The following is a 57,671-nucleotide window of genomic DNA, read 5'->3' on the forward strand; positions in this document are numbered from 1 at the left end:
CGCGCCTGAGAGTTCATATCGGCGGCGCGGTTTGGCACCTCGATGTCGGCCCATCGCATCCTGGGGCTGGAGCAGGTCCCAAGGGTTCGGCTGTTCGCCGATTAAAGCGGTACGCGAGCTGGGTTTAAAACGTCGTGAGACAGTTTGGTCCCTATCTGCCGTGGGCGTAGGACACTTGAGAGGAGCTGCCCATAGTACGAGAGGACCTGGGTGGACGTACCTCTGGTGCGCCGGTTGTCCTGCCAAGGGCATAGCCGGGTAGCCATGTACGGAACGGATAACCGCTGAAAGCATCTAAGCGGGAAGCCGGCCTCAAGACTAGGTGTCCCGGGCCGCAAGGCCCCTAAAGACCCCTTGTAGACCACGAGGTTGATAGGCCGGATGTGGAAGCCGAGCGATCGGCGGAGCTAACCGGTACTAATAGGTCGTGCGGCTTGACCATACTTCTAAGGCAAACATCGAAGCCTCGCGCCCGGAGTTCGGGTGACGAGCAGCGCAACACAGCTGACGCTGACCTTGCGTGGAGGACCGTGAACGCGGGCTCCGCAGGGTTTCCAGTTGGACGCACCCACAAGTTTCCGGTGGTGATATCGAGGAGGTCACACCCGATCCCATACCGAACTCGGAAGTTAAGCTCCTTGGAGCCGATGGTACTGCTAGGGCAACCTAGTGGGAGAGTAGGACGCCGCCGGGATTTTCTCTTGACCTGCGCACAGCAGCACCTGCTGTGCGCAGGTTTTTTTTTGTCCTTTGTCTTCGGGCCTCCGGGCTTGGGTCTGGTTCGGCTGGCTCCGGCCGCCTCGATGGCGCTGGTCCAGATCGCCCGGTCGCTGGGAGGGCGTCGCGAGCTGCCCGGCCTCCGGCGAGGGTGCTCGTCGCGCGGCGCAGGGGACAGGCTGAACTCGCCTTGGACGTCGTGTCCCCTCCGTGCTGCGCACTCCGGAGACACGACGTATCCGGGCTCAAACAACAGCCCGTCCCCCGCGCCGCGCGACGAGCACCCTCGCCGGAGGCCTACCGTCAATCGAACGGGTCCGGCGCTCCACTCAACCGCCCTTCAGCCCGATGACTTGGCGCTAAAGGACGGTCCGTCGCCACGCCGCACCTCTTGCCGGGGCCCTACCGTCAATCGAACGGATCCAGCGCTTCTCCCCAACCTTCTTTCCATAGTCCAATGGTAAGCGCCGGCGGGTGGGGGCGCGCGGCGGGGGCGGGCGGGCGCGCCGAGCACCGACCGAGGTGCCATAAGGCTTCAGGGGGCTCGAGGCTGCAGGCGCGCCTTGTGTGGCGCGCAACGAAACCTCCCAGCTGGCGAGGCCCGAAGGGAGACATGCCGGGCGGTGTTCCCAGCGCAAGCTCCCTCGTCCCAGTCTTGCCGATTGGCCAGCGCCCGCCCGCCCCCGCCGCGCGACCCCACCCGCCGGCGCGCCCCGCTTGGAACTACCTCGCCCCCATGCCCGCGGGAAGCGACGCACACGTTTGCCGTTCGTACCGTGGCATCGAGCGACGAGCTCCGGCGTGAGGTGAGCTGTACCCAGGTGCAATTTTCCACCGAAGTCTCGGCCGGCGCATGCAGCCCGAGCCTCTCAAGATGGCCGTCCGAAGGACGCTCCGAGTTTCGCTCGGCCCCCAGGCGTTGCTACCCTAGGTGAACCTTGGGATCCAAGCGCTGGAGAGTCGCCTCGGTGGTCGGTGGTGCCCTCGGCTGTGGGCTCATCGCAGGGTTTGCGCCCTTCGTGCGCTTCCAGGCCGAGCGCGCCGCTGACAGGTACGGCGCTTCCGTCGCGATCGAACAGGTCCGACCTACATGGGACGGCGTGGTGTTGCGACAGGTGAACGTCCGACTGCATGGCGCGCCAAGCGTGTCGATCCGGCTGGATGAGGTCGACGTCGCGCTCGGCTGGTCCGGACGCCGCATCACGATGCGAGGGGGGGTAGTCTCCGCGGTCGGTACGCAAGATGCGATCCTCCAGGAACTGGAGGCATGGCGGGCCGGGCAGCCCGCAGGTCGCCCGGGCGCCAGCACGGCGGAGGGCGGTGGGAGCACGGAGCTCGAGGGGCTGAAACTCGCCTGGAACGACCGGGCCGATGCACCCACCGAGAGCATGTCCGCTACCGGGGTGCGCCTCTCACGCGCCGACGGACGTCTGACCATCGCCGCCCAAGAAGCGATGTTGTCGCTCGGGCGTGCATCCTTCTCGGTTCGAGAGGGCCAGCTGGCGCTCGTCCGCGAGCGCGCGAGCTACCAGGTTAGCGGGCTCTCGGCCGTGGCCATCGACGCCGAGATCGCGCTTCCAGCGGTCGAACCTGAGCCTCCGGTCGCCCCCGAGCCCGCGGGGAACACGCGGCCGGCACAGGTCACGAGAACAGCGGAAGGCAGCGAGCGACAGGAGCCAACGCAGAACCGCGGGGCCGCGATTCGTGATGCCCTGGTGCGCACGGCCAGGGGCATCGACCTGGCGCTGGGCGAGGGAGCCAAGGTCGACGTCGCAGGGGTGACCGCGCGGCTCAAGCGCGGGGCCGACATGCTGAACCTGGGGCCAGGCAGCTTCGCTGTCCGGCGGGAAGCCGGTGCTCTGGTCGTGGAACTCTCGCCTGGCGAGGCGGCGATCGCGGCGGTCGGCGTCGACGCCCAGCAGGCGCTCACGTTCCGCCTCCGGGTACCGATCACCGACGCGAAGGACACCCCGCAGGAGATCGTTGCCGATGTACACGGCGGACCCATCTGGCTCTCGACCCTCGGCGTCCACGAGGGGGACATGGGGCTGTTCGACGTGGCGCGTACCTCGATCGTCAGCCGGGCGCGCATCGTCCTCTCGGCGGACGGCCAGACGCTGGGCGTCGATGGAGAGGGGCGGCTGAAGAACCTCTCGTTGCAGAGCGCGGCCCTGGCGGACGAGCCCATCGCAGGCCTCGACCTGGCGTGGCGAGCCAAGGCGACCGGAAAGCTCGACGGGTCCAAGATCGTCGCAGAGGACGCGGAGATCGATCTCGGCGCCCTGCGGCTGATCGCGCGCGGCGAGTACGAGCACGCCGGGGCATCCCACCGGGTTCGCGGCAGCTTCGAGGTGCCCCTCACGGCCTGCCACTCGATGCTGGACTCGGTGCCCAAGGGGGTGGTGGCGAAGCTCCACGGCATGCGGCTCGCCGGCTCCTTCGGGATCGAAGGGAAGCTTCGATTCGACACCGCAAACCTCGACCGGACCTTCTCGCTCGACTGGGGCATCTCCAACACCTGCCGCGTCGCCGAGATGCCGCCCGAGCTGAGCGTCGACCGCTTCAGGCGCGCCTTCCAGCGCCTCGTCTACGGGCCAGGTGGCCAGCGCGTCGAGGTCGAGTCCGGGCCAGGGACCCCCGAGTGGGTTCCCTACGAAGACATCTCTCGCTTCATGGAGGTCGCCGTGCTGACCACCGAGGACGGCGGCTTCCACCGGCACCACGGCTTCGACGAGGAGGCCATCAAGAACTCGATCCGCGAGAACCTCCGAAAGAGGCGGTTCGTGCGGGGAGCGAGCACCGTCAGCATGCAGCTGGCGAAGAACCTCTACCTCGAGCGGACCAAGAGCGTGGCGCGCAAGCTCCAGGAAACCCTGCTCACGATGTACCTCGAGCAGGAGCTCACCAAGGAGCAGATCATGGAACTCTACCTGAACGTGGTGGAGTTCGGACCGCTCGTCTACGGGATCGGCGCCGCGGCGCGGCACTACTTCAACACGACGGCGGCCCAGCTCTCGCTCGGACAGGCGCTCTACCTCGCGTCGATCCTGCCAAACCCGAACGTGCAGCACTTCAGCTCGAGCGGCGAGGTGACGCCCGCATGGAGCGGTTACCTGCGAAAGCTCATGGAGATCGCGCACAAACGCCGTCGGCTCTCCGACGAAGAGCTCGAGAAGGGGCTGCAGGAGACCGTCGTGCGAGGTTCCCCGGCTCCTCACCTGGCGCCCCGGCCGCTCGCCGAGGACGTGGAAGAGAGCATGGCCGAAGAGCAGGGCGGCACGTGGGCGGCGCCCTGACCGAAGCGCCCGTGGCAGGCGCAGGCGTCCCGACCGGCGGGCACGCACGGAGCCGGGCGCTCGCGGTCAGCGTTTGACGGCAGCGCTCCGGAGCTTCGCGAAGAACGCGCGGAGCAAGGCGGCGCTCTCGTCCGCAAGCACGCCCGACGTCACGGCAAAACGGTGGTTGAGCCGGCTGTCCCGCCCGATCGCGAACAGCGTATCGACCGCGCCCGCCTTCGGGTCGGGGCAGCCGTAAACGAGCCGCGCGATCCTGGCATTGACGAGCGCGCCCGCGCACATGGGGCACGGCTCCAGCGTCGCGTAGACCGTCGCTCCCTCCAGCCGCCAGCGGCCAAGCCGCCTGGCCGCCGCCCTCAGAGCGTCTACCTCGGCGTGCCCGGTCGGATCCTGGTCGATCTCTCGCCGGTTTCGGCCGCGTGCCAGCACGGCACCATCGGCACCCACGATGACAGCTCCCACGGGGACGTCCTCGGCAGCTGCCGCAGCCTGGGCCTCCGCGAGGGCCTCGCGCATGTACCGCACGTCGGCGACAACCGCATCATCCGCCTGCTCCGCGCCGGAGAGGAGCGCATTTGCTCCAGGATCCATGATGGATGATGATTTCAGGATCGCTCACACAACCGATCAGGCGCGCCCAGGAAGATTCGAACTTCCGACCCCCGGCTTCGTAGGCCGATGCTCTATCCAGCTGAGCTATGGGCGCTCTCATCAAGGCAAGCTGGAAGGCATGGCTACGCCACGCCCTCCTCGCGTCCGCGTTCGATTGCGCGAAGCGAGTGCCGGCGTTTAGACGGCTCTGGGCTGGCTGTCAAAGAAAAAGTGAATCGGGTCCGAAAACACACGCCCGGAGGCGCTATTTCCGCGTTCGCACGTCAGCGAGCCCCGCGACTCCCTGGACGTCGCGCCAACAGGGGGACGTCGCGCCAACAGGGAGGCGAGCGGTGCCATTCGATGACGCGAAACAGCAAGCTCGAGGCCGTCCGGCGAACGCGTGCGACAAGCTCGAGGCCGCTCGGCGCTCTTCGCCGTGCGACGACGGGGCGACGTGCTCGAGAGCACGCGGCGCGTGTCGCATGCGACGCCGCGGACGAAGCACTCGCGGCCTTCGCTTGGACAGCCGTGGCACAAAAACACAGCGCGCGGCGATTCCGGAGGGGAATGCCGCGCGCCTTCCTAGGCTCTCAAAGCAAAAGGCGAAGCGTTGAAGGCGCTGCAAGAGGCGAACAAGTGAACCTGGAGCAACCAGAGAAGGCGTAAGCCAAGCAGTAGCTGAGCTTCAGACGAGGCGAAACAAGCGCCAGCCGAATGACCAAGCCAAGTCGAATAAGGCCTGTCGGGAGGGAGGAGGACCGCGACACGCTGCAGCCCACAGCGAGGAACGCGGTCAATTCCGCCTGGAGCAGCGTTCGTGCCATTCTTGCGGGGCCGTCCGCGGCCCAGCTCCCGGCGTCCGGCCTCCGGCGGAATAAACGTGTTTCACCGCGGTTTCCCGCGTGCTGACCTGTACAGGGGTGGCACAGGCCGGGGCATCGCTGTCGCGTCAGGGGCAGCGCTTCGCAATCTTTGCGGACTGTTGCCACGGAGAGGTGGGGGACTTCACCGAGGACCGCCGAAGAGGTGGTCGTGCGGCGCGTCAGCGTGGCAGCGCTTGCAGAGAGCCAGGGGGCCGCGGTGAGTGGCTCGGCCCTGAGGCGTGAGGAGGAGGTACTCCCAGTCGCCGCCATCCGGGTCGTAGCCGGCCGGCCGCTTGACCATCGCGAGGAGCGTCACCGGCTCGGATGAGCCCGCTGTGTAGTGAAACTCGACGAGGGCCGCGCCCGGCGGGAGAACGCGACCCGGGCCGAGCACCGGGTAAGGCTCGGCAGCGGCGTTGATCCGCACCTCCGCCTCCAGCTCGCCCGTGAAGTGCTGGGACCGGGCGCGGCCCGTGGCAGGCTTGAAGCTCGGGAACTGCGCGGCGAGCTCCCAAGTGGAGGCCTCCGGAGGCAGAGGCGCACCAGACGCGGCGGGCGCAGGCGCGGTCGCGCGAGGCTCCGCGGCGAGGCTGCGCCCGATCCACGCCGCCGAGGCGTCGTCGGGCGCACGGGGGCGGGGCGGCGAGGCGCAGCCGAGCGGCAGGGGCGGCCCCACGGGAGGCGAAGGCGCCTCCGTCGACACCACCGCGATCGTCGCGCAGGCCAGGGATGCCGCGGCGAGCGCGCGCCGCGCAGAGAGGCGGAATCGGGACCGCACCGGTCGAGATGCTACACTGCCCGGGATGCACCTGGCCGCTTCCAGGCAGGGCCGCGCGTGGCGCGCCCTCTTGACCGCAACCCTGGTCGCGCTGTCGGGCGCGGCGCTGATGGGAGGCGCTCCGCACGCAGCAGCCCAGGAGGCGTCTCGTCGCGCCTGGCTCGGCGTCGAGCTGGAACCTGGTCCGTCGGGGGGGGTGATCGCGAAGCACGTCGTCACCAGCTCGCCAGCGGCCAAGGCGGGGATCGTGGACGGCGACCAGGTCGTCTCGGCGGATGGCGTGCCGCTGGAGGACCCGAAGCAGCTGGTGGCGCGGGTCGCGCTCGCAGGACCGGGAAACACCGTGAACCTGCGGATCCGGCGCGGCGGTCAGGAGCGCGACGTCACGCCGACGCTGGCGCCGTTCCCCGGGCGCGATCAGATCCTCCGCCTCGACAAGATCGGGACCTTCGCGCCAGCCTGGAAGTCGCTCTCCACCGTCGCCGGGACGGTCCCGGCGAACGTCGGAGCCCTGCGCGGCAATGTCGTGCTGCTGGATTTCTGGGCGACCTGGTGCGCGCCGTGCCGCCTGATGGCCCCGCAGCTCTCGAAGTGGCACGCGACGTACGCCGCGCAGGGGCTGCGGGTCGTCGGCATCACCAGCGACAACGTCGGCGTCGCGACGAAGACGGCGCAGGCGCTCTCGATGCGCTACGCGGTCGCGTCCGACAGCGCGGAGTCGACCTCCGCAACCTACGGCGTGAGCGCGCTGCCCACGATGTTCGTGATCGACAAGAAGGGCGTCATCCGCGAGGTGCTGGTCGGCTACGACCCGTCCCGTCACGCCGAGATCGAGAAGCTCCTCAAGACCCTGCTCACAGAGCCGGCGCCGGCGCCCTGACGGCCGCGAGCCCGCGCCGGGCGGGTAGCCCCCATGTTGCTCTCCATCGACGAGTTCCTGTGGGCGCTGCGGCGCGACGGCTTCGCCGTCTCGACGTCGCAGGCGATCGACGTCGCGCGCGCGTGCGCGCTGGTCGGGTTCGGCGATCGCGCGGCGCTGCGGGACGCCATCGGCGCGGTGGTCGTCGAGCGCGCGGCGGAGCTGCGCCGGTACCACGAGAGCTTCGCGCGCTTCTTCTCCCCCGAAGGCGCGCACGTCGGCGATCTCTGGGGGCGCCTGCGAGAGCGAGGCTTCTCGGACGGCGAGCTCTCGGCCCTGCGCGATCTGCTGAGCGCCGCGGCGGAGCGGAGCGGCGCCTCGGGCGACGCCATCGGGTTCCACGCGCTCGCCGGGAGCGCCGGGGAGCTCGACAGCGTGCTCCGGTCGGCGGGGATCGCGCGCGTGCTCGCGCCGATGACGAGCTCGCTCCAGGTCGGGTTCTTCACGCAGCGGGTGATGGACCAGCTCGGCGTGCGGGGCGTCGCGAGCGCGCTCCGGCGGATCCGGAGCGCCCTGCAAGAGGCGCTCGGCGACGACCGCGGAGGGGCCCTCGCTGACGCGCTGACCGCCGAGCTGGACCGGATGCGGCACCGCGTGCGCGAGCACGTGGCGCTGACGCTGCGGCGCTCCGAAGGCGAGGAGCCCGCCTCGGCCGGTCGCATGGACGTGCCGTTCGCCTCGCTCGACGAGGGCGAGATGGAGGAGGTGCGCCGCGCCGTGCGGGAGCTCTCGGAGCGGCTCCGCGGCGCCGAGCGGGTCCGCCGGCGCCGGGCGCGGCGCGGCAGGATCGACCCCCACCGGACCCTGCGGCGCAGCCTCCAGACGGGCGGCGTGCCCTTCCGGCCGGCGCGGCGGGCGCGCCGACGCGACAAGCCGCGGCTGATGGTCCTGTGCGACGTGTCGGATTCGGTCCGCGTCGCCGCGAGGTTCATGCTCGAGTTCGTCTGCGCGGCGCAGGAGCTCTTCGATCGGACGCGCTCGTTCGTCTTCGTGAGCGAGCTCGCCGAGACGACCGAGCTCTTCGAAGGCATGCCGACGAACGCCGCGCTGGAGCGCATCCAGCGCGGCGAGGTGGTGAGCCGCGCGCACAACTCGAACTACGGGCGCGTGCTCAGGGCCTTCGAGGAGCGCCACGGGCGCGAGATCGATCGGCGGGTGACCGTCGTGATCCTGGGCGACGGCCGGACGAATTACTTCGCGGACGAGGCGGAGGTCGTGCGGCGCATCCGCGACCGAGCGCGGGCGGTCCTGTGGCTTTGCCCGGAGGGGCCGGGGGCCTGGGGGACCGGCGACAGCGCCATGCTGCGCTACGCGGCGGCGTCGACCAAGGTGCTGGTAGCCCGGACGGCGCGGGAGCTCGAAACGGCGGCGCGAGAGGTGGTCGCCCGGCGCGCTTAGGGCTATGGGTCGCGCCATGTCGCTCGATCAGAAGCTGAGGGAGCTCACGGCGCGCATCGAGAAGGGGGGCGCGCAGAAGTACCACGACAAGAACGCGGAGCAGGGAAAGCTGTTCGCGCGGCAGCGCGTCGCGCTGCTCCTCGACGAAGGGAGCTTCATCGAGGACGCGGCGCTCGCCAACGCGCAGGATCCCGAGCTGCCGGCGGACGGCGTCATCACCGGCACCGGGACGATGGACGGGCGGCCCGTGTGCGTGATGGCGAACGACTCGACCGTGAAGGCCGGCTCGTGGGGGCGCCGCACCGTCGAGAAGATCCTGCGCGTGCAGGAGACCGCGCGGCGCCTCCGGTGCCCGCTGTTCTACCTGGTCGACTCGGCCGGCGCGCGGATCACCGACCAGATCGAGATGTTCCCCGGGCGGCGCGGCGCGGGCCGGATCTTCTACAACCAGGTCGAGCTGAGCGGCCTCGTGCCGCAGATCTGCCTGCTGTTCGGCCCGTCGGCCGCGGGGGGCGCCTACATCCCGGCGTTCTGCGACGTCGTGTGCATGGTCGAGAACAACGCGAGCATGTACCTGGGCTCGCCGCGGATGGCGGAGATGGTCATCGGCGAGAAGGTGACGCTCGAAGAGCTCGGCGGAGCGCGCATGCACTGCTCGGTCTCGGGGTGCGGGGACGTGCTCGTGAAGACCGAGGAGGAGGCGATCGCGTTCGCGAAGCGGTACCTCGCGCTGATGCCGCAGAGCTCCGCCGAGGCCCCGCGCCGCGCCGAGCCGAGGGCGGAGAAGCCTGGGCAGCGGCCGCTCGAGGACGTGATCCCCGCGGACGAGAACAAGCCGTTCGACATCCTGGCCGTGATCGACGCGATCGTCGACGAGGGCAGCTTCGTGGAGATCAAGAGGCTCTTCGCGCGCGAGATCGTCACGGGGCTCGCGCGGATCGAGGGGCGCGCGGTGGGGATCGTCGCGAACCAGCCGAAGTACAAGGGCGGCGTGCTGTTCGTGGACTCCGCCGACAAGGCCGCGCGGTTCATCTGGCTCTGCGACGCCTTCAACATCCCGCTCCTCTACCTCGCGGACGTGCCGGGGTTCATGATCGGGACCGTCGTGGAGCGGCAGGGGATCATCCGGGCCGGCGCGAAGATGATCGCCGCCGTGAGCGAGGCGAGCGTGCCGAAGCTGTCCGTCATCGTGCGCAAGGCGTACGGCGCCGGGCTCTACGCGATGTGCGGGCCGGCGTTCTCGCCGGACGAGTGCATCGCGCTGCCCTCGGCGTCCATCGCGGTGATGGGGCCGAGCGCCGCGGTGAACGCCGTCTACTACAACAAGATCCAGGCGATCCCGGCCGGGCCCGAGCGCGACGCGCTGGTGCAGAAGCTGCGCGACGAGTACCGGGCCGACGTCGATCTGGAGAAGCTCGCGAGCGAGCTCGTGATCGACGCCGTCGTCCCGACCTCGAACCTCCGCCGCGAGGTGGCGCGCCGCTTCGAGCGGTACGCCGGCAAGGTGGAAGAGCGGCCGCGCAAGAAGCACCTCGTGCCGCCCGTGTGAGCGGCGAGGGTGATGTGCTCCGCGGGGCCGGTCGCGCGGGAAGGTGGTGTAGACTCGCCGCGTGTTGGCCCGCAGGTCGTTGCTTTCCCTCGCGCTGCTCGGCTCCCTTCTCGTTCCAGGCGAATCGCGCGCCGACGCGCCAGCCCCGGCCGTCGCGCGCCTGCTCCGCTCGCGCCTCGGGCGACATCCGCTCGCCGACGCGCGCGGGCGCATCCCGGTGATGGTGCCGCTGCCGGCCGGCGCCGATGCACGGGCGCTCGGGCTGCTGCCGGTCGCGCCGGGGTTCGGCGCGATCCGGCTCGCGCCCGGGGAGGTCGAGGCCTTCTCCGCCGCGAACCCCGGGCTCTCGCTGCTCACGGGGCCGCCGCGGATGCCGCTCCTCGACCGATCCAAGGGGTGGCTCCGGCTCAAGCAGTACCGGGAGGCCACCAAAGGGGGAGACGGTACGGGCGTCGTCGTCGGCGTCGTCGACACCGGCCTCGACGTGACCCACCCGGACTTCCGGGACGCGAGCGGCAAGACGCGCATCCAGTGGATGCTCCAGGCAGGTGAGCCGCGAGGGCTGCACGCGCCGCTCGAGCAGAGGTACGGGTGCGGCGACCCGGACCAGTCCCCCTGCGCGATCTTCGCCGCCGCCGACATCGACGCGATGCTCGCGGAGGACCGGCCGGGGATCCTGCGCGACATCTCCGGCCACGGCACACACGTGGCCTCCATCGCGGCGGGCAACGGCGGGCCGATGGTCGTGCCGCGGCCGCGGTACGTTGGGGTCGCGCCCGGGGCCACGCTGATCGTCGCCGCGCCATCGCGGCCCGGAGAGGGGTTCGAGGACCCGGACATCCTCAAGGCGGTGACGTTCATCTTCGAGCGCGCCGAGGAGCTCGGCATGCCCGCCGTCGTCAACCTGAGCGTCGGGAGCGACTTCGGGCCCCACGACGGGACGAGCCCGCTCGAGAAAGGGCTCGCCGCCATGGTCGGCAAGGATCGCCCGGGCCGCGCGATCGTCGTGGCCGCCGGCAACAGCGGGGCGCTGTACGAGGTCGACGGGGAGGGGCCGATGGGGAGCCACACCGAGGCGCACGTCTCGCCGCACGCCGAGACGCGCGTGGCCATCCGCACGCCGAAATCGTCGGACGGGCAAGGGTACGTCTGGATCACCTTCCGCCCAGGCGACGAGGTGTCGGTCGGCCTCGATGGACCGGGCGGGGAAGGGTGGATCGGCATGATCGATCCCGGCGAGGACGCCGGCTACTCGGAGGACGACGGCGAGACGACGGGCGCCGTGATCAACCGGCTCGCGAACGGGAAGTCGCCCATCACCGCGGACACGAACAGCGCCGTCGTGGCCTTCAGCGGGGCATGGGACGCAGGGGAGTTCGTCATCCGCCTGCAAGGGCGCGGGGAGGCGCAGCTCTGGGTCACGGGGCTCGGCGACGTCTCGCCCTCGCACGACCTCGGGCTCCTGTTCACGCGCGCCGTCAAGCAGGGGACGATCAACGTGCCCGCGAGCCACCCGGACCTGCTCGCCGTGGGGTGCACCATCAACCGCGTCAGCTGGACCCCGCGGGACAGCCCCGTGGGCGTGCGCCTCTTCGAGCTCGACGGCACGGCGATCCAGGAGGACAGCGCCTGCTACTTCAGCGCGGCCGGTCCCACGCCGTTCGGGGTGGCCAAGCCCGAGATCAGCGCGCCCGGAGGCTTCGTCGCGGCCGCCATGGCGAGCGGGGTCGATCCGCGCGACCACCGCGGAGGGCTGTTCGACTCGCCCGGGTGCCCCGACGACGAGCCTTGTTATGTGGTCGACGACTACCACGGGGTCGCGTCGGGCTCGTCGATGTCGGCGCCCCAGGTCACGGGCGCGATCGCGCTCCTGTTCCAGCACAACCCGAACCTGACCCAGGCCGACGTCACGGAGGTGCTCCAGGCGGGCGCGCGCTACCCGAGGGGCGCCGTCCCGCTCGAGGCGCAGCTCGGCCCCGGCGTGCTCGACGTCGAGGGAGCGCGGCTCGCGCTCGAGGCCGTCGAGACCGGGAGCAACGCGCCGGCGATCGAGAAGAGCTGGTACGTGCTGTCGAGCGCCTACGCCCGGCCCGACCCGTCATGGCCCGTCTGGGGCACGGTCGAGCTCCGGCGGGAGGACGGCTCCCCGGTGGGAGGCCAGCGCGACAAGCTCGCGCTGTCGCTCCGCGGCGGGGTGGTGCACACGCCGCTCGCCGAGGTGCGCCGCGGCCTGTGGCGGTTCGCGATCGCCGCGCCGCGCGGCTCGGGCGGATCGACGGTGGACGTCGACGTGCTCTACGACGGCGTCTCGCTCGGCGCGCGCGCGCTGGCGGTCGGGAGCGACGTGTGGATGGCGGGCGGGGAGCTCGAGGCGGCGAGCGGAGCGTGCGCCTGCGCCGCGACCGGCGCGGAGCGGGGGCCCTCGCCGCGTCGAGGCGCGCTCGGGCTCGCGGGCGGCCTCGCGGCGGTGCTGGCGGCGCGCCGGCGGCGCCGGAGGTGAGCTCCGCGCCTTGGGGGGACCTCGGGTCACTTCACGGGGGCGGGGGGAACGGGCAGCACGGCGGGGTGTCCCCGGCGCAGACGTCGCTGCCGGACGGCGTCGCGCAGGTGCAGAGCGCGGCGCCGTTGACGACGCAGAGGCACATGCCCGCGAGGCAATGGCTCACGAACGTGTTGCCGGCCGCATCACAGAGCTCGGAGCTGCACTCGACGAGGCCCGTGCCCACCGAGGCGACCTGCGCGCAGTCTTCGACGCGCCCCACGGGATCCGGCGCAGCGCAGCCCACGCTCGCCCCGCCGCTGCCGTCCGTCGACGTGGACCCCGCGGCGCCCGGTTCATCGCCGTGCCCGCCGCTGCGGCCCGACGTGGTGGACCCCGGACCGGTCGCGTCGCTGCCGCCGCTCCCGTCGGTGTCCACGTCCACGCGGCTGCCGCAGGAGAGCCCGAGCGTCGCCATGGCTGCTGCGGCAAGAGAGCCAAGAATCCTCATCGGGGAACCTCCAGGACCTCGGAAGAGGCGAGCGCGGTGAGCTCGTCGAGCCCGCCGCGGCGAGCTCCTGAGCGGGCACGGTACCATCGCCCCGGAGCCCACGCGCGGCGAGGCTGGCGTGGACGAGGGCGGCGAGCTGCTCTCCGCGAGGCGCGCCAGGCTGCGGTCCGGCGCCGCCCGTGTCACCGTGGCCGAGCACCAGACGGCGACCGACGGCGGCGACCGACGGATCAGGGGCGTTGATGGAGAGACGGGCGAGCTCAGATCGATCATCCATGGCGGAGGCGGAAGCGGGGGAAGCGCCCGGGCCGAGGCCGCTCCGCTTCGCGGGGCGCACCGGCTGGGATCTCTCGGAGAACCGGCTCGCCTCCGTCCTCGCCGAGGCGCGCCGCGCGGGGCGCGCGCTCGTCGATTTCACCGAGGCGAACCCGACGCGCTGCGGGATCGTCGACACGGCGCCCCTCGTCGCGCGGCTGGGCGAGCCGCGCGGCTGCCGGTACGCGCCGCTGCCGCTCGGCGACCCCGGCGCGCGGGCCGCGGTGTCGCGCTACTACCAGGAGCGCGGGCTCGACGTGCCGCCGGAGAACGTCGTGCTCACCGCCAGCACCAGCGAGGCCTACGGCTGGCTGCTCAAGCTGCTCGCCGAGCGCGGCGACGACGTGCTCGTCCCCGTGCCGTCGTACCCGCTGCTCGAGTTCCTCGCCTGCCTGGAGGACGTCGCGCTGACGCCCTACCCGCTCGTCAGGGAAGAGGGGTGGCGGATCGACCTCGGCGCGCTCGAGCGCGCCGCCGGGGAGCGGACGCGGGCGGTGGTGCTCGTCCACCCGAACAACCCCACCGGCTCCTTCGTGCGCCGCGACGAGGCCGCGGCGCTCGAGGCGCTCGCGCTGGAGCGCGGCCTCGCCCTGATCGTCGATGAGGTGTTCGGCGACTACACGCACGGGGTCCTCGCCCCGGACCGCCTGCCGAGCTTCGCCGGCCCGCGGCAGGCGCTGACGTTCGTGCTGAGCGGGCTGTCGAAGGTGATGGCGCTGCCGCAGCTCAAGCTCGGCTGGATCGCCGTGTCGGGGCCGCCGGCGCTCGCCGCCGCGGCGGTCGAGCGGCTCGAGATCATCGCCGATACCTACCTCTCGGTCGGCACGCCGGTGCAGCTCGCGCTGCCGGAGATCCTCGCCGCGCGCGCGCCCGTCCAGCGCGCGATCCAGGCGCGCGTGCAGGCGAACCTGGCGGCGCTCGACGCGGCGATCGCGGCGCGGGGCGGCGGCGCGGTCCGGCGGCTCCCGGTCGATGGCGGCTGGTACGCGACGCTGGAGGTGCCGCGCGTGTTCGACGAGGACGGCTGGGTCGAGCTCCTCGTGCGCGACGAGGGGGTCATCGTCCACCCCGGCTATTTCTTCGACATGCCGCGCGACGGCTTCCTCGTCGTCGGCCTCCTGCTCGAGCCGGCCGTGTTCGCGGAAGCCGCCGCGCGGCTCGCGGACCGGCTCTCGCGCGCGATCAGCGGTGGATGAGGACCACCGTGGATCGGCCGGCGTCACGGGAGGCCCGCAGGCCGTGCCACCCCTCCGGGACCTGTGGATCGGTCCAGGCGAACATCTGCTTCGCGTCGATCGGGGAGAGGTTGACGCAGCCGCCGCTCTTCAGCTCGCCCCACGCGTCGTGCCAGTACGCGCCGTGCAACGCGTGGGGGCCGCTGAAGTTCTGCACGAACTGCACGTCGGAGTGGACGATGTTGTCGTTCGTGCTGGACACCATCGTCGCCGTCACGAACTTGCCGTCGATGCGGAAGCGCCCCGTCGGCGTCGCGGCGGTCTCGATCGCCGGGATGCCCTTCCTCGGGACGCCGCCGCGCCCGGGCGAGATGAGCGTCGCGAAGACCGGGGTGAGCTCCTCGTACGCGACGAACCAGCCGCCGAGCACGCTCACCTCGATCCACTTTCGCGGCGGCGAGGAGGGCTCGTTCTCGCCGTCGAGCGGGGCGCGCTTCGCCGCCTCGATCACCACCGCGTCGTCCGCGAGCACGTAGATCCCAGGCTCCTGCGTCTCGAGGTACCGCGCGTCTCCCTGGACCTCGGCGCGACCCGTGAGCCCGACCCACGCGAGCCGCGCGAAGGACGCGCCGGTCGGCTCGATCTGACCGCCCGCGCCGCGCTGGTACTTGGGCCGCTCCGTCTTGCGGAAGAACGCGAGCGGGAGCGAGCGCCCGTCCTTCAGCCAGACGCCCTGGAACCTCGATCGCGGGTACGGCTTGAGCCGATCCTTCGGCATGTACGCCTGGTCCGACGTCACGACCCAGGTCCGATCCAGCGCGTCGAACGCTCGGGTGAACCCCACGGTCGAGCCGTTCACGATCCGGTCCCGGCCCTCGCGCACGAGGTCGCCGAAGGGGAACAGCGCCGGGGCAGCGACGCCCGCCGGCCTCAGGTCGACGCCGACGAGGGCCTCGTCGATCTCCCGGACGGCCTCGTCGGTCAGGCTGCCGGCGGCGCGCGCCTTCGCGACGTTCGCGAGGTGCTCCTCGAGATCCCACTCGGCGCGCCGCTGCTCCTTCGCGCTCGGGAGCCGCGGGTAGCGCGGCGCGCCGGTCGACTCGGCGTACTCGTAGGGCCACGGGGAGTCGACCTTGGGCGCGTGGGGGCGCAGCGCGACGACGATGGGGTCGTTCGGGTCGACCGTGGCGCTGGCGCCGGCGCAGATGTACCCCCGCGGCTCGACGGCGTACCAGGCGTCGCAGCCCTCGCCGCGCGTCCGCGCAGCCTCGACGCTGCCGCCGCGCAGCGCGACCGAGCCGCCGAGCCCCAGGTAGCCGCTCCACCCCCGCGTCGGGTACGGGCCGGGGCTGATCCAGGCGAACCGCGCCTTCGAGTAGATGCGCGCGACCTCCCCGGCCGCACCCGCGGCGGCCGTCCCTTCGGCCTCCGCCGGAGCCGGCGCCTTCGCGCGCTGCGCGCCGTCGTCCGGCGCGGCCCGCTCGGCGTCCGCGCGCTGCGCGCCGTCGTCCGGCGCGGCCCGCTCGGCGTCCGCGCTGGCCTGCGCGGCGCCCGGCGCAGCGGCGCCCGGCGGAGCCGGCGCGGGCGCGTCTTCCTGAACTTCCGCCTCGGGAGCGGCAGGCGCGGCCGCGGCGGCGGGGCTCTCTTCGGAGCATCCGGCGGCGCCCCCCGACGCGACCACCCACGTCAGGACCGCGAGGAGCAGGGAGGACGGTGACCTATCCACAAGGGCAGGAGACTACTTGCCGGACGCCGCGGCGGACAAGCGGACGGCGACCCGCCCCTGCGTCACCCGCCCCGCGATCGTCGGGCAGGGCCTACAACCTGCCGAGCACGGCCACCACGAGCAGGATGACCCCGACGACCGCCGCGGTGATCATCATGAGCCTCATCAGCCGCGGCTTCAGCCACCGCCACAGGACGAGACGAGCCACCTTCCACAAGAGCACCAGGATCTGCCGGAGGACCTTGCCCACGGCGAGAGCGTAGCGCAGTCGAGCGGCGCGCGCCCCAGCGAGAGCAGGAGATTTCACGCTCGCTGGCCGGGACCCGCGGCCGCACCTCGCGCCGACCGGCCCTGGACGGCAGGGCGCGGGCGGCGGGCCCGTCCGGTCGGCCTCCACCGTCGATCGCCGCCCGCGCAGCGGCGCAGCGACGCGGCGGCGCGGCGGTAGGCGAGCGGCGGCGCCCGGCGTCAGTCGATGTCGACGCTGACCTTCGAGGCGTAGCTGCCAGGGGAAGGGAACGTGATGTCGCGGAGCGCGCCGGCGACACACTCGGCCGCGTCCTCGCCCCGTTCGTCGGCGCTGGAGACGCCCACCGCGAGCGGCTTGCCGTCGGTGTCGATGTAGAGCGTCGCCTTGAGCTGGCTCGCGCCGGCCTGGCTCCGGCAGGACTCGAGCGCCGGCCGCGCCTTCTTGTACGGCGTGCCAAGCTGGTCGGGCGTCCACGGCACCGGCGGACGCTCGTCGCTGCTCGGCTCGAACGTGAAGCTGTTCTCGGCGAGGCCCTCGCCGCCGACCGGCTTCGGCCACCGCGTCGCCTTGAGGACGCTCAGCATGCACGCCTCGGTCTCGCGATCGCCGAGCGTCGACTCCTTCACGAACGCCCAGCGGGCCGCGCCCTCCTCCGTCACCCGGACCTTGAACCGGATCTCGCCGCCGAGGTAGGGGATGCGCCGGACGCCCTTCTCGTAACAGCTCGAGAGGCGACGCGAGGCGCGCTCGAACGCCGCTTGCACCTTCTCCTCGCTCATCGCGCCGATCTCGGCGCTCGCGCTCATCGACGGGCGCGACGCATCTTGCGGGCCTTCATCGCGCATCACCGGCGCCTGAGGCGCGGGCTCGGCGCCGCCGCAGCCCACGAGGGCAACGGGCGCGGAGAGACAAACGAGGGGGATCGATCCTTTGAAGAAGCGAATGAATTTCATGCGTCGACAGGAAATCTATACGAGCCCTGTCTTCCGGCGAAAGGAGGGCGTTGAAGGTGAGATGCACCTCCAGTGCCCCTGATAGTTTCTACGCCATCGCGAAATTCGACGCGCCGCTCCGTACACGCGTCGTCTCCGAGAGGAGGCGTCCGTGGCGCACACGGTAGAAGCGCAGCGGCGCATGTCCGTCCACGAGCGCCTGCGCGCAGAAGATCCGAGGCGGCGCGCCGGCGCGCACAGGGGCATCGTTCTCGCGGTGTGTGTGGCCGTGAATGACGTGGAGATGGTCGTGCTCGTGGAGCAGCGCCATCAGCTCGGCGCAGTTGATGAGACCGTCGAGCCACTGCCATGCGCCGATGGGGTGGCGGAGCGGCGGGTGATGCTGCGCGAGCACCAGCGCGTTGCCCGACCGCCGCGTCTCGGCGGCGAGCGCGGCGACGTGCGCGAGCTCGCGGGCCGCGATCGCGCCCGCCGAGCGGGTCACCGGCTGCATGATCGCGGTGGAGACGGCGGTCACGATCGCCCCGGGGAGGGCGACCGTCGTCCCCGGCCCGCTCGTCGCCGCGAAGGGGCACAGCGGGCCGCCGAGGGCGCGCTCCCACGCGTCGCCTCCGGCGTAGGCGTCGTGGTTGCCCGGCACGAGGGTGACGTGCTCCGGCGCCCAGCCGCTCTCCGCCAGCACCGCGGCGAGCACCTCGAACTGGGCGGGGGCGCCGTCCTCGGTGAGGTCGCCGGTGAGCACCAGGTGATCCGCGCCGCTCCGCCGCGCCTCGACGAGCGCGGCCAGCGCGCGGCCGCGGCGCTCGGCCGCGTCGATGGGGCGGCCGAAGCTCAGGTAGCGGAGCCGCCAGCGCTCGGCGCCGCGGCGCCGGTCGTGATCCGCCTCGAGGAGATGGAGATCGGTGAGGTGTGCGATCGTCGTCATCGGCGCCCATCGTGCTTCCTGCCCCACGTCGTTTTCGCGACATCAACGCAAGCTCTCGACGACGCAGCTCGAGGCCGCGCAGCGCGCGCCACCATCCGGACGCGCGCGCCGACGCACGAGAGCGAGCTCGACCGGGCGCACGTCCTCGACGGGGCGAGCCGGGGACGTGCGCGGCGCGCCGCGCCGCCTAGGGGGCGGTCGCGGTGATCTCGGGGACGGGCAGATCGCCCTCGGTGACCTCGTCCCGCTCGCGGTTGCCCTGGAAGGTGTTGTCCTTCTCGACCGCCGGCGCGCGCGCGCCCTGCAGGACCAGGCCGAACCGGTTGCCGGTGGCGCGAGAGCGCGCGAGCGCGCCGTCGCTGTCGCTGAAGAGCAGGCCGGCGCGCGCGCAGCCCTCGACCTGCGCCGCGCTCACCTCTGCCGTCGAGCCGAGGGCGAGCAGGCCGTCCCCCATGTCCGGGACGAGCTCCGCTTGCGGGGCGTCGCCCACGGCCGAGAACGTCCCGATCTCGACGCCGCGGACGAGCGTCTCCTCGATCGCGCTCGGCGAGGACAGCAGCAGCACGCCCGCGGCGCGGCTCGCCAGCACCGCCGTCCTCTGGACCACGAGGCGCTTCGCCCCGCTGCTCAGCAGGCCGACGCCGCCCGCACCGCCGCGCTCCTCCGGGCCCGTGCCCTCGATGAGGCTGCCCGAGAGCTCGAGGCGCGCTCCCCTGATCGCGGCGACCCCGGCGACGTGGCCCGCCGCGACGTAGGTCGACGTCAGCGTGGCGCCGGCGGCCTGCACCAGCACGCCGGCCGAGAGCTCCGGATCGATCGGGCTCGCGCGCGTGCCCTCGACGATCACGCCGCCGGCGGCCAGCGTGCCCCCCGACACGAGCAGGCCGGCGTCGCCGGCCTGGAACACGACGTCCGACGAGAGCGACAGCGAGCCGCCCCGCTGCTCCACGGCGTAACCGGGGCGGTCGGTGCCGGCGGCGCCCGCGCCGTGGAAGAGGTTCCCGGAGGCGTCGACCTCGGTCCCGGCGTCCGCGACCGTGAGCTGCGCGTCGCACGCGCCGGAGAGCACGTTGGACTTCAGCGTCGCGCGGGCGCCCTGGTCCGCCTTGACGTCGCTCGAGCCCGGCGCGCCCTCGGGCGGGGCGGCGATGAGGTTCCGCGTCGCCGCGAGCGCCGCGCCGGCGCCCGTCACCAGCGCGCCCACGTGGTGGTGGACGAGGGCGTTCGCGCTGAGCCGCAGCGCGCCCGCGTCGACGAGCGCGCCGACGGCCTCGCCCGCGTCCGCCTGCGAGGCGGTGACCTCCAGCAGGTTGCCCTCGGCCGTCACCTCCTGCGCCTCGGAGCTGACCCTCAGGTTGATGGTGCCGTCGAGCAGCGCGTTCTCGGTGAGCCGCGCGCTCGCCCCGGAGAGGACGAGCACGCTGGTCAGGACCTCGCCCGCGCCGCCGCTCGGGCGCGTCGCCTGGACGACGCTGCGGGACAGGTCGAGGTGCGCGCCCGGGTGCGAGACGACCACGACGCCGCTGCCGCTCGCGCCCGCGACGTGGACGTCGCGCACGGAGGCCTGCGCCGCATCGACAAACAGCCCGATGGACGCGCTGGCCACGCTCACGCCGCGCACGCCGGCGCCCTCGACGTCGTGGATCCAGATCGTGCTGAGGTTGCCCGTCTCGTCGCTCTGCGTGCCCCGGAGCGTGACCTTGGAGGCGCACCGGCCGACGAGCTCGATGGGCCTGTCGATCTCGACCGCCTCGTCGTAATCGCCCTCGGCCAGGACGATGCGCCCGCCGTCCTGCACCTGCGCCAGCGCCGCCGCGACGGTCGCGAACGGCTTCACCCGAGACCCGTCGCCGCCCCCGCCGCCGTGGCCCGGATTGACGTGCACGTCGCCGGGCATCTCGACGAGTTGACCCCATGTGTCCTCGCCGCAGCCGTCGGGCCCGTCCATCGAGACACACCCCGCCTGCGGGACGGCGAATGTCCCCGGCGGGCACACGGCCATGGTGGGACGGCAGCCGTCAGCTCCCATGAACTCCGCCGCACAGCCGGAGATCCCGACGTCCACGCACCCCTCGTCGTGCTTCGGGGCCGTCCCGGGCGAGCACTTCTCGAGCGCGGGGCGGCAGAGGCCGTCGTCCTCGATGAAGTCCTCGGCGCAGCCCTGAATGCCCACCGAGACACAGCCGCTCGAGCTGCTGAGTTGATCCGGGGCGCACGCGGGCGCGCTGTCGTCGATCGCCGGTACCTCCAGGGGCGCAGGGAAATGGGTGCCCTCGCAGCCGAGGAGCGTGGCCGCGCCGAGACTGACAACAAGAGCGGAGAGACGCCGGGGCGTCGCGGGTCCGAGCTTCGCGCGCAACACCCCATCAACGTAGCAGATGAAGGCGCCGCGCATACCGGTGGTGCGCTCTTTTTCACCGCGTTTCGCGCGCGTTGAGCGCTTTGAGCGCGTTGCGCCGCGCTGCGCCGCGCTGCGCCGCGCGCCGTTCGTCGCGATCATCGCCGCTCGAGACCGGACATTCACGGTCGTGACCCGGACAGCGGCGATGCGTCGTCCGGCCCCGCGGCCCCGCCGGAGCGTCCGTGTGCGGCGTACACCTCCTCTCCCGGGCGCTGTGCGCGCGGGCCCGGCGATCCCGGAAGGCGGCTCACTGGACGCCTGCCGTGCGCGCGGGTCGGAGCGGCCGTCGCGGCGTTCGTCGATGGACGGAAGACGAAACTTGGGCCAACCTCGAGGCATGACGACGTGCAGGGAAGAAGCTCTCCGCTGGGTCCACCGCTACGCCATCGGCGGCGCCGCGTTCGCGGCCCTCCCGCTTCCGGTCTCGACGTCCGCAGGGCTCGTCGCGATCGAGACCCACATGATGTCGATGGTCGGCGAGATCTACGGCGAGAGCGTCGGATCCGTGGCGACGACCGCCGCCGGCGGGAGCTTCGCGATCCTCGGGCAAGGGCTGAAATTTCTCGCCACCCGGGCCGTCGGCTTCGTCCCCCTGATCGGGCCGGCCATCAAGATGACCATCGCGGGCCTCACCATCGAGGCGATCGGCCGCGGCGTCGTCGGGCACTTCGAGCGCAAGTACCCGGGCAAAATTTTCCACCGAGCTTGAGCGCGCCGCGCGCCGCGCGCAGGGCGCCGCGCGCAGGGCGCCGCGCGCAGGGCCAGGCGCGGCGCGCGCCCGGGAGGAGCACGCGCCGCGCAGCATGGGTGTAGGTCAGTCCTCTTCGCAGCCGGAGCAGGCGAGGGGGCACGTCCCGTTCACGGGCGTCTGGCAATGCAGGTCGGGCGCGTCGGCGCTGGTGCCGTAGTCGCAGCAGAGCTCGATCGTGGCATCACAGCACTTGAGGCCGCAGCAGATGCCCTCTTCGCAGCCGAAGCCGGGATCGCAGGCGTCCCTGCACTCGCCTTGAATGCAGGCCTGATCCGCCGCGCAATGGTTGCCGCACTCACCGCAGTTGAACGGATCGTTGAGCAGGTTGACGCAGGTCTCCGGGCCGCCGCAGCACGTGAGGCCCTCCGCGCACGTGCACACCACGCCGCCCCCGCCGCCGTCGCCGCCCGTGCTCGCCGTGGACGCCGGCGAGCCGCCCTCGCCGCCGCCCGAGGTCGAGCCGGTGACGTACACCGCGGGAGGATTCACGGTGCCGGGGTCGGCTTCACATCCAGCGACAGCGAACAATGCGGCCAACGACACCAACGCGATGACCCGATGACAGTGCATGAGCACCTCCAAGCCGAGATTCAACCTACCACGGCGGGTCGAGGTCACACGAGGTTCCTGGTGCACGACGCGGCGCGTGCTGCGCCGCCGCGCGCGTCAAGCCGGCGGCGCAGCGTCTGCGACATCAGGGGTTGATGAGCTTGCAGTCCGACAGGAGCCCCGAATACCAGTCATCCGCCCTGTCGAGCCAGGCACCCTCGCTCGACCAGCGGATGCCAGGCCGCTTCATCCTGCCCTCGACGGTGTAGGTGCACTTCACCGCAAACCGTGCGGACGGCAGCGTGCCCGTGAGGGCGGGCTCGCTCCAGAGGCCGGCCGCGAGGAACTGCACCCTGTCCGTGGTGGTGTAAGGGCGGAGCAGCTTCTTTTCGTCGGCGTCGCCCTTCGACCAGCCCTTCGTGGGCGACTCGAACGCACAATGCCGCCCGTTGATCTCCTCGGCCGACCAGCAGGCGAGATCCTTGATGTCCGAGGAGACGAGGGTGACCTCGACCTGGGACTTGTCCCCGGTCTTCCACTTGGGCCCGGCGGTGCCGCCCGCGGGCTCGCGCCCGAAAAAGGCGAACGCGCCGGCGAGGCCGCCGATGATGATGAGGAAGAGGATCATGCTCTTGCCGAGCGAGCCGCCCTGCGGATGGGCGGTCGCGCGCGGCCGCGCCCCGGGCTTCTTGCCCGCCGCGCGCCGCGCAGCGCCCGCCTGCTTCGTGGGCCTCGAGGGCGCGGAGGGCGCGGTGGCCGCCGCGCGGCGCTCGCCTTCCCCCTCGGTCGTGGCGTCGTCAGCGTTGCGCGCATCGGCCTCGTCGGCGGAGGTGTCGTCCGTTCCGGGGTCGTGGCGGTCTTTGTCGTCGGAGCTCGTAGCCATCGGGGCGCTTTATGTACCGGAGCGCGCCCGCGACTCAAGCGTTCCGTGGGCCGCGTCGCAGGTCGCGATCGTGCGTCCCATCCCGCAGGGCATGATGTAGGCTGCGACGCCGATGACCACCGATGCCAGAAATCCTCGCGCGCGCATCCTCGGCACAGGCCGCTCGCGGCCGCTGGTCGCGCCGGAGGACGCGGCGCCCGCGGAGGCGCCGCTCCCGGACGGCGGCGCCGGCGAGGCGAGCGCGGCGCCGCGCGGGGCCGCGGCCGGGGAAGTGACGAGCGACCTCGCGGCGAGGGCGGCGAAGGCGGCCCTCGCCGCGGCCGGCCTCGGGCCGGGCGACGTGGAGATGCTCATCGTCGCCACCTCGAGCGGCGACGCGCCGATGCCCGCGACGGCGGTGTACGTGCAGCAGAAGCTCGGGGTCGAGTCCGTCCCGTCGTTCGACCTCTCCGCCTCGCTGGCGGGCTTCGTCTATGGACTGTCGGTGGCGAACCAGTTCGTCTCGGCCGGAACGCTGCGGCACGTGCTGGTCGTCGGCGCGGACATGCTCTCGCGCCGCGTGGATCCGCGCGACCGGACCTCGGCCCAGCTCTTCGGCGACGGCGCGGGCGCGGTCGTGGTCGGGCCGGCGGCCGGGGACGGGCGCGGGATCCTCGGCGTGAGCCTCCGCGCCGACGGGAAGAAGGCCGACGTGCTGCAGGTGCCCGGCGGCGGCTCGGCGGAGCCGCTCACGCAGGAGCGGCTCTCGGCCAGGCGGCAGTACCTGCGCGCGAAGGTGCCCGAGCTGCGGCAGGCCGTCGAGGAGCATCTCGGCGCCCAGGCCGCGGAGGCGCTCGCGGCGGCGGGGCTCACGCCCGCGGACCTCGACTGGGTGATCCCCCACCACGCGGACGACCACGTCGTGGCTTGCCTCTCCGAGCGCCTCGGCTGCCCGCGGGAGCGCATCCTCGGCGCGGGCTCGACGTGCGCGGGCGCGGGCGCGGTCGCCATCACGCTGGACGAGGCGCTGCGCGACGGCCGCGTCCGGGCCGGGCATACGGTCCTGCTGTGCGCGCTGGGCGGCGGCCTCGCCTGGGGCAGCGCGGTGCTCCGCATGTGAAGGCCGCCGGCGCGGCGCGCCGGTCCCATGGGAAGGACGCCGGCGCGGCGCGCCGGCGGGTCACACGCCGGCGGCGACGTCGGCGATCACGCCGCGTAGCCACGTGTGCCCCGGGTCGGCCTCCAGCCGCTCGTGCCAGACCATCCCGACCTTCGCGGCGGGCAGGGCGATCGGCGGCGGGTAGATGCGCAGGCCGAACGAGGCGGCGAACGGCTCGGCGACGCGGCGGCTGAGCGCCGCGACGAGGTCGGTCTGCGCGACGAGCGCGGGGACGAGCAGGAAATGCGAGACCCGGACGCCGACGGTCCGGCGGAGGCCGTGGGCGGCGAGGGCGCGATCGACGCCGGTCGGGCCGTCGTCCCGCTCCGAGACCACGACGTGAGGGGTCTCCACCCACGCCTTCGTCGTGAGCCGGGCGCGGATCCTCGGGTGGCCGCGGCGCGCGATGCACACGAACCGCTCCTCGAAGAGGCGGGTCCGGCCGTGGCGCGGCGGCACGCGGTCGAAGTAGCCGAGGACGAGGTCGACCTCGCCGCGCGCGAGGGTGTCCGGGACCTCGTGCAGCCCCCACGGCCGGACCTCGAGGCGGATGCCAGGGGCGTCGCGCGCGAGGCGGGCGAGCAGCGGCGGGAGCAGGACGAGCTCGACGTAATCGCTCGCCGCGAGGACGACCGTGCGCTCCGCGGACGCGGGGTCGAACCGCGGCTCCGCGAACGCCTCGGCGAGCGTGGCGAGGCCGCGGCGCACCGGCTCGGCGAGGGCGAGCGCGCGCGGGGTCGGGGTCACCCCGCGCCGGCCGCGCACGAAGAGGGGATCGCCGAAGAGCGCGCGGAGCTGGCGGAGGGCGTTGCTCATCGCGCTCTGGGTGACCCCGACCCGCGCGGCGGCGCGCGTGACGTGCCGCTCGGCGAGCAGGGCGTCGAGCGCGACGAGCAGGTTCAGGTTCACGGTCGAGAGATTCACGTTCGTGATGATACCTCATCACGATCATTCGTTGGATAACGGAGGCGCGAGCGCGCAGATTCCCCTCGTCGACGGCGCGGAGAGAGGTCCGGCCGTCCGCGCGAGGAGCGGTTTATGTCGAACGAGAGGGTGTCGAACGAGATCGGGATCGAGGAGCTGTCGGAGCGGATCGGCCGGGGCGACGGCCTCGTGGTGGCGGAGGTGCTGCCCGCGCCCTACTACGCGGCGGGGCACTTGCCCGGGGCGGTGAACCTGCCGCTCGACGGGCTCGAGAGGACCATCGCGGAGGTCGCGCCCGGGCGGGACACGCCCATCGTCGTCTATTGCTCGGGGCCGACCTGCCGGAACTCGCACACGGCCGCGGCGCGGCTCGCCGCGCTCGGCTACGGGGCGGTCCGGGTCTTCACTGGCGGCAAGGCGGCCTGGCGCGACGCGGGGCTCGTGATGGAGCGCGCCGCGGCGGCGGCGGAGGTGCAGCGATGAGCGCCGCGGCGACGACCGCGGGGGCGGTGAGCGCGGCGCCGGCGCTGCTCGCGCGGCTCGTGAAGACGGAGGACGACCGCGTGGCGTTCGCGCTCCGGATCGTGCTCGCGGCGGTGATGTTCCCGCACGGCGCGCAGCACCTCGCGGGCTGGTTCGGCGGGTTCGGGTACGCCGGGACGCACGGCTGGATGGTGTCGATCGGGATCCCCGGGCCGCTGGCGACGCTGGCGATCGCGACGGAGTTCTTCGCGCCGCTCGCGCTGCTCGCCGGCGTCGGCGGGCGGATCGCGGCGGCCGGGCTCGGCGCGATCCTCCTCGTCGCGGCGACGACCCACGCGCAGCACGGGTTCTTCATGAACTGGCTCGGGAGCCAGGCGGGGGAAGGGTGGGAGTACCACGCGCTCGGGCTCGCGATCGCCGCGGCGGTCGTCGCGCGCGGGAGCGGGGCGTGGTCGGTCGATCGGCGGCTCGGCTGATCGGCGGGCGGAAGGCAGGCAGGGTCACCTCCACGGCGCGCGCCGCCCGGCCGCTCCGCGGGGGTGATCCTGCCGAGTCCGCGACGGATCACTTCCCCCCTGCGGCCCGCAGAAGTAGACGGCCTCTCCCGCGGGACTCACCCCGAGATCAGGAGGCCTCATGAACGATGCGCCGCTCTACAAAGACCAGAAGCAACCCGTGGACAAGCGGGTGGAAGACCTCCTGAGCCGGATGACGCTGGACGAGAAGGTCGGTCAGCTGATGCAGCTCGACGCCCAGGGGGACCTCGAGGACGCCATCGGGCGGATGAAGGTGGGCAGCCTCCTTCACTGCAACGGCAAGGACGCGGACGTGGCGATCCGGCGGGCGCTGGGCACCCGCCTCGGCATTCCGGTCCTCATGGCCGACGACGGCATCCACGGCCACTCGTTCTGGGCCGGGGCCACGATCTTCCCGACGCAGATCGCGATGGCGTGCAGCTGGGACACGGGGCTCCTGGAGCAGGTGGGCCGGGTGACCGCCGCCGAGATGCGCGCCACCGGCCTCAAGTGGACCTTCTCCCCCGTCCTGTGCCTGCCGCGCGATCTCCGCTGGGGCAGGGTGGGAGAGACCTTCGGCGAGGATCCGTTCCTGATCGGCGAGCTCGCCTGCGCGATGATCAGGGGTTATCAGGGCAAGGGCCTCGACGATCCGGACGCGGTGCTGGCCACGGCCAAGCACTATGCGGGGTACTCCGAGACGGTGGGCGGCCGCGACGCCTCGGAGGCGAACATCTCGCAGCGTTACCTGCGCTCTTATTTCCTGCCGCCCTTCGAGAGGGCGGCCCGGAGCGGCTGTATGGCCTTCATGACGGGATACCAGTCGATGGACGGGATCCCGGCCACGGCGAACCGCTGGTTGATGACGGAGGTCCTCAAGGAGGAGTGGGGATTCCAGGGGATCGTCGTGACCGACTGGAACAACGTGGGCAACCTCGTGCTCGATCAGAAGGTCTGCAAGGACATGGCCGAGGCGGCCGCGGTGGCGGTCAAGAGCGGCAACGACCTGATGATGGCGACCCCGCAGTTCTACGAGGGGGCCCAGGAGGCGGTGCGGCGCGGGCTGCTCTCGGAGGCCGAGATCGACGCGGTGGTGCGGCGCGTGCTCGCCCTCAAGTTCTCGATGGGGCTCTTCGAGGACCCGGGGTACAGCAGCGAGGAGCGGATCAAGGAGGTGATCGGGTGCGCGGCGCACCGGGACCTCAACCTGGAGGTGGCCCGAGCGTCGCTGGTCCTCCTGCAGAACAACGGGATCCTGCCGCTCGCGGACGGGGGCGCCGCCGCGGGGGAGGGCGCGGCAAAGAAGCCGCTCCGGCGGATCGCGGTGATCGGCCCGAACGCCGACGACACCATCGCCCAGCTCGGCGACTGGTCGCTCGGATCGGGGCAGATGAACGGGGCCAACGGGCCCCAGCACCCGCGCTCGAGCGTCGTCACGATCCTGGACGGGATACGGGAGCTCGCGCCCGCGGGGTGCGAGGTGGTGGTTGCCGCGGGCTGCTCGGTGGTCACCGACGACGAGTCGGGCATCGCCGAGGCGCTGGAGCTCGCGCGGAGCGCCGACGTGGTGGTCCTCGCCCTCGGGGATCGGATCGAGTACATCGGCGAGACGAAGAGCACCGCCACGCTCGAGCTGATGGGCGGACAGAGGGCCCTCGCGGACGCGATCGCGAGGAGCGGCACGCCCGCGGTGGTGGTCCTCGTCAACAGCAAGCCGCTGGTCCTGCCGCGCTCGGCGCTCGGCATGGCGGCGATCGTCGAGGCGTTCAACCCGGGGATGATGGGCGGCCGGGCCGTGGCCGAGCTGATCTTCGGGCGGATCAACCCCTCTGGCAAGCTGACGATCTCGTTCCCCGTCCACGTGGGCCAGCAGCCGGTTTATTACAACCAGACCCGCGGCCAGCACGGCAATCGCTACGCCGACCTCACCCAGGAGCCGGCGTTCGCGTTCGGCTTCGGCCTGAGCTACACGCGCTTCACCTACGCGGACCTGAAGGTCCTCACGCCGCGCCTCGGGCGCGACGGCGCCGCGTCGTTCGAGGTGACGGTCACCAACACGGGGGCGCGCGATGGGGTGGAGATCGTCCAGCTGTACATCGAGGACCTGGTGACGTCGTCGACGTGGGCGGTCAAGGAGCTCAAGGCGTTCCGCCGCGTGAGCCTCGCCGCCGGGGAGGCGCGCGCCGTGCGCTTCGACGTCCCTGCCGCGGAGCTGTCGATCGTGGACGCCGGAGGGCGGCGCACGGTGGAGCCGGGGGAGTTCCGCGCCCATATCGGCGCCTCGTCCCGGCCGCAGGATCTGCTGAGCGCCGTGTTCGCCGTGGAGTAGCCGTGGAGTAGCCGTGGAGTAGCCGTGGAGTAACAAGAGGGGGCGACCTCCGCGCGCCGAACCTCACATCCAGAGTCGCGCCACCACGCCGTACGTCCCTGGTCCAGGAGAGCCGCCTTCGTCGCCGCCGCCGATCACGACCTTGTGACCCGGGTAGACCGCGACGCAGCGAATGCTGCCGTACTCGCCGACATACAGGGAGGACACCCCGCCGGTGCCGAAATGGGGATCCGGCGCGCCGTCCCGCGTGGTGCGCGCGAGCACCGGCCCGGCCGTGGCGCCGCCCCTCGTGTTGCCCACGACGAGGAGCCGGCCGTCCGGGAGCAGGACCATGTCCTCGGCGACATCGTCGCCGCCGGTGACCGGGATCGTGGCGACGCCTTCCGTGCCAAAGCTCGAATCCAACGATCCATCCGCGAGCAGGCGGACGAGCTGAAAGTCGATGTTGCCGCCGGCGTTCGAGTCGCCTGCCACGACGATGCGGCCGTCGGGCAGGAGCGCGACCGCCGCCGCGCGCTCGTCGGAGCCCGGCGATTCGATGAGCCGGTGACCGCCTGTGCCGAACGACGTGTCGAGCTGGCCGTCGGAGAGGAAACGGGCGACGACGAGGTCGCCCTCGCCCTCGGCGCCCGCCTGGCCTGCCACGATGATCCGGTCCCGGCTGTCCACCGCGATGGCCCGCGCGCTGGACGGCTCGTCGAGCGCCCACGTCGCGTACCCGTCCGGCGCGGCGAACGTGAGGTCGAGATCGCCGCTCGACGTGGCGCGCGCCACCATGAGCCGGTCGTCTCGCTGGCCAGCGACGAGGATCCTGTCGTTCGCCAGGACCAGCCCGTCCGACACCTGCTCGAGGCCTCCCAGGTCGATCAGGCTCTTGCCGCTCGCGCCGAAGAGAGGGTCGCCGAGCCCGCCTGCAGCCCCGGGACGGACGAGCGCGATGTCTGCCGCGCCGGACTCCTCGTGCGAGCCCACGGCGATGATCCGGCCATTCAGCTGATGTCCCACGGCCACGGCACGGGAGCTCGCTCCGCTGGAGCTGCCGAGGCGGGCCTTCATGACCGCACCCTCGGCAAACCCGGGATCGAGCTCTCCGCTGCTGGTCAGGCGCGCGATCGCGAAGGAGTACCCGCCGAGGCCGCCGGCGCCCGAGCCGGCCGCGACGATCCGCTCGCCCACGACGTCGAGATCGAAGAACCCGCCGCCGTCGTCGCTGCCGAAGCTGGCCCGGGCGACGCCGGTCGTCGCGGCGCCGAACGTCTCGTCGAGGGCGCCGGGACGGCCGGTGACGATCGCGTCCGTCACCGAGCCCGTCCTCGGCTCCAGATCGCCGGACGTGGCCTCGAGAGCAAACGAGAGCTCCGCGCCGAGCACGAGAGGGGCCTCTGCCCCGACCACCACCTCGCCGCGCGTCTGCCCGCCAGGGATCGTCACCGACTCGACGAGCAGGCCTGCAGGAGCGCTCCTCGGCTCCACCGTCACCTCTCCGTCGAAGCCGCCCTCGCGCCGGATCTCGACCTCGATCACGTTGTTGCCCCCGAGGGGGACCGCGACGTTCGACGAGAGAATGGTGAACGAGAATCCCTCGGCGACAGGACCCGAGCCGGTGCTGCTGGCGCCGCCGGCGCCGCTGCTGGAGGCCTCCGCGGGCGCCCCGCCCTGTCCTGGGTGTCCGCCGGCGCCGCCCGGATCTTCGTCGATGGTAACGTCCCGGATCCCCAAGATATTTTGACACCCGCTCGACGCGAGCGAGAGGGACGCGAGCGACAGATGAAAGCCGATCACGAGGCGCCAGCGCGATCTCATCGCATTCATCCTGCCAGCTCCGTTCGTGAAGTCAATCGGCCCGCGCGGCCGAGCACGAGTCGATGGACGACGAGCTTGCCTGTCGTGGTGCTCGCGTGGATGATGGGCGTCGCGTCGCGTCGCGGCGGGGGCGCGCGACACTCACCTTCTTCGTTCTGGGACCTTCCATGCTGAACCTGCTTCTCCGTCTCTCCCCGCACCGCCCCGCTGTCCGCCTCGAGGTCCTCCGGCGGCGCGACTTCACCGAGGGCCGCCTGCGCGAGCTCCACGCCCTCTCGAACGCGCTCATGGCCGAGGAGTTCGACCATTTCCGCGTCCACGCGGAGACCAACGACGTCGTCCACGTCTTCCGCCGCGCCGACACGGGCGCGATCGTGGGCTTCCAGTTCTGGAAGACCGCGCCCATCGCCCTGCCGCGCAGCCGGGCCATCGTGGGCGGGAAGCTGCGGATCTCGCCCGACTTCCGATCTCGCGGTCTGCACCTCGTCTCGGGTCTTCTGTTCATGCTCGACGCGAAGCGCCGCGCCCCGCGGACCCGCTTTTACCGGCTCTCCATCGCCAGCCTCTTCGGCTTCGTCTCCATCACCGAGGCGCTCGCCCGATATCAGCTCTTCGACCCGAAGCGCCGGGGAGGGGAGGAGGACGAGGCCGTGCGCGCCGCGCTGATCGCGCTCGCCCGCGAGAGCCATTTTCACGTCGACGAAGAAACTGGCCTGTTCTTCGTCGACATCTTCATGACCGAGGAGACACTGGCCCGTTATCCGCCGCGTTACTTCGAGCGCCCCGCGGCCAAGGTCTACGCCGCGGCCAACCCCGATTTCCGCACCAACGGCTGTTACGTCGGCTTCTGGTTCCGCTTCACGAGCGACAACCTCCTCGCCCTGACCCGCGCGATCGCCCGGAAGCTCCTGTGACCGGCCGGGGGTTCGGAGCGCCTTGAAGAATGCTCTGTCGATCCGGCGGATCCAACCTCGATCCCCGGGCTCTCAGAGGCGCGCCTCCAGCGAGAGGGAGACGGCGAGGAGGGGGCGGCCGTAGCGGGTGGCGTCGGCGGCGGGGCCCGAGCCGGCGGCGGTGAGCTCAGGATACGGGATGTCGACGGCGGGGAGCGCGGCGCCGGCGAGGCCGCCAAGGCGGAAGCCCGCGTGATCGTGGACGAACCAGCGCAGGCCCGCCTCGAGGTGCGGGACGGCCGCCCACGCGGTGCCGGAGGCGCCGTCGAACACCGGTGACGCGAGGAGCGTCTGGTAGCGGAGGCGCAGCACGGACGCGCCCGCACCGAGCGTCACGAGGCCGTGGCCGCCCGCGAAGGAGAGCGCGCCGCCCGCCGCGGCGCCGACGAGCGCGACGCCGTGCTCGAGCCGCCCGCCGGGGACCTCCCAGGAGGTGCCGCCGAGCGTCGTGGTACCGCCCGCCGCGATGTACCAGCCGCGGAAGGTCGCGGACACGCCGATCGAGAGCGCCGGCGTCGGGGGGATCTCGCCGCCGGCCAAGAGCAGCGTGGGGCCGACCGAGGCGACGAAGCGCGTGGGGGGCCGCCCGTCGTCGCCGGCGCCTCGCGAAGGCTCGCGGGAGGGTGGGGGGGCGCCCGGCGCGGGCGCGCGGGCGGCGGGGGGCGCGGGGGATGCCGCCGTCGCGGAGGCGGCCGGGCTCGCGGAGGAGCCGCCGGCAGGGCTGGCCGTCGAGGGCGGGGCCTGGCCGCCGGCGTCGGTGCCAGCGGCCGGGGGAGGGAGCGCGTCGCGGTGCAGGAGGCGGGCGCGGAGCAGCTCGACGGCGGCCAGGGCGAGGACCTCGGGGCCCTCGCCGCGGCGCACAGCGACCTCGAGCTCGCCGCCTCCGTGCCGCGCGGCGAGGGCGATCGTCACGCGCTTTTGGGCCAGGACGACGCGCGCGTCGGCGTCCTCGGCGCCGCCCGTGGCGATGCGCACGTCGAGCGCGCGGAGCTCGTCGCGGATCCGCTGAAACGTCGCGTCCGCCGGGTCGCCGGAGAGGGCCACGATGGCTCGCGCGGACGCGCTGGCCCTGGCCGGCGCGGGCGGAGGCGCGGGCGGCGCGGGCGCGCTGGCCCTGGCCGATGCGGGCGCAGCCGCGGACGGCGCGGGCGCAGCCGCGGGCGGCGCCGCCGCGCCGAGGAGGCCCGGCAGGGCGCCGAGCACCGCAAGGAAGCGGACGCCGGCGCGGGCGGCGGCGCGGCGCGCCGGGGCGACCTCAGCGCCCATCGGCGAGGGAGCGCGCGAGGGGGGCGTAGGCGCCCTGGGGGTACTCGGCGAGGTAACGGAGCGCGTCGCGGCGCGCGACCTCCGGATCCCGCCGCTGCTGGAGCTCGAGGCTCCGCCCGAGCGCCTGCTCGCGCAGGGCGCCGCCCGGCACCTCGCGCAGGTAGGTGTCGAACCAGGCGAGCGCGTCGCCGGGATCGCCGAGCTGATCGGCGGCGAGCTTGCCGAGGAGGAACGCCGAGTCGCCGCGCGCGCCGTGCCGCTTGCGCAGGGCAAGGAGCGCGGCGCGCGCGACGCGCGGGCGCCCGGCGTACCGCGCGGCGTCGGCGAGCAGGCGGAGCTCCTGGGGCGTGGCGCGCGCGAGCACGGCGTCGACGCCCTGCCGCTCGACGGCCGCGAGCGCCTCCTCGTGGCGCCCCGCGCTCGCTAGGGGCTGCCAGCGCGGCCCGGTGTCCGTCGCGTCGAGCCCCGGCGCGCGCGGGTCGTTGACCCCGGGCGGCGCCGCGACCGCCGCGGACGCGTCCGCCGCGGGGGGAGCGGCGGCGCCGCTCGGCGCGGGGGCGCTCGGCGCGGTGATCGCGCTCGGCGCGGCGATCGCGCCCGGCGCGGTGATGTCGAGCCGATCGCCCGCGGACAGCCGCGCCGTCCCGAGCTCCGGGCCCGTCACCTCGACGCTCCCCTCGGCGAGCGTCAGCGTGAAGCGCCGCGCCTCGGGGGCCCAGCGCGCCTCGAAGCGCGTCCCGGTCACGCGCACCGCGTAGGGCCCGGCGTGGACGACCCAGCGCGTGTCGCTCCGGTGGACGACGTGGAAGTCCACGCCGCCCCGCTCCACACGCAGCTCCGCGCCGCGCGCGTCGGTCGCGAGGACCTGGAGCGCGGACCGCGCGTCGAGCCGCACCGAGGTCCCCTCGGCGAAGGTGAAGGCGAGGGGCGCGTCGCGCGCCTCGACCCGCGCGCCCGCGCCCGGCGCGGGCTCGCCCGCGGAGGCCGCGGCGCTGCTCGCGGCGAGCTCGCTCCCGGCCCCGGGCGCCCAGGCCGCGCGGAAGAGCGCGGCGCCGCCGGCCGCGACGAGCAGCGCGGCGGCCGCGGCCCAGGCGGCGAAGCGCGGCCGGCGCGGCGGGGCCTCGGCCTCGGCGGCGAAGAGCCGCGCGCGGGCCGCGGCGAGCGTCTCGGCCGGCCTCGCGTTCCGATCGGAGGTGCGGGCCACCTCGGCCCCGAGGGGCTCGATGCGTCGTGTCACGGGTTCCATCGCGTCCCCTCCTCGATCCAGGTCGCGAGCACAGGGTCTCGCTGGGCGGCGCTCACGAAGCGCGCCTCGGCCCGGGCGATCCGCCGCTTGATCGTCGCCAGCGACACGCTGCAGGCGGCCGCCGCCTCGGTGAGCTCCATCCCCTCGATGTAGCGCAAAGCGAAGGCTACGCGCTCGTCGAGCGGGAAGGACTCGAGCAGCCGGTAGGTCCGGTCATGGGCCTCCCGGAGCTCCGCGTCGGCGCCGCGCGCCGGGGGCTCGGGGATGTCCTCGGGCGAGAAGAAGCGCAGCCAGCTCCGGGCCTTGTGGTGGCGGATGCTCTTGCACGCCGCGTGGACGGCGACGGACCTCATCCACGACGTCAGCGCCGCCGCGTCGCTCACCTGGTGGACGCTCGCGTAGGCGGACACGAAGGCGTCGTGCACGACGTCCGCGAACGTGGTGTGCCGCTCGGTCCCGAGGATGCGGCGCGCGACGCGCTCGACGAGGGCGCCGTAACGCTCGAAGAGGACCGCCTTCGCCCAAGGGTCTCCGCGCTGGAGCCGCCGGAGGAGCTCGGCGTCGTCGCGCTCCACCGGCAGCGCGACGAGCTGCCCGCCGCTCGGCGCGGCGCTGGCGCGGCCCGCGGCGTGCGGCAGCGATGAGCGCGATCCGTTAGCCAAGGTGGTCTCCTCGACGGGATTCTACGGCGTCGCCGGGCCGAGGGGCGGCGCTCCGGAGCAGGGATGGGGGAATGCGCGTGGGCATGGCTCTCCACCAAAGGACCCGCTGGAGCCCGGGACGGCTCACGAATCGTTCCACGCATCGTTCCGCGGTCTCCGCGCATTTCGGTGAGCCGTCCCGGGGCGGGGGCGGTCCTTTGGGGTCGACCGGGACGCGCTGTCCCGCTTCCTTGCCATGCACCTCCATTCCTTCGTTCCGTGCTTCCTCGTCACGGCCGCCCTCGCGCGGGCCGCCGGCGCCGAGCCGCGCCCGCTCCCCGGAGACTGGCGCCACGTCGCCGAGGCGCAGGAGCGGCTCGCCATCGCCGATTACGCGGCGGCGGAGGCCGCCCTCGCGCAGGTCCCCGAAGAGAGCGAGGCGGCGCGCGACGCCGGGATCCTTCGCGGGCAGCTCGACGCGGCGCTCGCCCCGCGCCTCGAGGTGGAGACCCGCGCCTTCTTCGACACGCAGCCGCTCGATCGCGGGTCGCAGAGCGCCGGGCTGTCGTTCTGGCCGAGCGCGAGCCTCTCGCTGCGGCTCCACGCGCTCGGCCTCTGGTACCCGCGCGCGCTCGACGAGGGCAGCGCGGCGGCGGATACCCGCGGCAGCGCGACGGCGGATACCCGCGGCAGCGCGACGGCGGATCCCCGCGGCAGCGCGACGCCGGCCTACGCCGCGGGCGCGCTCGCGGGGCTGCTCTTCCGCCCGGCCAGGGCGGACCTCGACGTCAGCGCGACGGGGATCGCGCGGCTCTGGGCCGACGGCAGCGTGCAGGTGTCGGGGAGCGGCGAGATCGAAGGGCGGTGGCTCACGCCGCTCAGGCTCCGCGCCTCGGCGCGCCGCGAGGAGCTCCTCGATGGCCACGCGGCGATCCGCGAGCACGTGTTCGTTAGCGCGGCGGGCGGCGCGCTCGCCGTCGTCGACTGGAAGGGCTGGAGCGGAGAGCTCCGCGGCGAGGGGCGCTGGTACTCCGACGGGAACGACGGGCTCACGGCCTACGGCTGGGCCGTGGCGCCGATCCTGCGCGGCAGGCTGAGCCTCCAGGCCGGGTGGGGTGCGGCCTGGGCCGACACCTCGAGCTCGCGCTGGTCCCTCACCGAGAAGACCTACTCGCCGTACTTCACACCCCTCGGCGTGCGCCGCCACGGACCCATCGTCGTCGCGGCGCTCTCGCTCGGCAAGCTCCGCTTCGACGCGAGCGGCGACGTCGCCGTGCAGGGGAGCGAGCTCGATCCGACCGCGCTCGCCTGGGGCGCCGCGTCGCGCGTCGACACCACCTACGTCGACATCCGCGCGGGGGCCTCGCTCGACCTCGGCGGCGCCCGCCTGGGCGTCACCTACCACCACAACCACCAGCTCTATTACAGGTTCCATGACGCGGCGTTTCGTCTCGAGCTCCCGCTTTGATCCGGGGCTGTTCCGGTGGTCGTCGGCCGCGCCCGTGCGGCTCGTCGATCGCATGATCGTCTGGGCGCTCGTGGCCTTCGGGCTCGCGGGCGTCGCCGGCTTCGCGAGCTTCTGGTTCCAGGAGCGCCACGTCGCCCACCTCGCGGCCTTCGTCGCGCTGTCGATCGCGGTCTGGTACGGCATCGGCCGCATCGTCCTCGCCTGGATCGGGTACCTCGCGCTGGGCCCCGTCGCGCATCGCCCCGCGCCCGAAGGGCTCTCCGTCGCGATCTTCACCACGGCCGCGCCGGGCGAGCCGATCGCGATGTTCGAGGCGACCCTCGCGGCGCTCGCCCGCGTCCGCTACCCGCACCGCACCTACCTGCTCGACGGCACGGGCGACCCGCGCTTCCGCGCGCTCGCCGAGCGGCACGGCGCGGTGTGGCTCGACTCGTGCGGCGTCCCGGGCGCCAAGGCCGGCAAGATCAACGCGGCCCTCTTGCGGACCACGGAGGACTTCGTCCTGGTCCTCGATCCGGACCACCTGCCGTTCCCGGAGTTCTTCGACCGCGTGCTCGGGCACTTCGACGACCCGCGCGTGGGCTTCGTGCAGGTCTCGCAGGGCTACTACAACCAGGCCGACTCGCCGATCGCCCGCGGCGCGGCCGAGCAGACCTACGGGTTCTACGGGCCGATGCAGCTCGGGCTGCACGGGCTCGGCTGCGCGGTCGCCATCGGCGCCAACTGCACCTTCCGCCGCGCCGCGCTCGCGTCCATCGCCGGGCACGCCGTGGGGCTCGCGGAGGACCTGATGACCTCCATCCGGCTGCACGCGGCCGGATGGAAGTCGGTCTACGTCCCGGAGATCGTCAGCCGCGGGCTCGTCCCCGACGACCTCGGCGGGTACTTCACCCAGCAGCTCAAGTGGGCGACCGGCGCCGTCGACGCGCTCTTCGCCGAGGTCGTGCCGCGCTTCTTCCGGCTGAGCGCGCGCCAGCGGCTCTCCTACATCGCCATCGGCACGTACTACCTCACCGGCCCCGCCACGCTGACGTACCTCGTGCTGCCGCTGCTCGCCCTCTGGGGCGACCTCTGGCCCATGCACGTGGATCCGGCGGGGTTCGTCGTCGCGGGCGCCCCCATCGTCGCCGCGGCAGTCGCGCTCCACTTCTACGGGCAGCGGTGGTTCTGCGACCGCGCCACGGAGGGCGGCCTCCACTGGCGCGCCCTGCTCCTCAAGCTCGCCGCCTTCCCCGTCTACACGCTCGGGGTGGTCCTGGCGGTCGCGAAGCGCCTCGTCCGCTACGTGCCCACGCCGAAGCGCGGGCTCGGCGGCCGGCTCCTGCCGCTCGCGTGGCCGCACCTGCTCGTCGTCCTTTCGTTCCTCGTCACGACGGGCGCGAGCCTCTGGCTCCGGACCTCCGCGCATCAGCTCGCCGAGCGCTGGAGCGACGCGGAGTCGTACTGGGCGATGCTCCTCTTCTGCGCGCTCGGGGCCGCGTCGATGCTCGGCGCGATCGCCTGGGCCGCGCGCCCGCCGCGCCGCGAGCCGGGCGTCGACCCGTGGGAGCGCCTCCCCGCGCCCGACGCCGCGACCACGACGATCACCACGACGGCCACGACCGTCGCCGGAGGATGACCATGAAGCGCTCGCATCGCCTCGCATTGACGGCTGCCGCCACGACCGGAGCCGCCCTCGCCGTGCTCTTCTCGACATACGGGCGCGAGCCCGCCGAGTCCTACCTCGCGTCCGTCTTCGGCACGGCGAGCGCGGCCGTGGCGACGGCGGATCTCGCCTGGACCGCCGGCCCCGAGCGCGACGCGCGGCTCGCGCGCCTGTCCGCGGAGCTCGCGTCGCGGAAGCTCGCGGACCTCCGCGCCCCGACGCGCCTGCTCTACGGCGCGCACGACGGCGGGCTGCCGCGCGAGATCGGCGGGTTCCTCGCGCTCGAGGAGGCGGTGGGCCAGACGCTCCTCCTCGCGCAGATCTACGCGGCCTGGGGTGACGGCGCGGACCAGGCCTTCCCGAGCCGGGCCGCGCGGGCCATCTGGGCCGTGGGCTCGGTGCCGGTCATCACGTGGGAGCCCTGGCTCAGCGCGTTCCAGCGCCCGAGTTGGTCGCTCCGTCCGGCCGCGACGCGGGACCACGGCGGCCTCACCGACATCGCCGACGGCAAGTACGACGCCTACGTCGACGGCTGGGCCAAGGCCGCGGCGGAGCACGGGCACCCGATCCTCCTCCGCTTCGCGCACGAGATGAACGACGGCTACCGCTACCCGTGGGGGCCGGTGAACAACCCGAACCCAGAGGAGTTCATCCGCGCGTGGCGGCACGTCGTCGGGCGCTTCCGCGCCGCCGGGGCGACGAACGTCCTCTGGGTATGGGCGCCGAGCGTCTCGTACGAGAACTACTGGGAGTACTACCCGGGGAACGAGTGGGTCGACTGGGTCGCGACGGGCGTCCTCAATTACGGGACCGCCGTCCGCTGGTCCAAGTGGTACTCGTTCCAGGAGCTCTTCGCGCGCCATTACGAGCGCCTCGCGCCGCTCGGCAAGCCGATGATGATCGCCGAGTTCGGCACGCTCGCCGCCGGCGGGGACCGCGCGCGCTGGTACGAGGAGGCCCTGACGGGCTTCGCGGAGCGCCACCCCGCGGTGAAGGCGCTCTTGTTCTTCCACGTCGCGAGCGACGCGACCGTGACCCACGAGCCGCTCTCGTGGGCCTTCGCCGGGGACCTCGCGGTCGCCGGCGCGGTGCGCCGCGCGCTCGCCCCACAGGAAAGCCACGCACAGGAGGTTCAGCGATGAAGACCGTATTGCTCGCCGGCGGGCTCGGGACCCGCCTCAGTGAAGAGACCGTCGAGCGGCCGAAGCCGATGGTCGAGATCGGGGGCCAGCCCATCCTCTGGCACATCATGCAGATGTACGCCGCGCACGGCTTCGACGACTTCGTCGTGGCCTGCGGCTACAAGGGCGACTTCATCAAGGACTGGTTCGCGGGGCTCCGGACGCGCCGCGCGGACTTCACGGTGAACCTCCGGAGCGGCGAGGTCGACGCGCTCGGGGTCCATTGCCCGAGCTGGCGCGTGACGCTCATCGACACGGGGCTCCACACCCAGACCGGCGGGCGCATCCGGCGCCTCGGCCGCGTGCTCGGCCGGGAGCCATTCATGGTCACCTACGGCGACGGGGTAGGGGACATCGACGTCTCGAAGCTCGTCGCCTTCCACCGGTCCCACGGCAAGCTCGCGACGATCACCGCGGTCCGCCCGCCGGCCCGGTTCGGCGTCCTCGATCTGCGGGACAGCAAGGTCGCGGCGTTCGCCGAGAAGCCGCAGGCCGAGGCGGGGTGGATCAACGGGGGCTTCTTCGTCTTCGAGCCCGGCGCGCTCGAGTACCTCGACTGCGACGACGCGACGCCGCTCGAGCGCGAGCCCCTCGAGCGGCTCGCCCATGACGGGCAGCTCATGGCCTACCGGCACGAGGGCTTCTGGCAGCCGATGGATACCCTGCGCGACAAGCGCCTCCTCGAGCGGCTCTGGGACGAGGGGCGCGCGCCCTGGAGGACGTGGTCATGAGCGAGCACCTCGGCTTCTACACGGGCCGCCGCGTGTTCGTCACCGGGCACACGGGGTTCAAGGGCTCCTGGCTGACCGCCTGGCTGCGCCTGCTCGGCGCGCAGGTCACCGGCTACTCGCTGCCGCCGGAGGGCGCGCCGAGCCTCTTCGCCGACGCGCGCATCGACGACGGGGTCACCTCGATCTTCGGCGACATCTGCGACGAGGCGCACCTCGCGCGGGCGATGACCGAGGCGCAGCCGGAGATCGTGCTGCACCTCGCGGCGCAGGCGCTCGTCCGCAAGTCGTACGCGAGGCCGGTGGAGACGTTCGCGACGAACGTGCTCGGGACGGCGCACGTGCTCGAGGCGGCGCGGCGCCTCCCGTCGGTCCGGGTCGTCCTCGTGGTGACGACGGACAAATGTTACGAGAACAACGAGTGGGTCTGGGGCTACCGCGAGACCGACGCCCTCGGCGGCCACGACACGTACAGCGCGAGCAAGGCCTGCGCCGAGCTCGTCGCCGCGGCCTACCGGCAGTCGTTCTACGGGCGCGACGTGGCGCTCGCGACCGCGCGCGCCGGGAACGTCATCGGCGGGGGGGACTGGGCGGAGGACCGCATCGTGCCGGACATCGTGCGGAGCGTCGTCGAGGGCAAGGCCGTGCGCATCCGGCACCCGCGCGCCGTGCGCCCCTGGCAGCACGTCCTCGATCCGCTCTCGGGCTACCTCCTCCTCGCGCGCAAGCTCTGGGACGATCCGGCGCGGTACAGCGGCGCCTGGAACTTCGGCCCGGACGACGCCGAGCCGCGGACGGTGCAGCGCCTCGCTGAGGCCATCGTCCGCGAGCTCGGGCGGGGCTCGCTCGAGCTCGCCGAGCCCTCGAACGGCGAGTTGCTCCACGAGGCGAACACGCTGCGGCTCGACTGCAGCAAGGCGCGATCCCGGCTCGGCTGGCGCCCGCTCCTCGACACCGATCGCGCCATCGAGCTCACGAGCGCGTGGTACGCGCGTTACCTCGAGGATCGCGGGCACGCGCGGCCGCTCGTCGAGCAGCAGCTCAAGCTCGCCACGAGGCTCGCGTGAGGCTCGGCTCGGCGCTCGTCACGGGCGCGACCGGGTTCATCGGCGCGGCGCTCGTCCGGCGGCTCCTCGAAGGCGGGTGCGCCGTCGTCGCGGCGGGGCCCGCGCGCTCGGCGGGCTGGGCGCGCCTCTCGCCCCTCTCGCCGAGCCAGCGCCTCCGGCGGCTCCCGCTCGAGCGCCTGACGCGGGACGTGCTCCTCCACGCGCTCGGCGACGCGCCGCCGGATGTGGTCTTCCACCTGGCGTCGGCCGGGGTGAACCCGAGCGAGCGCGCGCCGAGCGCGCTCCTCGAAGGCAACGTCCTAGCCCTCGCCGCGACGCTGGAGGCCGCCGCCGGCTGGGGCGGGGCGCGGGTCGTCTTCACGGGCTCCTGCTCGGAGTACGGCGCGGTCCCCGAAGGTCAGCTCGTCGACGAGGGCGCGCCGCGCGCCCCCTCGGACCTCTACGGCGCCGCCAAGGCCGCCGCCCACGACTACGGCCGCGCCGTGGCGCGGGCCCTGTCGGTGCCGCTCGTGGTGCTCCGCCTCTTCGGCGTCTATGGCCCTGGCGAGGCCCCGCACCGCCTCATCCCGTACCTCGCGGCCCGGCTCCGCGCGCGGGAGCGCGTCGACCTGACCCCCGGCACGCAGCGCCGCGATCTCACCTTCGTGGACGACGTCGTGGAGGCGCTGCTCCTCGGCGCGACGACCGAGGGGCTCGACGTCGGCGCGGCCTACAACGTCTGCTCGGGCCGCCCGACGAGCGTGCGCGAGGTCTGCCTCGAGGTCGCGCGGCAGCTCGGCGCGCCGGAGTCGCTCCTCGGTTTCGGCGCCCGTCCGCCGCGCCCCGAGGAGCCCCCGTGGCTCGTCGGCGATCCCCGCCGCTTTTGCGCCGCCACCGGCTGGCGCCCGCGCGCGCACCTCTCGTTCGGCGTCGCCGCCTCGCTCGCCTCCTCGTGAAGCGCCTCCGCCCGCGCTGCTTCGCCCGCAGCACCTCGCCAGCAGCCTGCTGATCGCGAGGCAGCGCGCGGACGTGCTCCCCGCCCCGCCGCGCGGCCATTCTCATGGACCCTCCAGCATGGAACGACGCTTGCCAACCGCTCGCCCCGCCGGGCAGGCGCCCTGTCCGGCGTCATCGCTCGACGTGGTCTCCGCGCCCCGCGCGAGAGCACCCCATCTCGCTGCGTCAGTTCCTGTCGCGGAAGGGAGCCGTCCTTGGATCTCGAACTCACCGGCAAACGTGCCATCGTCACCGGCGGCAGCCGCGGTATCGGCAAGTCCATCGCGCGCGAGCTGGCGCGCGAGGGCGCCAGCGTCGTCATCGCGGCGCGCAGCAAGGACAAGCTCGAGGCGACCGCCGCCGAGCTGTCGGCGGAGACCGGCCGCCGCGTCGTCCCGCTGGTCGTCGACACCGGCAACGAGACGTCGGTCAACACCCTCGTCGAGCGCGCCGTCGCCGAGCTGGGCGGCGTGGACATCCTGGTCAACAACGCCGCCGTGCCGGGCGGCATCTCGCCCGCCACCAGCCTCGCGGAGATCGTCGACGCTCAGGTGATCGAGGACATCAACATCAAGGTCGTGGGGTATCTGCGGACCGCGCGCGCCGTCGCCCCGCACCTGATCAAGAACGGATGGGGCCGCATCATCAACATCGGAGGGCTCGCCGTGCGCAAGACCGGCCGGCCGGTCGCCACCCTGCGCAACGTCGGCGTCGCGGCGATCACGAAGAACCTGGCGGATGAGCTCGGCCCGAGGGGCATCAACGTCACGGTCGTGCACCCCGGCGCGACGCGCACCGAGCGCACCCGGGCCGAGTCCGAGAAGGAGCTCGCCGCCTCGGTGAGCATCGGCCGCATCGTGGACGCCCGCGAGGTCGCCTGGGTCGTCGCGTTCCTCGCCTCGCCGCGGAGCGTCGCCATCAACGGCGACTCCATCGTCGCGGGCGGCGGCAGCGTCGGGCCCATCTACTACTGATCCGCTGCCGGACCGCGATCGCGCGCCCCGCCGGGCCGATCCCGTGACACCCTGAGGAACCCTGTCCGAAAACCGCATGGGCGCGTCCCATAGAAACCAGCGAAGACCATGACGATCCCGACGACCCGACTCGGCCGCACCGGCCTCACCGTTTCCCGCCTGTGCCTCGGCACGATGACGTTCGGCTTCCAGACGGACGAGGAGACCTCCCGCGTCATCCTCGACAAGGCGGCCGCCGCCGGCGTCAACTTCCTCGACACAGCCGACGTCTACCCGCTCGGCGGGGGGCTGCCGACCGCCGGCCGCACGGAGGAGATCGTCGGCCGGTGGCTCAAGGGCAAGCGCGACCGCTTTATCCTCGCCACGAAGTGCGTCGGCCGCGTCGGCCCGAACGACTGGGACCAGGGCGCGTCGCGCAAGCACATCCTGGACGCCATCGACGCCTCGCTGCGCCGGCTCGGCACCGACTACGTGGATCTCTACCAGCTCCACTCCGACGATCGCGACACGCCGATCGACGAGACGCTGGAGGCGCTCGACACCGTGGTGCGCTCCGGCAAGGCCCGGTACATCGGTGTGTCGAACTACCTGGCTTACCGCCTGGCGCGCGCGCTCGGGCGCGCCGACGTGCGCGGACTCACGCGCTTCGTCTCGGTGCAGCCGCGGTATGCCCTGCTGTTCCGCGAGATCGAGCGCGAGCTGCTCCCGCTCGCGCAGGAGGAGGGCCTCGGGGTCATCCCGTACAACCCGCTCGCCGGCGGGTTCCTCACCGGCAAACACCGCCCCGAGACGGGGCCCACCCCCGGCACGCGCTTCACGCTGGGTACAGCGGCAACGAATTATCAGCAGCGCTACTGGAACGAGCGCGCGTTCGCGACGGTGGAGAAGCTCAAGGGCATCGTGGCCGAAGCTGGGCAGTCGCTGACGGCGGTCTCGGTGGCGTGGGTGCTCGCCAACCCGGTGATCACGTCGGCGATCATCGGCGCGAGCCGGCCGGAGCAGCTCGACGAGACGCTCGCCGCGGGCGAGCTCGCGCTCGATCCGCAGCTCAAGGCGCGGCTCGACGAGGCCACCGCGGAGTACCGCCGCGGCGACGCGCAGCGCTGAGGCTGCGCGTCGCCCGCGGGCCGCGGGCGATCGGGGAGCGCGGGACGCCTTTCAGGGGCCGAGCGGGCTCTCGAGCGGCCGCCGCCGCGAGAGCGTCCGGAGCTTGCTGAGCGCGTTCTCCTCGATCTGACGGACGCGCTCCCGGCTCACGGAGAACATCCCGCCGATCTCGGCCAGCGTGTGCGCCTGCCCGCCGTCGAGGCCGAACCGCAGCCGGAGCACCTCGCGCTCGCGCGGGGTGAGCACCTCGAGCAGCGCGTGCACCTGCGTGTGCATGCGGCTCTGCACCAGCACCTCGTCGGGCAACGCCTCGTCGCTGACGACGAAGTCGCCCTGGCGCGCGCCGCCGGCGTCGTCGCCGATCGGCGCGTCCAGGTAGACGGGCTCGAGCGCCATCTCCCGCAGCATCCGCACCTTCTCCACCGGGAGGCCGCTCCGCTCCGCGACCTCCTCCAGGCCCGCCTCGCGCGCGTGCTCCTGCTCGATCTCCTTGCGCGCGCGCAGCACCCGCCGCCGGCTCTCGGCGAGGTGCACGGGCACCTTGATGACCTTGCCCTGGTACAGCACCGCCCGCGTCAGCGCCTGCTTGATCCACCACGTGGCGTACGTGCTGAACCGGTAGCCGCGCCGGTAGTCGAACTTGTCCGCCGCGCGCATCAGCCCGATGTTGCCCTCCTGGATGAGGTCGAGCAGCGGCACGCCGCGGTGCCGGAGCGGCCGGGCCGCGGCCGCCACGAGGCGCAGGTGCGCCTTGATGAGCTCGGCCCTCGCCTCGGCCGCCGCGCGGTGGCCGCAGCGCATCGCCGCGAGCGTCGCCTCGATCGCGCGCCGCTCCTCGCCGGCCGCTCGGGACGCCGCCTCGCGGAGCGCGCGCTCGATCCGCTCCTGGATCACCGGCGACGGGCGCACCTCGGCCAGGCCGGCCGAAAGCGCGGCGCGCGCGCGGCCGCCCTCCGCCTGCCGCGCCGATGGCATCGACCGCGCGAGCCCCAGCAGCCGCGTGAGCCGCACCGACGCCGCGTCGCCGTCGAGATCGTCCGTGTCCGCGTTCAGCAGCAGATCCGAGAGCTCGACCCGGCCCGCCTCGAGATCCTCGGCGATCGCCGCGAGCTCCCGCAGCGCCACGGGCGACGCGACCCACGCCTCGGCCGCCGCGCGCTCGCCCGCCTCGATGCGGCGGCCGAGCTCCACCTCGAGCTCGCGGCTGAGCGGCGCGCTGGCCGCGATCTCCTGGAGGTAGAGCTCGGTCACGTCCTCGTTCGCCCGCGGAGGCGACGCCGCCGCCCCGCCCGCCTGCGCCCCGAGCCGCAGCACCGCAGCGCGGCCGAAGCCGGCGTCCACACGCACCTCGGCGCCGTCGTCCGCGGCGCCCATCCTGTCTTCAGCCTCGCCCGTTAGGAGCGAGCTCATGAGCTTCTCCTGCATCGTTCACTCCACCATGGTGCCGGGTCGCGCGATGCCCGCTTCGGGGGCTCACCTCGGCGCAAACGCCGCAGGGGAGCGTCATCGAGGGACCACCACCGGGCCCCGGCCACGCCACGGCAGAGCAAAGGGGCTCCGCCGGTCCCCTGCACGGTAATCACTCCCCGCGCTCAGGAAAGGCCCGCCCGCGCGACGGTCCGCTCCCCGCGCTCAGGAAGGGCCCGCCCGGGCGAGGAAGGGCCCGCCCGGGCGAGGAAGGGCCCGCCCGGGCGGCCGGCGCCGCGTCAGGGGAACGCGGGCGGCGAGGAGGCCGTCACAGCAGCACGGCCAGCGGCAGCACCGCGGGGCGCCGCCCCGGCTCGCGGCGGAACACGCGCCGCACGCCGCGGCTGAGCGCGTCCTCCAGCGCCGGCGCCAGCGTGCGCGCCTCCGGCGACAGCGCCGCGATCGCGTCGCGCGCGCTCTCGACCGCGGCCCCGAACAGCGGGCCGCCCTCCTCGAAATGCGCCACGCCGCGCCCGAGGATCTCGGGGCCGCGCAGGACCTCGCCCGTCTTCCGGTCGGCCACGACGAGCACCATCACGAGGCCCTGGTCGGAGATCTGCTCGCGCTCGCGCAGCACCATCTCCGAGACGTCGAGCCCGCCGCGCGCGTCGAGCCACACCCGGCCGCTCGGCACCGGACCGCCGCGGCGCATGCGGCCGCCCTCGACGACCAGCGTCTCGCCGTCCTCGACCACGAACACGCCCGCGGCGGGCACGCCCATCCGGATCGCCGTGCGCGCGTGGGCGAGCAGCATGCGGTACTCGCCGTGCACGGGCACGAAGTGATCCGGCCGCACCGCGTCGAGCAGGACCTGCTGCTCGCCCGCCTGCGCGTGGCCGCTCGCGTGGATCGGATCGAGGCCGCGGTCGACGATGATCGCGCCGCGCCGCGCCAGGCGGTTCGCCAGCTGGCTCACGGCGATCTCGTTGCCCGGGATCGCGCGCGACGAGAAGATCACCATGTCGCCCGGGTCGACCCGCAGCCGGTGGTGGTCTCCCACGGCCATGCGCGCGAGGGCGCTGTTCGGCTCGCCCTGCGCGCCCGAGGCGAGCACGATCAGGCGCTCGGGCGGGAGCGTCGCCGCCGTGGCGTCGTCGACGAGCACCCCGGGCGGCACGGTCAAGAGGCCGATCTCCTGGGCGAGCCGCGTGTTCGTGTTGAGGCTGCGCCCGGCGAGCACGACCTTGCGGCCGAGCTCGGCGGCGATGTTGAGCACGCTCTGGACGCGGTGCACGTTGGAGGCGAAGAGGGCGACGAGGATGCGCCCCTTCGCCTCGCGGAAGGGCCGGAGGAACCCCTCGGCCACCGCGGTCTCGCTGACCGACCAGCCGTCGCGCTCGGAGTTGGTGGAGTCCGAGAGGAGGGCGGCCACGCCGGCGCGGCCGTACTCGGCGAAGCGGCCGAGGTCGAGGCGCTCGCCGCCGACGGGGGTCAGGTCGATCTTGTAATCGCCGGTGTGGATGACGATCCCTTCGCCGGTCTCGAGGGCGAAGCCGACCGCGTCGGGGATGGAGTGGGTGACGCGGAGGGGCTCGGCCCGGAACGGGCCCGCGACGAAGTGCCGCTGCGGCTCGACCTCGCGGAGCGGCACGTGGATGCCGTGCTCGAGCAGGCGCTCGCGCACGAGCCGGAGGGTGAAGCGCGTCCCGTACACCGGCACGGGGAACTCGCGGAGGAGCGACGGGAGCCCGCCGATGTGATCCTCGTGGCCGTGCGTCAAGATCACGGCGTCGAGCCCGCCGGCCTCGCGCACGTAGCTGAAATCGGGGATCGCGACCTCGACGCCGAGCACCTGGTCGTTCGGGAACATGACGCCGCAGTCGACGAGCACGCGGCGGCCGTCCTCCTCGATCAGCATCGCGTTCATCCCGACCTCGCCGAGGCCGCCGAGAGGAATGATCCGGAGACTCATGCGCGCGCAGCCTAGCATCTGTGGTGGCGCAGACAGGCCGCCGCGACGACATGCGGCGCGCGGGCCCCCGCGCGCCGCCCGCGCCGCCCGCGCCGGCGCGCGCGTCACGCGGGGCGGCCGCCGCCGAGGCGCGCCCGACACCGCTGGCGACGTCGCATGACCACGGCAGCCCGCTTCAAAGAGAGCACGTGTGTGCGTCCCTCCACCACGTCAGCGAGCAGCGCGAGAGCACGTCAGCACGCCAACGCTCCAGCACGTCAGCGCGTCAGCGCGTCAGCACATCAGCGCGGCGACGCGGCCCGCAGGACATCGGTTGATGCGGCGCAGGAGAATGCCGCATCAGGTCTTGCCCCACGCATTCGCCCCATGCAACCATCGACAGACCATGCGCAGGACCAGGCTCGGAGATCTCCCCTATACGCTGGTTGAGCTGCTGTACGAGAACGCGGATACCGTGCTCTACCGTGCGCGCGGCGACGCCGATGGTGCGCCGGTGACGATCAAGGTGCTGAAGGGTGAGCACGTCGGCCGCCGGCATGTCGCGCAGCTCCGACACGAGCTCGAGGCGACTCGCGATCTCCAGATAGAGAGCGTGATTCGAGCCTACCAGCTCGAGAAGATCCCGGGCGGGGCGGCGCTCGTGATGGAGGACTTCGGCGGGGTGCCGCTCGATCAGCTCCTCGGCTCGAGGAGGCTCGACCTCCCGGCGAAGCTGCGCATCGCGTCGTCGCTGGCCGGGACGCTGGCCGAGGTGCACGGCAGGCACGTCATTCACAAGGACGTGAAGCCTCACAACATCCTCGTTCACCCGGAGACGATGCAGATCAAGCTGACGGACTTCGGGAGCTCGACGCGGCTCTCCGAGGAGGAGGCGCCTGCGGCGGAGAGCCCGGAGCTCCTGGAGGGGACGCTCGCGTACATGTCGCCGGAGCAGACCGGCAGGATGAACCGCGTCATCGATTACCGGACCGACCTCTACTCGCTCGGCGTGACGCTCTACGAGCTCTTCTCCGGGGTGCTCCCGTTCCAGGCGTCGGACCCGGTGGATCTCATGCACAGCCACATCGCGCGGACGGCGACGCCGCTCTGCGAGCGCTCGCCGGAGATCCCGAGGCCGGTGTCCGACATCGTGCAGAAGCTGATGTCCAAGGTCGCCGAGGATCGGTATCAGAGCGGGACCGGGCTCAAGGCCGATCTGGACAGGTGCCTGTCGGCGATCGAGGCGACGGGCCGGATCGAGCCGTTCGAGCTGGGGACGCGCGACGTCCCGAGCGAGCTCCGGATCCCCCAGAAGCTGTACGGGCGCGACCGGCAGATGGCAGAGCTGCTCGCGGCCTTCGAGCGGGTGCGCGGGGGCAAGTGCGAGCTCCTCATGATCGCGGGGGGCGCGGGCATCGGGAAATCGGCGCTCGTGAGCGAGCTCCAGAAGGAGGTCGCGCAGCGGCGCGGGCACTTCATCGAGGGGAAGTTCGACCAGCTGAGCCGGAGCATGCCGCGCGCCCCCGTGGCCGCGGCGCTGCGCCAGCGCGTCCGCAGCCTCCTCACCGAGCCGGCGGAGGCGCTCGAGCGGTGGAGGGACAAGCTGCTCCGGACGGCGGGGAGCAACGGCAAGATCCTGGTGGACCTGCTCCCGGAGCTCGGGCTGGTCCTCGGGCCGCAGCCCGACGTGCCCGAGCTCGGGCCGAGCGAGTCGCAGAACCGGTTCAACCTCGTGTTCCAGGACTTCCTGCGCGTCATCACGACGGCGGAGCAGCCGGTGGTGCTCTTCCTCGACGACCTGCAGTGGGCCGACGCGGCCTCGCTGAAGCTGCTCGAGCTCGTCCTGACCGATCCGAGCGGGGCCTACCTGCTCATCGTGGGCGCCTACCGGGACCAGGAGGCGATCGCGGGGCAGCCGCTCATGACGTGGCTCGGGGAGCTCCGGGAGGCGGGGGTCGAGCGGCGCGAGATCCAGCTCGCGCCGCTCTCGCCCGCGGACGTGCAAAAGCTCGTCGCGGACGCGCTGAGCGCGCCCGGAGAGCGGGTCGAGGCGCTCTCGGGCGTGCTCTACGCGACGAGCCAGGGGAACCCGTTCTTCCTGAGCCAGCTGCTGAAGGAGCTCTACGCGGCGAGGCTCGTGTCCTTCGACCCGGCGGCCGGCCGGTGGGCGTGGGACGTGGAGCAGATCCGGCAGCGGTGGGGCGCCGCGAGCGTGCACGACCTGCTCGTGGACAAGATGCAGCGGCTCTCGCCCGCGGCGCAGCGCGCGCTCGCGCTCGCGGCGTGCGTCGGCCACCAGTTCGACCTGAAGACGCTGTCGATCGTCAGCGAGCGGCCGCCGGCCGACGTCGCCGCCGACCTCTGGGATGCGCTGCGCGAGGGGCTCGTCGTGCCGCTCGACCCGAGCTACCGGCTGCTGCACGCGTCCGAGGGCCCGCTGCCGGAGCAGGCGCTGGAGGTGAGGTACCGGTTCCTGCACGACCGCGGGCAGCAGGCGGCCTACGGGCTCATCGAGGGCGCGCGGCGGCAGGAGGTGCACCTCCGGATCGGGCGGCTCATCCGCGCGCAGCTCGGCGAGGCGCCGAGCGACGACGACCTCTTCAAGGTGGTCCACCACAGCAACATCGGCGCGGCGCTGATCGAGGACCGGCCGGAGCAGCTCGCGCTCGCGGGGCTCAACCTCGCCGTGGGGAGGCGGGCCAAGGCGGCCGCGGCGCACGCGGCGGCGGCCGAGCACTTCAGGGCGGGGATGTCGCTGCTCGGGGCGGGGGGCTGGGAGGAGGACTACGCGCTCACCTTCGCGCTGCACCGGGAGCGGGCGGAGTGCGAGTGGCTGAGCGGCAACGAGGCGCAGGCGGAGGCCCTGATCCGCGAGCTCCTCTCGCACGCGCGCTCGCGCCTCGAGCGCGCCGAGGTCTATAACCTGCGCATCCTGGTGCACACGATGCGCGGGGAGTTCGCCGAGGTGCTGCGCGTCGGCCGGGAGGGCGTGGCGCTCTTCGGGATCGCGCTGCCGGAGGACCTTCCGGGGATCCAGGCGGCGTTCGGGGCCGCGCTCGCCGAGATGCCGGCCAACCTGGGCGGGCGCCGGATCGAAGAGCTCGTCGACGCGCCGTGGGCGGGGGACGCGGAGCAGCTCGCCGCCCTGCGGCTGCTCGCGGCGATGATCCCGGGGGCGTACACGCTCGATCCGATGCTGCTCGCGCTGATCGCCGCGACGCAGGTCAACCTCTCGCTCCGGTACGGCAACTCGCCCGCGGCGGCGTGCGCCTACGGCATCTACTGCCTGCTGCTCGCCGGGGCGATGGGGAGGTACGAGGAGGCGCGGCAGTTCCAGCGGGTCTCGCTGGAGCTCTGCGAGCGGCCCGAGTCCTTCGAGCTCCAGTGCAAGGCGTACCTCGTGTGCGGCGCGCCGTCCCACTTCTTCGAGCCGACCCGCGCGTCGCTCGCGTGCCTCTCCAGGGCGTACCGCGCCGGTCTGAGCTCGGGGGACTTCAGCTTCGGGGCGTACACCTGCCTGAACATCGTGACGATCATGCTCTCGTCGGGCCACGAGCTCGTCGGGCTGAACGAGGAGATCGCCGGCTTCCTCCGGTTCCTGCACCGGACGAGGGACCCGCTCGCGACGCCGGTGCTCGCCGTCGCGCAGCAGATGATCGCCTGCCTCTCGGGGAAGACGAGCGGGCGAGAGAGCCTGAGCGACGCGGCGTTCGACGAGGGCGCGTACCTCGCGGGGCTCTCGCCGGCGCAGGAGCTGCCGCGGTGCTGGTACTTCGTGAACAGGCTCGTGCTCGCGGTGCTGTACGGGGACCACGCCGGCGCGCTCCTGATGGCCGCGCGCGCCGAGAAGCACAGCGCGAGCGCGATGAGCCTGTTCCTGCTGAACGACATCCCCTTCTACACGGGCCTCGCGCTGCTCGGGCTGTGCGCCTCGGTGACCGACGAGGAGCGGGAGCGGCACCTCGCGGCCGCGGCGGAGCACCGGGCGAAGCTCGCGGGCTGGGCGAAGCACGCGCCGGAGAACTACGCGCACAAGGAGCGGCTGATCGGGGCCGAGATGGCGCGGGTCCGCGGCGACGACGCGGAGGCGGCGGCGCTCTACGACGAGGCGATCGAGGGCGCGCGCGAGGGCCAGTTCGTTCACCAGGAGGCGCTCGCCAACGAGCTGTGCGCGCGGTTCTACGTGAAGCGGGGGCGGGAGCGGATCGCGCGGTGGTACATGACCGACGCGCACCGGGCGTACCTCCGGTGGGGCGCGACGGCCAAGGCCGAGCGCCTCGCGGCGGAGCACCCGGGGCTCATCGACGAGGCCTCCGCCGGCGGGGCGCCGGCGACCCGGGTCGTCGGCACCACGGTGACGCGCAGGGGGAGCACCGAGGCGTTCGACGTCGCGACGGTCGTCCGGGCCATGCAGGCGGTCGCGAGCGAGAACGTGCTCGACCGGCTCCTCGACCGCCTGATGCGCAGCCTCGTCGCGAACGCGGGGGCGCAGCGCGGCGCGCTGATCCTGGAGCGCGACGGCAAGCTCGTGATCGTCGCGTCCATGCGCGTCGATCCCGACGTGGTGAAGACGGGCCTCTCGACCCCGGCGCTCGAGGGCGGCGACGTCGCGCCGAGCATCGTGCAGCTCGTCGCGAGGACGCGCGAGCCGGTCGTGGTGAACGACGCGCGGCAGGACAGCCGCTTCGCCGGCGATCCGTACATCGCCGCCCGGCAGCCGCGCTCGATCCTGTGCCTCGCCATGACGCACCAGGGGCGCTCGGCGGGGATCCTGTACCTCGAGAACAACGCGGCGCCGCGGGCGTTCACGCCGGGGCGGGTCGAGGTCTCGGGCCTGCTCGCGTCGCAGGCGGCGATCGCGCTGGAGAACGCGCTGCTCATCGCGAGCATCCGCGGGGGCACCGAGGCGCTCCAGCGCTCGAACGAGCAGCTCCAGCGGGAGCTCGAGCTGCGCGCGGCGTCCGAGGCGGAGCGGGAGCTCCTCCAGCAGGAGATCCTGCGGCGGCAGACGCCGCTCATGCCGATCACCGACGACGTGCTGGTCATGCCGATCGTCGGCGCGATGGACGGGGCGCGGGCGCAGCAGGTGCTCGAGACGGCGCTGACGGGGTTCCAGGCGAGGCAGGCGAAGGTGGTGATCCTCGACATCACCGGCGTGGCGCGGGTCGACGCGACGGTGGCGGAGGCGCTGATCAAGACGACCAAGGCGCTCCAGCTGCTCGGGGCCAAGGCCGTGCTCTCGGGGGTGCGGCCGGAGGTGGCCCGCGCCCTCGTCGAGCAGAACGTCGATCTCGGGTCGATCGTGACGATGGGGACCCTGCAGAGCAGCATCGCGTACGCGCTCGGCGCGAACGGCCTGCCGGGGGCGTTCGGGCGGCGGGCGGGGCCGGCGCGCTACGCGTGAGCCGCGGCCCGGGCGCGAGGAGCGACGAACTCGCCCCTCGCGCCGGCGGCCCCGGCGCGCCGCGGCTGCGCGCGGCGCGCCGTCCGGGTCAGGGCGTGCTGTTCGGGTCGGCGGGGTTGCTGCCGGCGTCGCGCTCGTCGCCGTCGAAGAAACCGTCGCTGTCGCGATCGACGGCGACGCGCGCCCCCGAGCCGGGCGGCGTGCACGTGTAGGTCAGCTCGCGCTGCGTCTGGACGGCCAGGAAGCGGAGGACCGTGTCGCTGACCGGCGGGAGGGCCTGCCGATCGGTGATGAAGTTGCCCGCGCCGACATAAAGGAAGCCGACCTCGTGGAGGAGCCCTTGGGTCTTCGCCACGAGATCACACTCGCCGGCTTCGGCGCGTGCCCTGAGCAGGTTGATCCGCGGCGTCGCCGCCGCGCTGTTCGTGTGGCTCAGCGTCACCTGCTGGCCGACGATCGGCGCCATGTTGGTCTCGATGGCGAACACGTACGCCTCGAGCTGCCGGCGCAGCACGTCGCCCGCCGGCGTGAAGGGGATGCCCGTCGGGTTGTTCGTGAACTGGTCGGAGAACCCGATCGCGGAGAAGAACCGGTACATCGTGTCGACCGTGCCGTTGTTCAGGATGCCGAACCCGCGGATCTGGTCGCCCATGTGATCGTTGTCGCGCGGGAGGAAGACGAACGGGATGTTCGGCAGGCCGAACGCGCCGACCTTGGTGTACACGTTGCGGAGCTGGGGAATCTTGAAGAGCTGTGATTGGAAGTCGTAAACGGAGCCGCCGTTCGTCCCGAAGAGGCCGGGGAGGTCCGAGCCCGGGTTGAAGTCGGGGTCGACCACGTGGCACCCGCCGCAGCTCGCGATCGAGTTGACCACATCGCCGTTGTAAAAATCCTTCCCTGCCTGCTGATCGGGCGTGAGCGAGTTGTCGAGGTTCCGGATCGGGTTCGGCGGGTAGGTGACCTGGAGCATGAAGTCGGCGAACGCCTCCATGTCTTCCTCGGGGATGAACTCGCTGCGTCCGAGGAGATCCGTGAACCCGGCCTGGAACTGCATGAACCCGGCCCGCTCGTCGAACGACCCGCTGTCCGGCTGGGCGCTCGGCTCGTCGTAGCCCCCGGTGCGGTCGCCGCGCCAGTGCATGGGGCCGTGGTTCGCGAGGCCGCGCAGGCTCTGCGTCATCATCGGCCCTTTCATCGGGTGGAACATGGGGTTCACGATGGGCTGCTGGAAGACGACGTCGAACAGGCCGAACGGGAAGGGGCCCGGGTTCGGCACGACGGAGCCGTCCGGATTGCCGAGGTTCCAGGCCAGGTCGTCCTGGTCGCCGAAGACGTGGCAGCTCGCGCACGCCGAGTCGCCGTGGCTCGAGGAGAACGAGGCGTCGTAGAGGAACCGGCGGCCGTTCACGATGCTGTCCGGCTCGGGGTTGTACATCGGGACGTGCCCCACCTCCGCCTTCGTCGCCGTGTTGACGATGGAGATGGAGTTGTCGAAGCGCGTCAGCACGTAGAGGCGCCCCCTGCTCTCATCGAGCACGATGCCCGTCGGCCCGCCGCCCGTCACCGGGATCTGGTTCGCCGTGCTGGGCACGAACGTGTCGTTCTCGAGCTGGGCGGTGTTGTAGACGCCGATCTTGCTGGATCCGAGCGCGGCGACGTACAGCGTCGCGCCGTCGCTCGACACGGCCATCTCCTGCGGGAAGGCGAGGCTCTTCGCGTTCTCCGCGTTGGGGATCGGCGCACAGCAGGCGCTGTAATCGATGTGTTTGTTGAGGTGCCGCGGCGCGACGCCCCCCGGGCCGAGCACGGTGATCCGGCTCTCGTGCAGGTGGCCGCGCGTGCTCTCGCCGGCGAAGAGGCCTGGTCCCTCGAAGGCCTGCTGGCTCATCGCCTCGGTGTTCGCGACGTAGACCTTCCCGTTCACCGGGTTGACGGCCATGTTGAAGAGGATCGTGCCGACGTCGGTGAAGAACCCGCCCGCGCCGGCGACCTGCCGGGGTGGGTTCGCCATGGCGTCGAGGACGAAGACGTCCTTGTCGGGCAGCGAGAACCTCATCTGGTCGTCCCAGGTGCGGCCCAGCTCGTCGTACCAGTGTCCGCCGTCGTACTTCACGATGATGGACGTCTCGGGGGCCGGCACACCCTCGACGTTGGTGCTCGGCCCGGGCACGCCGTCCGGCCCGAAGCCGTCGGGGACCAGGGCCTCGTTGACGGTGGCGGTGCGGTTGCCGGAGTGGAAGGCCGCGGCGTACACGCGGGTGCCGTCCGGGGTCGCGGCGAGGGCGCGCGGGGTGTCGCTGAAGAGGGTGACGATGTTGAGCGGGTTGCCCCCGAGCGAGGCGTCGAGAGAGCCAGCGTCGAAGATCCAGACGTCCGCCCGCCCGACGCCCGGCGTCGTGAGCTGCGGGTCAACGAGGCTGTTCTGGCCGCGGTGCGCGGTGGTGATGAAGGCGCGGCTCCGCCCCGGCCCGGCGAACACGATATCGCGCGGCTCGTCGCCCACGAGGAGCGTGCGCACGACATGCCCGGTGTAGCCGCCGGGGCCCAGCTGGACGACGCTCACGCTGTCCGACAGGTGGTTCACGACCCACACCTCGCTGTCGCTGCGCGCCGCGACGGCCACCGGCTCCAGGCCGACCGTCACGGAGGCGCGGTGAGACAGGCTGCCGCCCGTGCCGATGCGGAACACCTCGAGGCGGTTGTCCGGCGTGTTGAGGGCGAACAGCAGCTTCCTGTCCGGTGAGATGGCCAGCGGGCGGACCTGCCCGCTCTCGAACGCCGTGAACGACGGCGCCGCCAGCGCCGGGGCGCCGGAGAGGGACACTGCGCCAAGAGATGAGACAAAAGCGCCTGCAAGCGCCCAACGAGAACCGGGCGATCGAACCATGGATGCCTCCCTACGTGTCGAGTAGCTCCGCGGCCACAAAACGCGTAATCCAAGACTGTAAGGCAATTCGAAATGATTGTTCAAGCATGCAATGAGGGTAGGTTCGATTTTTTGCAAAGGTGCGACACCGCGTCTTTGTTTCCCTCATTGCCTTTGTGACATCGTCGCTGATGTAGGCGTCGGGGCGATGGCGCCGGTGCGATGCGTCAGCGCGGTTCGGCGGCGCGCGCCGGCGGCAGGGGCGATGGCCTCTGTCGCTCCTTCTAGAGAGGAGCGGTCCGCCGCCGGCCGCGCCCCGGCCGCTCTGGATCGGGCGCGAGGCGGAGAGCCGGAATCGACGAGGGCTGGAATACGCCTGGCGGGCGGTGTCGTTGGTACGGGCGACCGATGAAGCCCCGCACCTCAACCCTCCTTCTCGCCACGTTCTTTGCCGCGGGGTGCTCGAGCCCCTCGCGAGGGCCCGCGCCGGCCGAGCGCGCCGCCGGAGCCGCCGAGGCGGCGCCGCTTCCCCCGCCGGCCCCTCCGCCGCCGCCCCCGAGGCCCCGCGCGCCCACGCGCGCTGGCGGCGCGCTGGCGCGCGCGCCGCAGGGCGACGCCCTTTACCTGGCCGACGAGGATCACGCGGCCCTCCGGCGCGTCCCGCTGCCCGTCGACGTGAACACGCCGCCGCTGGAGGTCGCGCTGCCGGGGCGGCCCGCGCAGGTCCTTGCGCTCGCGGATCGGGTGCTCGTCACGATCCGGGATCCGGGCCTGTTGCTCGTGATGACGCCGGACCCGTCGAGAGGCCTTGTCGAGGCCGCGCGCGTCCCGCTGCCCGCCGACGCCTGGGGGCTCGCGGTCACGCCGGACGAGCGCACCGCCGTCGTCACGAGCGCCTGGACGGGCAAGGTCACCGCCGTGGACCTCGAGACCGCGACGGCGACATGGACCCTCGATGTCCCGCGCGAGCCCCGCGGCGTCGTGGTCCGCGAGGACGGCGCGGCCGCGTACGTCACACACCTCACCTCCGCGGCGCTCACCCGGGTCGAGCTCCGCGGCGCTCCCGCGGCGAGGCCGGTCGCCCTCCCGACGTCTCCGCTCCGTGCGCCGCGCGGCAAGGCGCTCTCCGCGTCGCTCGGGTACGCGGCCGCGTTGTCTCCGGACGGCCGGCGCCTGTTCGTCGCGCGGCACGCGCTCGGCGCGCTCGGCGAGCAGGCGTGGTTCGGGGCCGCCACGGTCGACGTGCTGCTCACGGGCGATGATCAGCCGCTCGCGCCGCGCCGCCGCGACGGCGCGCCCGCCTGGACGGCGCCGGCGCTCGCCGATCTGCCCGTCGACGACGTGGAGCTCGAGGTCCCCAACACCGAGCTCGCGCCGTTCGTCCAGCCGCGCGCCGTGGCCTACCGCAAGAGCACCCGGACGCTGCTCGTCGCCGGCGAGGGCAACGACGCGCTCGTGGAGCTCGACGCGCTCGCGGTGGATCCGGCGCTGCGCCCGCTGCGCACCTATCCGCTCGGCGGGCCGCCGGAGCAGGACATCTACGTGGCGACCCTGTGCGGCGCGCCCACCGGGCTCGCCCTGTCCGAGGACGAGTCCCTGGCGTGGGTCTATTGCCGCTCGACCGACGCCCTCGCCATCGTGCGCCTCGACGGCCACGCGGACGTCGCCTACGAGCCCGGGCCGACGCCGTTCATCAAGCTGGCCGAGGCCCCGGGCTCCCCGCGGGCCGCGCTCGGCCGGAGGCTCTTCTACAACGCGATCGACTGGGCGACGAGCGGCGGGCTCGGGTGCGCCGGATGCCACCCCGACGGCCGCGACGACGGCCACGTGTGGCATGAGGCCCACGTCGCGACGCCGTTCGGCGACAGCGTGAACTTCCTCGGGTCCGCCGAGAACCAGCCGGTCGACGACGCGAGCCCTGGCGGCGTCCCCCGCCAGACACCCATGCTCGCGGGGCGCGTCTCGGCCGAGGGGCCTTATGGCTGGAACGCCCAGAGCGAGGACCTCGCCGCGCGCCTCCGGGAGGGCTTCACCTTGCACCGGTGGGGCCCTGGCGGCGGCGGCGACCGCGAGAACGTGCCGCGATCCGCCGCCCTTGCCGCGTTCCTGCGCGCCGGCCTCGCCCCGCCGCCGCGCGAGGATCGGCCGCTCACGCCCGCGGAGCGGCGCGGCCGCGCCCTCTTCATGAGCGAGGCGGCGCAGTGCTCCCGCTGCCATGTCCCGGAGACCGAATACACCGATCGGATGGGGTACCCGATGCCGGGCTTCGCCGCGCGGCCCGGGTTCCAGGAGGAGCGCGCGGGTCAGGTGTTCAAGACGCCCTCCCTCCGCTTCGTCGGCGGGACGGCGCCGTACTACCACGATGGCTCTGCGCGCACGCTCGAGGAGCTCATCGAGAAGAACGCAGATCGCATGGGCCGCACGAGCCACATGTCGAAGCAGGACAAGGCGGCGCTCGCCGCCTTCTTGAGGACCTTATGAGGAAGATCACGTTGATCGTCACGGTGCTTGTGTGCGCGCTTGCGCCGGCGCAGGCCGCGGAGCCGGCGGCCGGCGCGGCGGCCGGCA

Annotated in this window: 41 protein-coding genes, 1 tRNA gene and 2 rRNA genes (2 of these 44 running past the window's edge); 25 read left to right on the forward strand and 19 right to left on the reverse strand. The window is 72.9% G+C overall.

Annotation, left to right across the window (positions count from 1 at the left end):
- From WMF43_RS14260 to WMF43_RS14270, 3 genes are all read left to right on the forward strand, one after another.
- Window positions 1-442 (forward strand): 23S ribosomal RNA (locus WMF43_RS14260); it begins 2,568 nt to the left of the window's first position.
- 135 nt (window positions 443-577) lie between these two features.
- Window positions 578-694, forward strand: a 5S ribosomal RNA gene (rrf, locus tag WMF43_RS14265).
- Window positions 695-2,432: 1,738 nt separating this feature from the next.
- On the forward strand, window positions 2,433-4,013 hold the full coding sequence (locus WMF43_RS14270; protein ID WP_437680662.1) for a transglycosylase domain-containing protein: 1,581 nt from the start codon (window positions 2,433-2,435) through the stop codon (window positions 4,011-4,013).
- A 66-nt stretch (window positions 4,014-4,079) separates the two neighbouring features.
- On the opposite strand, the gene WMF43_RS14275 is transcribed toward WMF43_RS14270, so the two are convergent.
- The 3 genes from WMF43_RS14275 to WMF43_RS14285 form a co-directional block, all read right to left on the reverse strand.
- Complete coding sequence (locus WMF43_RS14275; protein ID WP_437680664.1) at window positions 4,080-4,529, reverse strand: nucleoside deaminase; 450 nt, start codon at window positions 4,527-4,529, stop codon at window positions 4,080-4,082.
- A 116-nt stretch (window positions 4,530-4,645) separates the two neighbouring features.
- Window positions 4,646-4,719, reverse strand: a tRNA-Arg gene (locus WMF43_RS14280).
- Window positions 4,720-5,612: 893 nt separating this feature from the next.
- On the reverse strand, window positions 5,613-6,248 hold the full coding sequence (locus WMF43_RS14285) for a hypothetical protein (RefSeq protein ID WP_437680666.1): 636 nt from the start codon (window positions 6,246-6,248) through the stop codon (window positions 5,613-5,615).
- A 70-nt stretch (window positions 6,249-6,318) separates the two neighbouring features.
- Between WMF43_RS14285 and WMF43_RS14290 the strand changes: the two genes are divergently transcribed.
- The 4 genes from WMF43_RS14290 (at window position 6,319) to WMF43_RS14305 (ending at window position 12,614) form a co-directional block, all read left to right on the forward strand.
- Window positions 6,319-7,128, forward strand: coding sequence for a redoxin domain-containing protein (locus WMF43_RS14290; protein WP_437680667.1), 810 nt, complete (start codon window positions 6,319-6,321; stop codon window positions 7,126-7,128).
- Between the two features lie 33 nt (window positions 7,129-7,161).
- On the forward strand, window positions 7,162-8,565 hold the full coding sequence (locus WMF43_RS14295; RefSeq protein ID WP_437680669.1) for a VWA domain-containing protein: 1,404 nt from the start codon (window positions 7,162-7,164) through the stop codon (window positions 8,563-8,565).
- 16 nt (window positions 8,566-8,581) lie between these two features.
- Window positions 8,582-10,114, forward strand: coding sequence for an acyl-CoA carboxylase subunit beta (locus WMF43_RS14300; protein ID WP_437680671.1), 1,533 nt, complete (start codon window positions 8,582-8,584; stop codon window positions 10,112-10,114).
- Between the two features lie 61 nt (window positions 10,115-10,175).
- On the forward strand, window positions 10,176-12,614 hold the full coding sequence (locus WMF43_RS14305) for a S8 family serine peptidase (protein WP_437680673.1): 2,439 nt from the start codon (window positions 10,176-10,178) through the stop codon (window positions 12,612-12,614).
- A gap of 31 nt (window positions 12,615-12,645) precedes the next feature.
- On the opposite strand, the gene WMF43_RS14310 is transcribed toward WMF43_RS14305, so the two are convergent.
- Window positions 12,646-13,104, reverse strand: coding sequence for a hypothetical protein (locus WMF43_RS14310; protein ID WP_437680675.1), 459 nt, complete (start codon window positions 13,102-13,104; stop codon window positions 12,646-12,648).
- A gap of 275 nt (window positions 13,105-13,379) precedes the next feature.
- Between WMF43_RS14310 and WMF43_RS14315 the strand changes: the two genes are divergently transcribed.
- Window positions 13,380-14,615, forward strand: a complete 1,236-nt coding sequence (locus WMF43_RS14315; RefSeq protein WP_437680676.1) for a pyridoxal phosphate-dependent aminotransferase — start codon at window positions 13,380-13,382, stop codon at window positions 14,613-14,615.
- Here the strand turns inward: WMF43_RS14315 and WMF43_RS14320 are convergent.
- The 5 genes from WMF43_RS14320 to WMF43_RS14340 all read right to left on the reverse strand — a co-directional run bounded on the left by WMF43_RS14320 (window position 14,602) and on the right by WMF43_RS14340 (window position 20,843).
- Window positions 14,602-16,320 (reverse strand): L,D-transpeptidase, encoded by a 1,719-nt coding sequence (locus WMF43_RS14320; protein ID WP_437680678.1) that lies wholly within the window; start codon window positions 16,318-16,320, stop codon window positions 14,602-14,604. The genes WMF43_RS14315 and WMF43_RS14320 overlap by 14 nt on opposite strands.
- A 91-nt stretch (window positions 16,321-16,411) precedes the next feature.
- A complete protein-coding gene (locus tag WMF43_RS14325; RefSeq protein ID WP_437680679.1) occupies window positions 16,412-16,570 on the reverse strand; it encodes a hypothetical protein in 159 nt (52 codons plus the stop codon).
- A gap of 218 nt (window positions 16,571-16,788) precedes the next feature.
- Window positions 16,789-17,523: an AgmX/PglI C-terminal domain-containing protein gene (locus WMF43_RS14330; protein ID WP_437680681.1), complete on the reverse strand. Its 735-nt coding sequence runs from the start codon at window positions 17,521-17,523 to the stop codon at window positions 16,789-16,791.
- Window positions 17,524-17,611: 88 nt separating this feature from the next.
- Window positions 17,612-18,448 carry a metallophosphoesterase family protein gene (locus WMF43_RS14335; protein WP_437680683.1) on the reverse strand — a complete coding sequence of 279 codons (837 nt, stop codon included), beginning with the start codon at window positions 18,446-18,448 and terminating at the stop codon, window positions 17,612-17,614.
- 187 nt (window positions 18,449-18,635) lie between these two features.
- Window positions 18,636-20,843 (reverse strand): hypothetical protein, encoded by a 2,208-nt coding sequence (locus WMF43_RS14340; protein WP_437680685.1) that lies wholly within the window; start codon window positions 20,841-20,843, stop codon window positions 18,636-18,638.
- 325 nt (window positions 20,844-21,168) lie between these two features.
- Between WMF43_RS14340 and WMF43_RS14345 the strand changes: the two genes are divergently transcribed.
- Window positions 21,169-21,558 (forward strand): hypothetical protein, encoded by a 390-nt coding sequence (locus tag WMF43_RS14345; RefSeq protein WP_437680687.1) that lies wholly within the window; start codon window positions 21,169-21,171, stop codon window positions 21,556-21,558.
- A gap of 105 nt (window positions 21,559-21,663) precedes the next feature.
- On the opposite strand, the gene WMF43_RS14350 is transcribed toward WMF43_RS14345, so the two are convergent.
- Window positions 21,664-22,089 (reverse strand): hypothetical protein, encoded by a 426-nt coding sequence (locus WMF43_RS14350; protein ID WP_437680688.1) that lies wholly within the window; start codon window positions 22,087-22,089, stop codon window positions 21,664-21,666.
- Between the two features lie 205 nt (window positions 22,090-22,294).
- Window positions 22,295-23,032, reverse strand: coding sequence for a hypothetical protein (locus tag WMF43_RS14355; protein ID WP_437680690.1), 738 nt, complete (start codon window positions 23,030-23,032; stop codon window positions 22,295-22,297).
- A gap of 112 nt (window positions 23,033-23,144) precedes the next feature.
- Between WMF43_RS14355 and WMF43_RS14360 the strand changes: the two genes are divergently transcribed.
- Window positions 23,145-24,131: a 3-oxoacyl-ACP synthase III family protein gene (locus WMF43_RS14360; protein WP_437680692.1), complete on the forward strand. Its 987-nt coding sequence runs from the start codon at window positions 23,145-23,147 to the stop codon at window positions 24,129-24,131.
- Between the two features lie 60 nt (window positions 24,132-24,191).
- Here the strand turns inward: WMF43_RS14360 and WMF43_RS14365 are convergent, their stop codons facing one another.
- On the reverse strand, window positions 24,192-25,094 hold the full coding sequence (locus tag WMF43_RS14365) for a LysR family transcriptional regulator (RefSeq protein WP_437680694.1): 903 nt from the start codon (window positions 25,092-25,094) through the stop codon (window positions 24,192-24,194).
- Between the two features lie 114 nt (window positions 25,095-25,208).
- Between WMF43_RS14365 and WMF43_RS14370 the strand changes: the two genes are divergently transcribed.
- The 3 genes from WMF43_RS14370 (at window position 25,209) to WMF43_RS14380 (ending at window position 28,421) form a co-directional block, all read left to right on the forward strand.
- Window positions 25,209-25,577, forward strand: coding sequence for a rhodanese-like domain-containing protein (locus tag WMF43_RS14370; protein WP_437680696.1), 369 nt, complete (start codon window positions 25,209-25,211; stop codon window positions 25,575-25,577).
- Window positions 25,574-26,053, forward strand: a complete 480-nt coding sequence (locus WMF43_RS14375; protein ID WP_437680698.1) for a DoxX family protein — start codon at window positions 25,574-25,576, stop codon at window positions 26,051-26,053. Before WMF43_RS14370 ends, WMF43_RS14375 begins: the two co-directional genes overlap by 4 nt.
- Before the next feature lie 160 nt (window positions 26,054-26,213).
- Window positions 26,214-28,421 carry a glycoside hydrolase family 3 N-terminal domain-containing protein gene (locus WMF43_RS14380; RefSeq protein WP_437680700.1) on the forward strand — a complete coding sequence of 736 codons (2,208 nt, stop codon included), beginning with the start codon at window positions 26,214-26,216 and terminating at the stop codon, window positions 28,419-28,421.
- Between the two features lie 63 nt (window positions 28,422-28,484).
- On the opposite strand, the gene WMF43_RS14385 is transcribed toward WMF43_RS14380, so the two are convergent.
- Entirely contained in the window at window positions 28,485-30,224 is a 1,740-nt protein-coding gene (locus tag WMF43_RS14385) for a hypothetical protein (RefSeq protein WP_437680701.1), read from the reverse strand.
- A gap of 167 nt (window positions 30,225-30,391) precedes the next feature.
- On the opposite strand from WMF43_RS14385, the gene WMF43_RS14390 reads away from it, so the two are divergent.
- Window positions 30,392-31,138, forward strand: a complete 747-nt coding sequence (locus tag WMF43_RS14390) for a hypothetical protein (RefSeq protein ID WP_437680703.1) — start codon at window positions 30,392-30,394, stop codon at window positions 31,136-31,138.
- A 72-nt stretch (window positions 31,139-31,210) separates the two neighbouring features.
- Here the strand turns inward: WMF43_RS14390 and WMF43_RS14395 are convergent, their stop codons facing one another.
- From WMF43_RS14395 to WMF43_RS14405, 3 genes are read right to left on the reverse strand one after another with little or no spacing between them, the layout of a single operon-like run.
- Entirely contained in the window at window positions 31,211-32,443 is a 1,233-nt protein-coding gene (locus tag WMF43_RS14395) for a hypothetical protein (protein ID WP_437680705.1), read from the reverse strand.
- Entirely contained in the window at window positions 32,433-33,689 is a 1,257-nt protein-coding gene (locus WMF43_RS14400; protein WP_437680707.1) for a FecR domain-containing protein, read from the reverse strand. Before WMF43_RS14400 ends, WMF43_RS14395 begins: the two co-directional genes overlap by 11 nt.
- Window positions 33,677-34,351 carry an RNA polymerase sigma factor gene (locus WMF43_RS14405; RefSeq protein WP_437680709.1) on the reverse strand — a complete coding sequence of 225 codons (675 nt, stop codon included), beginning with the start codon at window positions 34,349-34,351 and terminating at the stop codon, window positions 33,677-33,679. The genes WMF43_RS14400 and WMF43_RS14405 overlap by 13 nt, the downstream gene beginning before the upstream one ends.
- Window positions 34,352-34,586: 235 nt before the next feature.
- On the opposite strand from WMF43_RS14405, the gene WMF43_RS14410 reads away from it, so the two are divergent.
- The 8 genes from WMF43_RS14410 (at window position 34,587) to WMF43_RS14445 (ending at window position 43,475) form a co-directional block, all read left to right on the forward strand.
- Window positions 34,587-35,798 (forward strand): hypothetical protein, encoded by a 1,212-nt coding sequence (locus WMF43_RS14410; RefSeq protein WP_437680711.1) that lies wholly within the window; start codon window positions 34,587-34,589, stop codon window positions 35,796-35,798.
- Window positions 35,764-37,416, forward strand: a complete 1,653-nt coding sequence (locus WMF43_RS14415; protein WP_437680712.1) for a glycosyltransferase family 2 protein — start codon at window positions 35,764-35,766, stop codon at window positions 37,414-37,416. Before WMF43_RS14410 ends, WMF43_RS14415 begins: the two co-directional genes overlap by 35 nt.
- 2 nt (window positions 37,417-37,418) lie before the next feature.
- Window positions 37,419-38,585, forward strand: coding sequence for a glycoside hydrolase family 26 protein (locus tag WMF43_RS14420; protein ID WP_437680714.1), 1,167 nt, complete (start codon window positions 37,419-37,421; stop codon window positions 38,583-38,585).
- The gene (rfbF, locus tag WMF43_RS14425; RefSeq protein WP_437680716.1) at window positions 38,582-39,355 is read left to right on the forward strand and encodes a glucose-1-phosphate cytidylyltransferase; all 774 of its coding nucleotides are present in this window, start codon (window positions 38,582-38,584) and stop codon (window positions 39,353-39,355) included. Before WMF43_RS14420 ends, rfbF begins: the two co-directional genes overlap by 4 nt.
- The gene (gene rfbG / locus WMF43_RS14430) at window positions 39,352-40,419 is read left to right on the forward strand and encodes a CDP-glucose 4,6-dehydratase (RefSeq protein WP_437680718.1); all 1,068 of its coding nucleotides are present in this window, start codon (window positions 39,352-39,354) and stop codon (window positions 40,417-40,419) included. Before rfbF ends, rfbG begins: the two co-directional genes overlap by 4 nt.
- Window positions 40,416-41,354, forward strand: coding sequence for an NAD-dependent epimerase/dehydratase family protein (locus WMF43_RS14435; protein ID WP_437680719.1), 939 nt, complete (start codon window positions 40,416-40,418; stop codon window positions 41,352-41,354). The genes rfbG and WMF43_RS14435 overlap by 4 nt, the downstream gene beginning before the upstream one ends.
- A 255-nt stretch (window positions 41,355-41,609) precedes the next feature.
- Window positions 41,610-42,368, forward strand: a complete 759-nt coding sequence (locus WMF43_RS14440) for an SDR family NAD(P)-dependent oxidoreductase (protein WP_437680721.1) — start codon at window positions 41,610-41,612, stop codon at window positions 42,366-42,368.
- Between the two features lie 108 nt (window positions 42,369-42,476).
- A complete protein-coding gene (locus WMF43_RS14445) occupies window positions 42,477-43,475 on the forward strand; it encodes an aldo/keto reductase (protein ID WP_437680723.1) in 999 nt (332 codons plus the stop codon).
- Between the two features lie 51 nt (window positions 43,476-43,526).
- On the opposite strand, the gene WMF43_RS14450 is transcribed toward WMF43_RS14445, so the two are convergent.
- A complete protein-coding gene (locus WMF43_RS14450) occupies window positions 43,527-44,885 on the reverse strand; it encodes an RNA polymerase sigma factor RpoD/SigA (protein WP_437680725.1) in 1,359 nt (452 codons plus the stop codon).
- Between the two features lie 325 nt (window positions 44,886-45,210).
- Entirely contained in the window at window positions 45,211-46,854 is a 1,644-nt protein-coding gene (locus tag WMF43_RS14455; protein WP_437680727.1) for a ribonuclease J, read from the reverse strand.
- A gap of 385 nt (window positions 46,855-47,239) precedes the next feature.
- On the opposite strand from WMF43_RS14455, the gene WMF43_RS14460 reads away from it, so the two are divergent.
- Window positions 47,240-52,237, forward strand: a complete 4,998-nt coding sequence (locus WMF43_RS14460) for an AAA family ATPase (RefSeq protein WP_437680728.1) — start codon at window positions 47,240-47,242, stop codon at window positions 52,235-52,237.
- A gap of 88 nt (window positions 52,238-52,325) precedes the next feature.
- On the opposite strand, the gene WMF43_RS14465 is transcribed toward WMF43_RS14460, so the two are convergent.
- On the reverse strand, window positions 52,326-55,124 hold the full coding sequence (locus WMF43_RS14465; RefSeq protein WP_437680730.1) for a YncE family protein: 2,799 nt from the start codon (window positions 55,122-55,124) through the stop codon (window positions 52,326-52,328).
- A 387-nt stretch (window positions 55,125-55,511) separates the two neighbouring features.
- Between WMF43_RS14465 and WMF43_RS14470 the strand changes: the two genes are divergently transcribed.
- A complete protein-coding gene (locus WMF43_RS14470; RefSeq protein WP_437680732.1) occupies window positions 55,512-57,584 on the forward strand; it encodes a hypothetical protein in 2,073 nt (690 codons plus the stop codon).
- Window positions 57,581-57,671 carry the beginning of a hypothetical protein gene (locus WMF43_RS14475; protein ID WP_437680734.1) on the forward strand. Its footprint extends 551 nt past the window's final position, so only the first 91 of its 642 coding nucleotides appear in the window; its start codon is at window positions 57,581-57,583; its stop codon lies off the right edge, out of view. The genes WMF43_RS14470 and WMF43_RS14475 overlap by 4 nt, the downstream gene beginning before the upstream one ends.

It is taken from the genome of Sorangium sp. So ce131 (genome assembly GCF_051519095.1).
Taxonomy (GTDB): domain Bacteria; phylum Myxococcota_A; class Polyangia; order Polyangiales; family Polyangiaceae; genus Sorangium.

Bases quoted from the DNA above. Each gene is read 5' to 3' on its own strand.
- WMF43_RS14340 (WP_437680685.1), bottom strand. From the start codon at position 20,843: ATGCGCGGCGCCTTCATCTGCTACGTTGATGGGGTGTTGCGCGCGAAG.
- WMF43_RS14395 (WP_437680705.1), bottom strand. From the start codon at position 32,443: ATGGGCGCTGAGGTCGCCCCGGCGCGCCGCGCCGCCGCCCGCGCCGGC.
- WMF43_RS14315 (WP_437680676.1), top strand. From the start codon at position 13,380: ATGGCGGAGGCGGAAGCGGGGGAAGCGCCCGGGCCGAGGCCGCTCCGC.
- WMF43_RS14420 (WP_437680714.1), top strand. From the start codon at position 37,419: ATGAAGCGCTCGCATCGCCTCGCATTGACGGCTGCCGCCACGACCGGA.
- WMF43_RS14375 (WP_437680698.1), top strand. From the start codon at position 25,574: ATGAGCGCCGCGGCGACGACCGCGGGGGCGGTGAGCGCGGCGCCGGCG.
- WMF43_RS14295 (WP_437680669.1), top strand. From the start codon at position 7,162: ATGTTGCTCTCCATCGACGAGTTCCTGTGGGCGCTGCGGCGCGACGGC.
- WMF43_RS14275 (WP_437680664.1), bottom strand. From the start codon at position 4,529: ATGCGCGAGGCCCTCGCGGAGGCCCAGGCTGCGGCAGCTGCCGAGGAC.
- WMF43_RS14355 (WP_437680690.1), bottom strand. From the start codon at position 23,032: ATGGCTACGAGCTCCGACGACAAAGACCGCCACGACCCCGGAACGGAC.
- WMF43_RS14310 (WP_437680675.1), bottom strand. From the start codon at position 13,104: ATGAGGATTCTTGGCTCTCTTGCCGCAGCAGCCATGGCGACGCTCGGG.
- WMF43_RS14465 (WP_437680730.1), bottom strand. From the start codon at position 55,124: ATGGTTCGATCGCCCGGTTCTCGTTGGGCGCTTGCAGGCGCTTTTGTC.
- rfbF (WP_437680716.1), top strand. From the start codon at position 38,582: ATGAAGACCGTATTGCTCGCCGGCGGGCTCGGGACCCGCCTCAGTGAA.
- WMF43_RS14455 (WP_437680727.1), bottom strand. From the start codon at position 46,854: ATGAGTCTCCGGATCATTCCTCTCGGCGGCCTCGGCGAGGTCGGGATG.
- rfbG (WP_437680718.1), top strand. From the start codon at position 39,352: ATGAGCGAGCACCTCGGCTTCTACACGGGCCGCCGCGTGTTCGTCACC.
- WMF43_RS14390 (WP_437680703.1), top strand. From the start codon at position 30,392: ATGCTGAACCTGCTTCTCCGTCTCTCCCCGCACCGCCCCGCTGTCCGC.
- WMF43_RS14445 (WP_437680723.1), top strand. From the start codon at position 42,477: ATGACGATCCCGACGACCCGACTCGGCCGCACCGGCCTCACCGTTTCC.
- WMF43_RS14380 (WP_437680700.1), top strand. From the start codon at position 26,214: ATGAACGATGCGCCGCTCTACAAAGACCAGAAGCAACCCGTGGACAAG.
- WMF43_RS14460 (WP_437680728.1), top strand. From the start codon at position 47,240: ATGCGCAGGACCAGGCTCGGAGATCTCCCCTATACGCTGGTTGAGCTG.
- WMF43_RS14415 (WP_437680712.1), top strand. From the start codon at position 35,764: ATGACGCGGCGTTTCGTCTCGAGCTCCCGCTTTGATCCGGGGCTGTTC.
- WMF43_RS14470 (WP_437680732.1), top strand. From the start codon at position 55,512: ATGAAGCCCCGCACCTCAACCCTCCTTCTCGCCACGTTCTTTGCCGCG.
- WMF43_RS14360 (WP_437680692.1), top strand. From the start codon at position 23,145: ATGACCACCGATGCCAGAAATCCTCGCGCGCGCATCCTCGGCACAGGC.
- WMF43_RS14370 (WP_437680696.1), top strand. From the start codon at position 25,209: ATGTCGAACGAGAGGGTGTCGAACGAGATCGGGATCGAGGAGCTGTCG.
- WMF43_RS14385 (WP_437680701.1), bottom strand. From the start codon at position 30,224: ATGAGATCGCGCTGGCGCCTCGTGATCGGCTTTCATCTGTCGCTCGCG.
- WMF43_RS14400 (WP_437680707.1), bottom strand. From the start codon at position 33,689: ATGGAACCCGTGACACGACGCATCGAGCCCCTCGGGGCCGAGGTGGCC.
- WMF43_RS14330 (WP_437680681.1), bottom strand. From the start codon at position 17,523: ATGAAATTCATTCGCTTCTTCAAAGGATCGATCCCCCTCGTTTGTCTC.
- WMF43_RS14335 (WP_437680683.1), bottom strand. From the start codon at position 18,448: ATGACGACGATCGCACACCTCACCGATCTCCATCTCCTCGAGGCGGAT.
- WMF43_RS14300 (WP_437680671.1), top strand. From the start codon at position 8,582: ATGTCGCTCGATCAGAAGCTGAGGGAGCTCACGGCGCGCATCGAGAAG.
- WMF43_RS14410 (WP_437680711.1), top strand. From the start codon at position 34,587: ATGCACCTCCATTCCTTCGTTCCGTGCTTCCTCGTCACGGCCGCCCTC.
- WMF43_RS14450 (WP_437680725.1), bottom strand. From the start codon at position 44,885: ATGAGCTCGCTCCTAACGGGCGAGGCTGAAGACAGGATGGGCGCCGCG.